At 72.5% G+C, this 57,114-nt stretch carries 48 protein-coding genes (2 of these 48 cut by a window edge); 34 read left to right on the top strand and 14 right to left on the bottom strand.

Annotation, left to right across the window (positions count from 1 at the left end; all coding sequences use genetic code 11):
* From cobT to C6376_RS43875, 3 genes are all read left to right on the top strand, one after another.
* Window positions 1–819, top strand: partial view of a nicotinate-nucleotide--dimethylbenzimidazole phosphoribosyltransferase gene (cobT, locus tag C6376_RS18225; RefSeq protein ID WP_107444386.1) — the 3' portion only. Its footprint begins 387 nt before the window's first position; the window shows 819 of its 1,206 coding nt (coding positions 388–1,206); the start codon falls outside the window, past its left edge; it ends in the stop codon at window positions 817–819.
* Window positions 820–886: 67 nt separating this feature from the next.
* Window positions 887–2,605, top strand: coding sequence for a phosphatidylglycerol lysyltransferase domain-containing protein (locus C6376_RS18220; RefSeq protein ID WP_107444385.1), 1,719 nt, complete (start codon window positions 887–889; stop codon window positions 2,603–2,605).
* Window positions 2,602–3,501: a hypothetical protein gene (locus C6376_RS43875; RefSeq protein WP_159083229.1), complete on the top strand. Its 900-nt coding sequence runs from the start codon at window positions 2,602–2,604 to the stop codon at window positions 3,499–3,501. The genes C6376_RS18220 and C6376_RS43875 overlap by 4 nt, the downstream gene beginning before the upstream one ends.
* Here C6376_RS43875 and C6376_RS18210 read toward each other — a convergent pair.
* Window positions 3,480–4,244, bottom strand: coding sequence for a hypothetical protein (locus tag C6376_RS18210; protein ID WP_107444384.1), 765 nt, complete (start codon window positions 4,242–4,244; stop codon window positions 3,480–3,482). The genes C6376_RS43875 and C6376_RS18210 overlap by 22 nt on opposite strands.
* A 147-nt stretch (window positions 4,245–4,391) precedes the next feature.
* Here C6376_RS18210 and C6376_RS18205 point away from each other — a divergent pair, with 147 nt between their 5' ends.
* The 8 genes from C6376_RS18205 (at window position 4,392) to C6376_RS18170 (ending at window position 16,402) form a co-directional block, all read left to right on the top strand.
* Entirely contained in the window at window positions 4,392–5,189 is a 798-nt protein-coding gene (locus C6376_RS18205) for an adenosylcobinamide-GDP ribazoletransferase (protein WP_107444383.1), read from the top strand.
* Between the two features lie 310 nt (window positions 5,190–5,499).
* On the top strand, window positions 5,500–7,035 hold the full coding sequence (locus C6376_RS18200) for a leucyl aminopeptidase (RefSeq protein WP_107444382.1): 1,536 nt from the start codon (window positions 5,500–5,502) through the stop codon (window positions 7,033–7,035).
* 364 nt (window positions 7,036–7,399) lie between these two features.
* Entirely contained in the window at window positions 7,400–8,788 is a 1,389-nt protein-coding gene (gene lpdA / locus C6376_RS18195; RefSeq protein WP_107444381.1) for a dihydrolipoyl dehydrogenase, read from the top strand.
* A 66-nt stretch (window positions 8,789–8,854) separates the two neighbouring features.
* Entirely contained in the window at window positions 8,855–10,627 is a 1,773-nt protein-coding gene (sucB, locus tag C6376_RS18190; protein WP_107444380.1) for a 2-oxoglutarate dehydrogenase, E2 component, dihydrolipoamide succinyltransferase, read from the top strand.
* A 364-nt stretch (window positions 10,628–10,991) separates the two neighbouring features.
* Window positions 10,992–11,615 (top strand): GntR family transcriptional regulator, encoded by a 624-nt coding sequence (locus C6376_RS18185; RefSeq protein WP_107444379.1) that lies wholly within the window; start codon window positions 10,992–10,994, stop codon window positions 11,613–11,615.
* 409 nt (window positions 11,616–12,024) lie between these two features.
* Entirely contained in the window at window positions 12,025–14,730 is a 2,706-nt protein-coding gene (gene aceE / locus C6376_RS18180) for a pyruvate dehydrogenase (acetyl-transferring), homodimeric type (RefSeq protein ID WP_107444378.1), read from the top strand.
* A gap of 78 nt (window positions 14,731–14,808) precedes the next feature.
* Entirely contained in the window at window positions 14,809–15,804 is a 996-nt protein-coding gene (locus C6376_RS18175; RefSeq protein WP_107444377.1) for a YafY family protein, read from the top strand.
* Window positions 15,805–15,880: 76 nt separating this feature from the next.
* Window positions 15,881–16,402: a DUF4240 domain-containing protein gene (locus C6376_RS18170; RefSeq protein WP_107444376.1), complete on the top strand. Its 522-nt coding sequence runs from the start codon at window positions 15,881–15,883 to the stop codon at window positions 16,400–16,402.
* A 34-nt stretch (window positions 16,403–16,436) separates the two neighbouring features.
* On the opposite strand, the gene C6376_RS18165 is transcribed toward C6376_RS18170, so the two are convergent.
* Both C6376_RS18165 and C6376_RS18160 read right to left on the bottom strand, forming a co-directional pair.
* The gene (locus C6376_RS18165; protein WP_107449042.1) at window positions 16,437–16,673 is read right to left on the bottom strand and encodes a hypothetical protein; all 237 of its coding nucleotides are present in this window, start codon (window positions 16,671–16,673) and stop codon (window positions 16,437–16,439) included.
* A gap of 75 nt (window positions 16,674–16,748) precedes the next feature.
* Window positions 16,749–17,519, bottom strand: coding sequence for a peptidoglycan recognition protein (locus tag C6376_RS18160; protein WP_319594498.1), 771 nt, complete (start codon window positions 17,517–17,519; stop codon window positions 16,749–16,751).
* Window positions 17,520–17,805: 286 nt separating this feature from the next.
* On the opposite strand from C6376_RS18160, the gene C6376_RS18155 reads away from it, so the two are divergent.
* Window positions 17,806–18,990, top strand: a complete 1,185-nt coding sequence (locus tag C6376_RS18155; RefSeq protein ID WP_107444374.1) for a MarP family serine protease — start codon at window positions 17,806–17,808, stop codon at window positions 18,988–18,990.
* Between the two features lie 49 nt (window positions 18,991–19,039).
* Here the strand turns inward: C6376_RS18155 and C6376_RS18150 are convergent, their stop codons facing one another.
* Window positions 19,040–19,537 carry a GNAT family N-acetyltransferase gene (locus C6376_RS18150; RefSeq protein WP_173985671.1) on the bottom strand — a complete coding sequence of 166 codons (498 nt, stop codon included), beginning with the start codon at window positions 19,535–19,537 and terminating at the stop codon, window positions 19,040–19,042.
* A 72-nt stretch (window positions 19,538–19,609) separates the two neighbouring features.
* Here C6376_RS18150 and C6376_RS18145 point away from each other — a divergent pair, with 72 nt between their 5' ends.
* Together C6376_RS18145 and C6376_RS18140 are read left to right on the top strand one after the other, a co-directional pair.
* Entirely contained in the window at window positions 19,610–20,503 is an 894-nt protein-coding gene (locus C6376_RS18145) for a TIGR01777 family oxidoreductase (RefSeq protein ID WP_254075993.1), read from the top strand.
* A 161-nt stretch (window positions 20,504–20,664) separates the two neighbouring features.
* Complete coding sequence (locus C6376_RS18140) at window positions 20,665–22,083, top strand: NAD(P)/FAD-dependent oxidoreductase (RefSeq protein WP_107444372.1); 1,419 nt, start codon at window positions 20,665–20,667, stop codon at window positions 22,081–22,083.
* Window positions 22,084–22,217: 134 nt separating this feature from the next.
* On the opposite strand, the gene C6376_RS18135 is transcribed toward C6376_RS18140, so the two are convergent.
* Window positions 22,218–23,780 (bottom strand): regulator, encoded by a 1,563-nt coding sequence (locus tag C6376_RS18135; RefSeq protein ID WP_107444371.1) that lies wholly within the window; start codon window positions 23,778–23,780, stop codon window positions 22,218–22,220.
* Between the two features lie 245 nt (window positions 23,781–24,025).
* Between C6376_RS18135 and lipB the strand changes: the two genes are divergently transcribed.
* The 4 genes from lipB to C6376_RS18115 all read left to right on the top strand — a co-directional run bounded on the left by lipB (window position 24,026) and on the right by C6376_RS18115 (window position 27,136).
* Window positions 24,026–24,823: a lipoyl(octanoyl) transferase LipB gene (gene lipB / locus C6376_RS18130; protein ID WP_107444370.1), complete on the top strand. Its 798-nt coding sequence runs from the start codon at window positions 24,026–24,028 to the stop codon at window positions 24,821–24,823.
* A gap of 92 nt (window positions 24,824–24,915) precedes the next feature.
* On the top strand, window positions 24,916–25,881 hold the full coding sequence (gene lipA / locus C6376_RS18125; RefSeq protein WP_107444369.1) for a lipoyl synthase: 966 nt from the start codon (window positions 24,916–24,918) through the stop codon (window positions 25,879–25,881).
* Window positions 25,882–26,152: 271 nt separating this feature from the next.
* Window positions 26,153–26,353: a hypothetical protein gene (locus C6376_RS18120; protein WP_107444368.1), complete on the top strand. Its 201-nt coding sequence runs from the start codon at window positions 26,153–26,155 to the stop codon at window positions 26,351–26,353.
* Between the two features lie 78 nt (window positions 26,354–26,431).
* The gene (locus C6376_RS18115) at window positions 26,432–27,136 is read left to right on the top strand and encodes a DUF4191 domain-containing protein (protein WP_107444367.1); all 705 of its coding nucleotides are present in this window, start codon (window positions 26,432–26,434) and stop codon (window positions 27,134–27,136) included.
* A 147-nt stretch (window positions 27,137–27,283) separates the two neighbouring features.
* Here the strand turns inward: C6376_RS18115 and C6376_RS18110 are convergent, their stop codons facing one another.
* Window positions 27,284–27,751: an RDD family protein gene (locus C6376_RS18110; RefSeq protein ID WP_107444366.1), complete on the bottom strand. Its 468-nt coding sequence runs from the start codon at window positions 27,749–27,751 to the stop codon at window positions 27,284–27,286.
* A 197-nt stretch (window positions 27,752–27,948) separates the two neighbouring features.
* On the opposite strand from C6376_RS18110, the gene glnA reads away from it, so the two are divergent.
* From glnA to C6376_RS18085, 5 genes are all read left to right on the top strand, one after another.
* A complete protein-coding gene (gene glnA / locus C6376_RS18105) occupies window positions 27,949–29,358 on the top strand; it encodes a type I glutamate--ammonia ligase (RefSeq protein WP_107444365.1) in 1,410 nt (469 codons plus the stop codon).
* A gap of 117 nt (window positions 29,359–29,475) precedes the next feature.
* Window positions 29,476–29,733, top strand: coding sequence for a hypothetical protein (locus C6376_RS18100; RefSeq protein ID WP_107444364.1), 258 nt, complete (start codon window positions 29,476–29,478; stop codon window positions 29,731–29,733).
* Between the two features lie 12 nt (window positions 29,734–29,745).
* Window positions 29,746–31,041 carry a HEAT repeat domain-containing protein gene (locus C6376_RS18095; RefSeq protein WP_107444363.1) on the top strand — a complete coding sequence of 432 codons (1,296 nt, stop codon included), beginning with the start codon at window positions 29,746–29,748 and terminating at the stop codon, window positions 31,039–31,041.
* A gap of 164 nt (window positions 31,042–31,205) precedes the next feature.
* Window positions 31,206–32,126, top strand: a complete 921-nt coding sequence (htpX, locus tag C6376_RS18090; RefSeq protein ID WP_107449040.1) for a zinc metalloprotease HtpX — start codon at window positions 31,206–31,208, stop codon at window positions 32,124–32,126.
* Window positions 32,127–32,131: 5 nt separating this feature from the next.
* A complete protein-coding gene (locus tag C6376_RS18085) occupies window positions 32,132–32,746 on the top strand; it encodes a hypothetical protein (protein WP_107444362.1) in 615 nt (204 codons plus the stop codon).
* 48 nt (window positions 32,747–32,794) lie between these two features.
* Here the strand turns inward: C6376_RS18085 and C6376_RS18080 are convergent, their stop codons facing one another.
* On the bottom strand, window positions 32,795–33,073 hold the full coding sequence (locus tag C6376_RS18080) for a hypothetical protein (RefSeq protein ID WP_107444361.1): 279 nt from the start codon (window positions 33,071–33,073) through the stop codon (window positions 32,795–32,797).
* A 351-nt stretch (window positions 33,074–33,424) separates the two neighbouring features.
* On the opposite strand from C6376_RS18080, the gene C6376_RS18075 reads away from it, so the two are divergent.
* Entirely contained in the window at window positions 33,425–34,609 is a 1,185-nt protein-coding gene (locus tag C6376_RS18075) for a winged helix DNA-binding domain-containing protein (protein WP_107444360.1), read from the top strand.
* A gap of 211 nt (window positions 34,610–34,820) precedes the next feature.
* Here C6376_RS18075 and C6376_RS18070 read toward each other — a convergent pair whose 3' ends face one another.
* Window positions 34,821–35,135, bottom strand: a complete 315-nt coding sequence (locus C6376_RS18070) for a hypothetical protein (RefSeq protein ID WP_107444359.1) — start codon at window positions 35,133–35,135, stop codon at window positions 34,821–34,823.
* Between the two features lie 283 nt (window positions 35,136–35,418).
* Between C6376_RS18070 and C6376_RS18065 the strand changes: the two genes are divergently transcribed.
* Together C6376_RS18065 and C6376_RS18060 are read left to right on the top strand one after the other, a co-directional pair.
* Entirely contained in the window at window positions 35,419–35,778 is a 360-nt protein-coding gene (locus tag C6376_RS18065; RefSeq protein ID WP_107449039.1) for an arsenate reductase family protein, read from the top strand.
* A gap of 113 nt (window positions 35,779–35,891) precedes the next feature.
* Window positions 35,892–36,602: a hypothetical protein gene (locus tag C6376_RS18060; protein ID WP_107444358.1), complete on the top strand. Its 711-nt coding sequence runs from the start codon at window positions 35,892–35,894 to the stop codon at window positions 36,600–36,602.
* A gap of 3 nt (window positions 36,603–36,605) precedes the next feature.
* Here the strand turns inward: C6376_RS18060 and C6376_RS18055 are convergent, their stop codons facing one another.
* On the bottom strand, window positions 36,606–37,451 hold the full coding sequence (locus C6376_RS18055; RefSeq protein WP_107444357.1) for an alpha/beta fold hydrolase: 846 nt from the start codon (window positions 37,449–37,451) through the stop codon (window positions 36,606–36,608).
* 394 nt (window positions 37,452–37,845) lie between these two features.
* Here C6376_RS18055 and glnII point away from each other — a divergent pair, with 394 nt between their 5' ends.
* The 6 genes from glnII (at window position 37,846) to C6376_RS18025 (ending at window position 44,685) form a co-directional block, all read left to right on the top strand.
* On the top strand, window positions 37,846–38,877 hold the full coding sequence (glnII, locus tag C6376_RS18050; RefSeq protein WP_107444356.1) for a glutamine synthetase: 1,032 nt from the start codon (window positions 37,846–37,848) through the stop codon (window positions 38,875–38,877).
* Window positions 38,878–39,247: 370 nt separating this feature from the next.
* Entirely contained in the window at window positions 39,248–39,826 is a 579-nt protein-coding gene (locus C6376_RS18045) for a winged helix-turn-helix domain-containing protein (protein ID WP_107444355.1), read from the top strand.
* Window positions 39,827–39,892: 66 nt separating this feature from the next.
* Window positions 39,893–40,930, top strand: coding sequence for an NAD-dependent epimerase/dehydratase family protein (locus C6376_RS18040; protein WP_107444354.1), 1,038 nt, complete (start codon window positions 39,893–39,895; stop codon window positions 40,928–40,930).
* 51 nt (window positions 40,931–40,981) lie between these two features.
* On the top strand, window positions 40,982–42,268 hold the full coding sequence (locus C6376_RS18035; protein WP_107444353.1) for a sensor histidine kinase: 1,287 nt from the start codon (window positions 40,982–40,984) through the stop codon (window positions 42,266–42,268).
* On the top strand, window positions 42,253–42,909 hold the full coding sequence (locus C6376_RS18030) for a response regulator transcription factor (protein ID WP_107444352.1): 657 nt from the start codon (window positions 42,253–42,255) through the stop codon (window positions 42,907–42,909). The genes C6376_RS18035 and C6376_RS18030 overlap by 16 nt, the downstream gene beginning before the upstream one ends.
* A 177-nt stretch (window positions 42,910–43,086) precedes the next feature.
* Window positions 43,087–44,685 carry a DUF1996 domain-containing protein gene (locus tag C6376_RS18025; RefSeq protein WP_107444351.1) on the top strand — a complete coding sequence of 533 codons (1,599 nt, stop codon included), beginning with the start codon at window positions 43,087–43,089 and terminating at the stop codon, window positions 44,683–44,685.
* Window positions 44,686–44,853: 168 nt separating this feature from the next.
* Here the strand turns inward: C6376_RS18025 and C6376_RS18020 are convergent, their stop codons facing one another.
* Complete coding sequence (locus tag C6376_RS18020) at window positions 44,854–45,282, bottom strand: hypothetical protein (protein WP_107444350.1); 429 nt, start codon at window positions 45,280–45,282, stop codon at window positions 44,854–44,856.
* 133 nt (window positions 45,283–45,415) lie between these two features.
* Between C6376_RS18020 and C6376_RS18015 the strand changes: the two genes are divergently transcribed.
* Window positions 45,416–47,347: a hypothetical protein gene (locus tag C6376_RS18015; RefSeq protein ID WP_107449038.1), complete on the top strand. Its 1,932-nt coding sequence runs from the start codon at window positions 45,416–45,418 to the stop codon at window positions 47,345–47,347.
* Window positions 47,348–47,589: 242 nt separating this feature from the next.
* On the top strand, window positions 47,590–48,279 hold the full coding sequence (locus C6376_RS18010; RefSeq protein WP_107444349.1) for a TetR/AcrR family transcriptional regulator: 690 nt from the start codon (window positions 47,590–47,592) through the stop codon (window positions 48,277–48,279).
* Window positions 48,280–48,357: 78 nt separating this feature from the next.
* Here the strand turns inward: C6376_RS18010 and C6376_RS18005 are convergent, their stop codons facing one another.
* The 4 genes from C6376_RS18005 to C6376_RS17990 form a co-directional block, all read right to left on the bottom strand.
* Complete coding sequence (locus C6376_RS18005; protein WP_107444348.1) at window positions 48,358–48,720, bottom strand: 5-carboxymethyl-2-hydroxymuconate Delta-isomerase; 363 nt, start codon at window positions 48,718–48,720, stop codon at window positions 48,358–48,360.
* Window positions 48,721–48,896: 176 nt separating this feature from the next.
* Window positions 48,897–54,341: a pullulanase-type alpha-1,6-glucosidase gene (pulA, locus tag C6376_RS18000; RefSeq protein WP_107444347.1), complete on the bottom strand. Its 5,445-nt coding sequence runs from the start codon at window positions 54,339–54,341 to the stop codon at window positions 48,897–48,899.
* A 165-nt stretch (window positions 54,342–54,506) separates the two neighbouring features.
* On the bottom strand, window positions 54,507–55,892 hold the full coding sequence (locus C6376_RS17995; RefSeq protein ID WP_107444346.1) for an alpha-amylase family protein: 1,386 nt from the start codon (window positions 55,890–55,892) through the stop codon (window positions 54,507–54,509).
* A gap of 194 nt (window positions 55,893–56,086) precedes the next feature.
* Window positions 56,087–57,114, bottom strand: partial view of a glycoside hydrolase family 13 protein gene (locus C6376_RS17990; RefSeq protein WP_107444345.1) — the 3' portion only. It continues 709 nt past the right edge of the window; only the last 1,028 of its 1,737 coding nucleotides appear in the window; its start codon lies beyond the right edge, outside the window; the stop codon is at window positions 56,087–56,089.

Raw genomic sequence — 57,114 nt, 5'->3', positions numbered from 1 at the left:
GTCGTACGGCACCGGGTGCGGCGCGGCAGCGGCCGCATCGACATCGAGGACGCGTTGACGACGGAGGAGGCCGAGGCGGCCTTCGCGGCGGGCGTGGCCGTCGCCGACGAGGAGGCCGACTCGGGGACGGACCTGGTCGTGCTGGGCGACGTCAGCGTCGGCGGGACGACGGCCGCGGGCGTGCTGGTGGCGGCGCTGTGCGGGACCGACGCGTCCGTGGTGACCGGGCGCGGCGGGGAGGCGATCGACGACCTGGCGTGGATGCGCAAGTGCGCAGCCGTCCGGGACGCGCTGCGACGGGCCCGGCCGGTGCTCGGCGACCAGTTGCAGCTGCTGGCGACGGTGGGCGGGGCCGACCTCGCCGCCATGACGGGCTTTCTGCTCCAGTGCGCGGTACGGAAGTTGCCGGTCGTCCTCGACGGGGTCGTGGCGGCGGCCTGTGCGCTCGTCGGGCAGCGGGTCGCGTTCCGGGCGCCGGACTGGTGGCTGGCCGGGCACACCAGCGGCGAACCGGGGCAGGCCAAGGCGCTCGACCGGATGGCCCTGGAACCGCTGCTCGATCAGGGCGTGAAGGTCGGCGAGGGCGCCGGCGCGCTGCTCGCCCTGCCGCTGGTGCGGGCCGCCGCGGCCCTGGCCGCGGAGCTTCCGGAGAAGCCCGAGGAATTCGCGGAGGAGCCGAAGGAGGACGCGCAGGGCGAGCCCGAAGCGGTCGCGGAGGCGGCCGGGACGGAGGATGCCCACCCGGCGACGGAGCCGGCCGCGCCACCGGCCTCATCACCGGCCGCAGCACCGACGACAACGGCGGAAGAAGGCCACTGAACACCAAAGGGGACAGGCACCACCAAAGGAGCGGTTTTCCACAAGTGCACCCATATGATCACCACTCATGGGCAACACCCGGGGCGCCGCCGCCTTCGCCGTCTGGTACCTGCGCGTCGTCGCGTCCGTCAACTTCCTCAGCGCGGTGTGGGTCACCCTGGGGCAGGACGTACGGCGGCACAACCAGGCGGACTTCTTCACCCCGTACCTGCTGACGGCCGGGTTCGCGCCCGGCCTCTTCACCGCGTTCCTCGCCGTCACCATGAGCCGGCGCAAGCGGGCCGCGTGGATCCTGAACCTCGGCCTGAGCGGAGCCTTCCTCGGGCTGTTCGCCGTGGCGATGGCGTTCCCGGAGATCCGGCGCCACCCCCAGAACTGGGTCTCGCTCGTGCTGACCGCTGCGTTCGTCGGCGCTCTGCTGGCCGGACGGCGCGCGTTCTACGCCAAGGGCGACCGGTCCAACCCGCGGCTCGCCGCGGCCGTCGGCGCGGGCGGGCTGCTGGGCGCCTCGCTGCTGGCCGCGCTGCTGGTGACGGTCACCAACCGGGCGTCCGCGCCCTCCACGTTCCTCGAACGCTGGCGCTACGGCGCCCTGCGGCTGGTCTCCGTCACGGCGGACGGCCACCGCGTCCCCGGGATCGCGCCACCCACCTGGGTCGACGTCGCCGTCAACGTGCTGAGCACGGCGCTCCTGCTGGCCGTCCTGTACGCCGCCTTCCGCTCCCGGCGGGTCGTCGACCCGCTCACCGAGGACGACGAGAAGCGGCTGCGGGAACTGCTCGACCGGTACGGCGAGCGGGACTCGCTCGGCTACTTCGCGCTGCGCAGGGAGAAGAGCGTGTGCTGGTCGCCGACCGGGAAGGCCGCCGTCGCCTACCGCGTCGTCGGCGGGGTGTCGCTGGCCTCCGGCGATCCGCTCGGCGACCCGGAGGCCTGGCCGGGGGCGATCGGGCCGTGGCTCGCCGAGGCGCGGGCGCACGGATGGATCCCGGCGGTGACGGGCGCGAGCGAGGAGGCCGGGACGGTGTACGCCCGGCACGGGCTGGACGCGCTGGAGCTCGGGGACGAAGCCGTCGTCGACGTCGCCGAGTTCACCCTCGAGGGACGCGCCATGCGGACGGTCCGGCAGGCGTGCAACCGGGTGCGCAGGGCCGGGTACACCGTGCGCGTACGACGCCACGAGGACATCCCGGCCGACGAGATGGCGTACCTGCTGCGGCGGGCCGACGACTGGCGCGACGGGGCCGCCGAGCGCGGGTTCAGCATGGCGCTCGGGCGGCTCGGCGACCCGCGGGACGGGCGCTGCGTGATGCTGGAGTGCACCGATGCCGACGGTGAACTGCGCGCCCTGCTCTCGTTCGTGCCGTGGGGACCGCACGGACTGTCGCTCGACCTGATGCGGCGCGACCGTCACGGCGACAACGGGCTGACCGAGTTCATGGTGATCGAGCTGCTGCGACGCGCCCGGGAGAGCGGGATCGTGCAGGTCTCGCTGAACTTCGCGGTGTTCCGCTCGGTCTTCGAACGGGGCGCCCGTCTGGGCGCCGGGCCGGTGCTGCGCCTGTGGCGGTCGCTGCTGTGCTTCTTCTCCCGCTGGTGGCAGATCGAGTCCCTCTACCGGGCCAACGCCAAGTACCGGCCCGTCTGGGAGCCGCGTTTCCTGCTCTTCGAGAAGAGCGCGGACCTGCCGCGCATCGCCGTGGCGTCGGCGCGCGCCGAGGGGTTCCTGGAGGCGCCCGGACTACCGGGGCGCCCGCGCCGGGGACGTCTGGAGACCCTGCGGTGAAGCGGCTCGCCGGCTGGGCCCGCGCCGAGTGGGGGCCGCTGTGCCTGGCCGTGCGCGGCTCGCTGGCGCGGCGGCGCCGGCGGGCGGTGCCGCTGACGCTGGCGGCCGTGTGCCTGACGTCCCTGACGCAGATCGTGCAGAACCAGCCCTGGGGCTACCGGCCCGTACAGGACGTCGGCGCGGTACGGGCCGAGGACCCGCTGTGGCTCGCCCTCTCGCGCACCCCGCTGTCGTTGTTCGTGCCCGCTCTCGACCTTCCGGTCTGGGGCGCGCTCGTGCAGGTCCTGCTGGTGTTCGGGATCGCGGAGCTCTGCCTCGGCCGGCCGCGCACCCTCGTCGTCGCCTACACCGCCACGCTCGCCGGCACCCTGTACGCCCGCGTGGGGCTGGCCCTCGGTCCGGGCGGCCCGTTCGGCCTGCCCGCGTCCGACGCGCTGGTGGTGGACACCGGTCCGTCGGCCGCGGTGGTGGGCCTCGCGGTGTTTTTGGGCTGGCGCTTTCGCGCGTACGCGACGGCGGCCGCGGTGATCGTCGCGATGACCGTGGAAGTGCTGCTGAAGAACAACCTGGCCGGCAAGGAGCACTTGGCGGCGATCGCGGCCACAGCGGCCCTGTACGCGTGTCTGCGCCGACGGGAGCGGGCGGGCCGAGCGGAGCGGCGCCCGGGCCGCGGGCCGCGGCGCCGGGGGCCCCGGGCGCCCGGAACGGCCGCGGACCCGGAACCGGCCCCGGCCCGGCAGCAGCCGCCGGGCCCGCAGCCGCCGGACGGCGGGCGGGACGGCCCGGACCGACGCCGTCACCCGCACCCGCACCCGCACCCGCACCCGCACTCGCCGGACCGGTCCCCTCACCCGCCCGCGTCGGACCGGGTCTCTCACTCCCGTTCGCCGGACTGAGCCAGTTCCTCGTCCGTCTTGCCGCCCAGCCAGTCCCCCACCAGTCGGCGGGGCCCCGCCCAGCGCCGGTCGTGACGGTAGGCGCGCAGCATCGCCTTCGCGCGGGCCCGCGGCCGCCGCCGGTAGAACCGCCGGGCCCAGGGGGAGGCCGGCCGGGCCACCCGGACCAGGCCGATCAGCCCGACGAACGGGACGAACACGCTGAAGACAGCCGTCTTGACCTTGCCCTTGGTCAGCACGGCCAGCGAGAAGAGGACGTTGGCGCCGACGGTCGCGAGGACGCTTCCCCGGTCCTGGAGCTCCTCCTCGCTCATCCCGTCGACGCCGAACGGCGAGAAGCCCACCAGCAGCAGTCCGCCCAGCGCCGCCGTGAGGACCACGGCCTCCACGCTCTTGCGGCCCGCCTCCGTCCAGTACACGTCGTCCAGGTGCAGGATCAGGGCGAACTCGTCGAGGACCAGGCCCGTGCCGATGCCGAAGAGCACCGCGAAGGCGCCCGCCCCGAAGCCGTGCCGGCCACTCGCCACGGAACCGAATCCGCCCGCGACGGTCAGCACGACGCCCGGGACGACGTGGTGGATGTGCACCCCGCCGGAGCTGATGTTCCCGAACGGGCCCTTGCCGGCCCGGATGAGGCGGGTGATGACCCGGGTGATCAGGAAGGTGGCCACGAACGCGGTCAGGGCGATAAGCAGCGGGAGCTTGCCCGGTTCGACGATGTTGCGCTGCACCCAGTCGCCCATGCCCCCAGTCTCACGGGGAGCGGGACGCCCTGCCTCGCGGGCGGGGCGTCCGGAGTAGCGCGTGTCCGGCCGGATCCTGCCCGGCGGACGTCCCCGGCGGACGTCCCCGGCATGATCCGCGGGACGGGCAGGCCATAGTCTGCGGCGATGTCCACTGTCCCGCCCCCCGCCTCGCCCCTCGACGGCCTGCGCTTCGCCTTCGGCACCCTCACCGCGTTGCCGGTGCGGGTGACCCGCTGGGACCGTCCGGCCGCGCGCGGCGGCATGCTGAGCGCGCCCCTGGTCGGGCTGGTCGTCGGCGGCTGTGCGGCGGGGCTCGGGCTGCTGCTGCTGCGGTTGGGCGCGGACCCGCTGCCGGCCGCCGTCGCCTCGGTCGCCGTGCCCGCCGTCCTCACCCGGGGACTGCACCTCGACGGGCTGGCCGACACAGCGGACGGTCTGGGCAGCGGCAGGCCCGCCGAGGACGCGCTGCGGATCATGAAGCAGTCGGACATCGGCCCGTTCGGCGTGCTCACCCTCGTCCTGGTGCTGCTCGCCCAGACGGCCGCGCTGGCCCAGGCGTACGGCGACTCCTGGACACGGGGTGCCGTCGCCGCCGTCACGTCGGCGGTCGCCGCCCGGCTGGCGCTCACCCTGGCCGCCCGCGCCGGGGTCCCGCCGGCCCGGCCGGAAGGGCTGGGGGCGGCGGTCGCCGGAGTGGTCCCGGTCGCGGGCTCGGTGGCCGTGGCGGCCGTCTGCGTCGTCGTCGCGGCCCTCGGCGGCGGGCTGTCCGGCGTGGCCGACGGGGTACGCACGGCCGCCTCGGTCGTCGCGGCCCTCGCCGCCGCCGAACTCCTGCTGCGTCACTGCACGCGCCGCTTCGGCGGCGTCACCGGGGACGTGTTCGGCGGGCTGGCGGAGACGGCGGCGACGACCGCGCTGACGGTGCTGACCCTGGGCGGGTAGGCCGCGTTCGGCGTCGTGCGGAAGGCGGCCGTGGCGGGTCGGGAACCCGAGGGGTGTGCGCCGGTCACGGTAGTGCGAGGATCGTCCGGCGGAGACGACGCCACCGACAGGGGTGAAGACTCGCGTGCATGAGCGAACGCACAGGCACGCGTAGGCTCGTTCCGGGATTCGCCACGCCGGTTCGCCGCGCCGGTGGGACGCACCCCGGAGACGACCGCACCCACGACCCGCGTCCAGGGTCGGCTGTCGGGCCCGGTCGACCCATGCTCCGGCCACAGCAACTCCACATCGGAAGCGAGATTCCACCACCGTGACTGCTCTCACTCTCAGCACCGCCGCGGCGCCCGGCCTGCGGGCCGACGCGATCGTGATCGGTGTCGCCAAGGGCGCAAAGGGCCCGATCGTTGCCCCAGGCGCCGAAGCCGTCGACAAGGCGTTCGACGGCCGGCTCGCCGGCGTTCTGGAGACCCTCGGGGCTTCCGGCGCCGAGGCCGAGGTGACGAAGCTGCCCGCCCCGGCGGGCTTCAAGACGCCGCTCGTGCTCGCGGTGGGCCTCGGCGGCGAGCCCGAGAAGGACGCCGCCTACGACCCCGAGGCGCTGCGCAGGGCGGCAGGCGCCGCCGCCCGCGTCCTCGGCGGCGCCAAGAAGGCCGCGTTCGCGCTGCCCGTGACCGATGCCGGCGACATCGGCGCGATCGGCGAGGGCGTGGTGCTCGGCGCCTACTCCTTCGACGCGTACCGGCAGACCGCGCGCTCGAACAACGCAGCAAAGGCCGGGAACGCCAAGGCGCCGCTCGCCGAGGCCGCCCTGCTCGGCGGGAAGCCGCGCGACGCCGCCCACAAGGCCGCGCTGCTGCGCGCCGCCACCGTCGGCGAGGAGCTCAACCGGGCCCGCGACCTGATCAACATGCCGCCGAACGACCTCGACCCGCAGGCGTTCGCCGCCATCGCGCAGGACGCGGCCAAGGAACACGGCATCAAGGTGCAGGTCCTCGACGAGAAGGCGCTCGTCAAGGGCGGCTACGGCGGCATCCTCGGCGTCGGCGCCGGCTCGGCGGCGGCTCCTCGCCTGGTCAAGTTGTCGTACACGTCCGCCAAGGCCACGAAGCACCTCGCGTTCGTCGGCAAGGGCATCACCTACGACTCGGGCGGCATCTCGCTCAAGCCGGCCGGGCACAACGAGACGATGAAGTGCGACATGAGCGGGGCGGCGGCGGTCTTCGCCGCGGTCGTCGCGGCCGCGCGGCTCGGGCTCGAGGTGAACGTCACCGGCTGGCTGGCGCTCGCCGAGAACATGCCGTCCGGCTCCGCCACCCGCCCGGGTGACGTGCTGCGCATGTACAGCGGCAAGACCGTCGAGGTCCTCAACACCGACGCGGAGGGCCGGCTGGTCCTCGCGGACGCGCTGTGGGCGGCCTCCGCCGAGAAGCCGGACGCGATCGTCGACGTGGCGACCCTGACCGGCGCGATGATGCTGGCGCTCGGCAGCCGCACCTTCGGGATCATGGCGAACGACGACGCGTTCCGCTCCGCGGTGCACGAGGCCGCCGAGGAGGTCGGTGAGCCGGCGTGGCCGATGCCGCTGCCGGAACACCTGCGCAAGGGCATGGACTCCACCGTCGCGGACCTCGCGAACATGGGCGAGCGGATGGGCGGCGGGCTGGTGGCCGGTCTCTTCCTGCGCGAGTTCGTGGGCGAGGGGATCACCTGGGCGCACCTGGACATCGCCGGGCCGGCGTTCAACGAGGGCGGCCCGTTCGGCTACACGCCGAAGGGCGGCACCGGCACCGCCGTGCGGACGCTGGTGCGGCTGGCCGAACTGACGGCCGCCGGCGACCTGGGCTGAGGCGTGTCTCGAAATCCCGTCTGTCCTTCGGGCACACGACGCCACTTTCGACACACGCCCTAGTCCCGCCGGGAGCGGGGAACTGTGCGCCTGATCACTCGGCCCGTCCGTCACGTGGCGGGTGCGGGCCGAATGCGGCCGGTCGCACAGTTCCCCGCGCCCCGCGAGTGGGGCCGGCCCCCTGTCACAAGTGAGCGTGGGGTGTCTCACACCCCGGCCCTGTGTCTCGTCGGGGTCCGACAAGTGCGAGGATGGGGCTCGGCAGGACAGGGCCCCCACCACAGGGCCGAGACAGAGCGGCCGGACACCAGCCGCCGACCGGTCACTGGAGACCGGCGTGGCGCACATGCATGGAGGACGTGACGTGGCGAACGACGCCAGCACCGTTTTCGACCTAGTGATCCTCGGCGGTGGTAGTGGCGGTTACGCCGCGGCCCTGCGCGGGGCGCAGCTGGGCCTGGACGTCGCCCTGATCGAGAAGGACAAGGTCGGCGGTACCTGCCTGCACCGGGGGTGCATCCCCACCAAGGCCCTGCTGCACGCGGGCGAGATCGCCGACCAGGCCCGTGAGAGCGAGCAGTTCGGCGTCAAGGCCACCTTCGAGGGCATCGACGTCCCCGCCGTCCACAAGTACAAGGACGGCGTCATCTCCGGCCTCTACAAGGGCCTCCAGGGACTCATCGCCTCCCGCAAGGTGACGTACATCGAGGGTGAGGGCCGCCTGTCCTCCCCGACCTCCGTCGACGTGAACGGACAGCGCGTCCAGGGCCGCCACGTGCTGCTCGCGACCGGCTCCGTGCCGAAGTCGCTGCCGGGCCTGGAGATCGACGGCAACCGGATCATCTCCTCCGACCACGCCCTCGTCCTGGACCGCGTGCCGAAGTCCGCGATCATCCTGGGCGGCGGCGTCATCGGCGTCGAGTTCGCCTCGGCGTGGAAGTCCTTCGGCGCCGACGTGACGGTCATCGAGGGCCTCAAGCACCTGGTGCCGGTCGAGGACGAGAACTCCTCCAAGCTGCTCGAGCGCGCGTTCCGCAAGCGCGGCATCAAGTTCAACCTGGGCACCTTCTTCTCGAAGGCCGAGTACACCGCCGACGGCGTCAAGGTCACCCTGGCCGACGGCAAGGAGTTCGAGGCCGAGGTCCTGCTGGTCGCGGTGGGCCGCGGGCCCGTCTCCGCCGGTCTCGGCTACGAGGAGCAGGGCGTCGCGACGGACCGCGGCTACGTCCTGGTCGACGAGTACATGCGCACCAACGTCCCGACCGTCTCCGCCGTCGGCGACCTGGTCCCGACGCTCCAGCTCGCGCACGTCGGCTTCGCCGAGGGCATGCTGGTCGCGGAGCGCCTGGCCGGCCAGAAGGTCGTCCCGATCGACTACGACGGCGTCCCCCGGGTGACGTACTGCCACCCCGAGGTCGCCTCCGTGGGCATCACCGAGGCCAAGGCCAAGGAGCTCTACGGCGCGGACAAGGTCGTCGCTCTGAAGTACAACCTCGCGGGCAACGGCAAGAGCAAGATCCTCAACACCGCGGGCGAGATCAAGCTCGTCCAGGTGAAGGACGGCGCGGTGGTCGGCGTCCACATGGTCGGCGACCGCATGGGCGAGCAGGTCGGCGAAGCCCAGCTGATCTACAACTGGGAGGCGCTGCCGGCCGAGGTCGCGCAGCTCATCCACGCCCACCCGACGCAGAACGAGGCGCTCGGCGAGGCCCACCTGGCCCTGGCGGGCAAGCCGCTGCACTCGCACGACTGACCCTCGGTCGTACCACGTCGAAGCGACGACCCAGACTTCCGCAATCGTTAAGGAGCAACCGAAACCATGGCGGTTTCCGTAACCCTTCCGGCGCTCGGCGAGAGCGTCACCGAGGGCACTGTCACCCGCTGGCTGAAGGCCGAGGGTGAGCGCGTCGAGGCCGACGAGCCCCTGCTCGAGGTGTCGACCGACAAGGTCGACACCGAGATCCCCTCCCCCGCAGCCGGCATCCTGGCCTCCATCAAGGTCGCCGAGGACGAGACGGTCGAGGTCGGCGCCGAACTGGCCGTCATCGACGACGGCACCGGCGCCCCCGCCGCTGCCCCCGCCCCGGCCGCCGAGGAGGTCGCGCCGCTGGCTCCCGAGCCGGCCCCGGCCGCCCAGCCGTCCACCGAGCAGGCGGCTCCCGCCCCGGCTCCGACCGCCGAGGCCGCTTCCGGCGCCGGCTCCGCCGAGGGCACGGACGTCGTCCTGCCCGCGCTCGGCGAGTCCGTCACCGAGGGCACCGTCACCCGCTGGCTGAAGTCGGTCGGCGACTCGGTCGAGGCCGACGAGCCGCTGCTCGAGGTCTCCACCGACAAGGTCGACACCGAGATCCCGGCGCCCACCTCCGGTGTGCTGCTCGAGATCACGGTCGCCGAGGACGAGACCGCCGAGGTCGGCGCCAAGCTCGCCGTCATCGGCGCCCCGGGCGCGGCTCCGGCCGCCGCTCCGGCCCCGGCCGCCCCGGCTCCGGCTCCGGCCGCTCCGGCTCCCGCCCCCGCCGCTCCGGCTCCGGCCGCTGCCGCGCCGGCTCCCGCGCCCGCTCCGGTCGCCGCCCCGGCCCCGGCCGCCCCGGCGCCCGCTCCGGCCGCTCCGGCACCGGTCGCCCCGGCTCCGGCCGCGGCTCCCGCGCAGGCCACCGACGAGGGCGCCTACGTGACCCCGCTGGTGCGCAAGCTCGCCGCCGAGAACGGCGTCGACCTCGGTGCCGTCAAGGGCACCGGTGTGGGTGGCCGCATCCGCAAGCAGGACGTCATCGCCGCCGCCGAGGCCGCGAAGGCCGCCGCCGCCCCGGCTCCGGCCGCCGCCCCGGCAGCACCCGCCGCGAAGAAGGCCCCGGCCCTCGAGGCCTCCCCGCTGCGCGGCCAGACCGTGAAGATGCCCCGCATCCGCAAGGTCATCGGCGACAACATGGTCAAGGCGCTGCACGAGCAGGCGCAGCTGTCCTCGGTCGTCGAGGTCGACATCACCCGGCTGATGAAGCTCCGCGCGCAGGCGAAGGACTCCTTCGCGGCCCGCGAGGGCGTCAAGCTCTCCCCGATGCCGTTCTTCGTCAAGGCGGCGGCCCAGGCGCTGAAGGCCCACCCGGCCGTCAACGCCCGGATCAACGTGGACGAGGGCACGATCACCTACTTCGACACCGAGAGCATCGGTATCGCGGTGGACTCGGAGAAGGGCCTGATGACCCCGGTCATCAAGCACGCGGGCGACCTGAACATCGCCGGCATCGCCAAGGCCACGGCCGACCTGGCGGGCAAGGTCCGCGCGAACAAGATCACTCCGGACGAGCTGTCCGGCGCGACCTTCACCATCAGCAACACCGGCTCGCGCGGCGCGCTGTTCGACACGATCATCGTGCCGCCGAACCAGGTCGCGATCCTCGGCATCGGCGCGACGGTCAAGCGTCCGGCCGTCATCGAGACGGAGGAGGGCACGGTCATCGGCGTCCGCGACATGACGTACCTGACCCTGTCCTACGACCACCGTCTGGTGGACGGCGCCGACGCGGCCCGTTACCTGACCGCGGTCAAGGCGATCCTCGAGGCCGGCGAGTTCGAGGTCGAGCTCGGTCTCTGACCCCGTCGGTCCGACAGCACAGGCGCCCCCGTCCGGTTCTCCGGGCGGGGGCGCTTTTCTCTCGGTGCCGGCTCTGTCTCGGTGCCGGCGAACGCTCCGATGGACGTGTGGGACGTCGACACGCAGCCCGCACGGCGGCACCGGCCCCGGGCAGCCGGTCCTCGTCGACAACGCGCCGCGCTCGGTTGCCGGCCTCCGAGTCGCGGGGCCGACCTGCGGGCCGGCCCCGGTCACGCTCGTGTAAGTCTCGTCTCACCTGCGTAAAAGCATCCCCGCGCGCCCTTCTGGAAAGCGCTCACGGCCGTATTGTCTAAACGTCAAACGCCCCCGGGGGCCCGTGCGGCCTCTCCTCAAAGGAGCTCTCATGACCGCGCCCGTCGTCCACTCGCTGCGCGAACAGATCCGCGAGCACATCGTGGAGGGGATCGTCAGCGGGCGCTGGCAGCCGGGCGAGCGGATCGTGGAGCGCCGGATCGCCACCGAGCTGGAGGTCAGCCAGACGCCGGTGCGGGAGGCGCTGCGCGAGCTGGAGTCGCTGCGGCTGATCGAGTCCGCGCCGAACAAGGGCGTGCGGGTGCGCAATCTGACGGCGGCCGACCTGGAGGAGAGCTACCCGGTCCGGGCCGGCCTGGAGGCGATCGCCGCGGAACTGGCGGCCCAGAAACTGGCCGAGGACTGCTCGGCGCTCGAACCGCACGTCGCCGCGCTCTACGAGGCCGACCGCGCGTCCGACGGCACCGGCCAGGTGCGGCACACCGTCGGCTTCCACCGGGAACTGGTGCGGGCCGCCGGGAACTCCGTGCTGCTGCACACCTGGGAGGGCCTGGGCATCGAGGTGTTCACGGCGCTGTCCATCCGCTGGCTGGGGACCGTACAGCAGTCGTACGCGGAGGAGCACGAGGAGCTGGTGCAGGCGTTCCGGCGGCGGGATCCGCGGATCGCGGAGCTGGTGAAGGCGCATGTCCTCGGGTGCGCTCCCCGAGCGTAGGGCCGGACACCGGACATACGGCTCGGGCGAGGCGGCCACGCGGTCTCGGCGCGACCCTGCGCGACCCGGCGCGAGGCGGGGCGAGGCAGGGCGAGGCAGGGCGCCGACCGCGTCCAGGGGAGCGTGCACGCGCTCATACGTGGGCTCCGACCTGCGAAAACCCCCGAAATGTGCGGCACGGGGTGCCTGCCCGAAAGGCACCGGGTGCCTACTTTCTCGTGATCAAGAGGTTTTCTTCCTCAATCCTTTGATCGATCATCGATCAGCGGGTTATTGTCGCCGACGGGCCTCGCGCGGAGCCGCACAACGACACCGCATCCGGGCTCCACGCCCTGTCCTGCCAAAGACCTAGGGCACCCCCGAACCCTTGCCGATGAGGGAACCCCCTTCGACTGAGGAAGGCGGCGACATGACCGACCCCCAGGCCATCCAGCCCAGCGCGCTCGACCAACTCCCCGACCGGGACCCGGAGGAGACCGCCGAATGGCAGGCCTCGCTGGACGCGGTCACCCAGGCGGCCGGACCGCACCGCGCCGCGTACCTGATGCGCCGCACGCTGGAGCGCGCCGAGGGCAACGGCCTCGCGCTGCCCAAGCTGCTCGAGACGGACTACGTCAACACCATCCCCACCGCCGCCGAGCCGTCCGCGCCCGGTGACCCGGAGATGGAGCGCCGGATCACCGCGTGGAACCGCTGGAACGCGGCGGCCATGGTGACCCGCGGCAGCAAGCACGGCGTCGGCGGCCACATCGCCACCTTCGCCTCCGCCGCCTGGCTCTACGAGACCGGCTTCAACCACTTCTTCCGGGGCAAGGAGGCCGACGGCTCGGGCGACCAGCTCTACATCCAGGGCCACGCCTCCCCCGGCATCTACGCCCGCGCCTTCCTCGACGGCCGGCTGACCGAGCAGCACCTCGACAACTTCCGCCAGGAGTCCGGCGGCGAGGGTCTCCCGTCGTATCCGCACCCCCGCCGGCTGCCCTGGCTGTGGGAGTTCCCGACGGTGTCGATGGGCCTCGGCCCGCTCTCCGCCATCTACCAGGCGCGCTTCAACCGCTATCTCACCAACCGCGGCATCAAGGACGTCTCCGCGTCCCACGTGTGGGCGTTCCTCGGCGACGGCGAGATGGACGAGCCCGAGTCGACCGCGGCACTGGCGCTCGCCTCCCGCGAGGGCCTCGACAACCTGACCTTCGTCATCAACTGCAACCTGCAGCGACTCGACGGTCCGGTCCGCGCGAACTTCAAGATCGTGCAGGAGCTGGAGGCCCAGTTCCGGGGCGCCGGCTGGAACGTGATCAAGTCGCTGTGGGGCTCCGCCTGGGACGAGCTGTTCCGGCTGGACACCACCGGCGCGCTGGTCCGCCGGCTGCGCGAGGTACCGGACGCGCAGGTGCAGACGTACCAGACGCGCGGTGCCGCCTACATCCGCGAGGACTTCTTCGGCAAGGACCCGGCGCTCGCCGAGATGGCCAAGCTGCTGAGTGACGACAAGATCCTCGAGTGCTTCCACCTCTCCCGCGGTGGTCACGAGGCGCGCAAGGTGTACGCCGCCTACAAGGCCGCCGTCGAGTTCAAGGGCGCGCCGACGGTCATCCTGTCTCAGACGGTCAAGGGCCACACCCTCGGCGAGGGCTTCGCGTCGAAGAACGCCAACCACCAGATGAAGAAGCTCTCGGTGGACGAGTTCAAGACGATGCGCGACCTGCTGGAGCTGCCGATCTCGGACGCGCAGTTCGTCGACGGGGTCGTCCCCTACGGTCACCCGGGCGCCGACTCCCCCGAGGTCCGCTACCTCCAGGAGCGCCGCGCGGCCCTCGGCGGCCCGGCCCCGGCCCGCCGTACGCACGCCCTCGCCCCGCTGCCGGCCTCCGCCGACAAGGCGTTCGCCTCCTTCGACAAGGGCTCCGGCACACAGAACGTGGCCACCACCATGGCCTTCGTCCGGCTGGTCAAGGACCTGGTCCGCGACAAGGAGACCGGGAAGCGATGGGTGCCGATCGTCCCCGACGAGGCGCGCACCTTCGGCATGGAGAGCCTGTTCCCGTCGCTCGGGATCTACTCCCCCAAGGGCCAGACGTACGAGCCGGTCGACCGCGACCAGCTGATGTACTACAAGGAGGCCAAGAACGGCCAGATCCTCAACGAGGGGATCACCGAGGCCGGTTCGATGGCCGACTTCATCGCCGCGTCCACCGCGTACGCCACGCACGGCGAGGCGATGATCCCGTTCTACATCTTCTACTCGATGTTCGGCTGGCAGCGCACGGCCGACCAGATGTGGCAGCTCGGCGACCAGCTCGGCCGCGGCTTCCTGGTCGGCGCCACCGCCGGCCGGACGACCCTCACGGGCGAGGGCCTGCAGCACGCCGACGGCCACTCCCCGGTCATCGCCGCGACCAACCCGGCCGCCCTCAGCTACGACCCGGCGTTCGCGTACGAGATCGCCGCGATCGTCAAGGACGGTCTTCGCCGGATGTACGGCGAGGCGGCCCCGGGCGAGGACCAGAACGTCTTCTACTACCTGACGGTCTACAACGAGCCGATGCCGCAGCCGGCCAAGCCGTCGGCGCCCGGCGTCGACGAGGGCATCCTCAAGGGCCTGTACCGCTTCAACACGGCGGAGTCGGCCGGCGTGCAGGTGGCCGCGGCCAACGCGCCGCGCATCCAGCTGCTGGCCTCGGGCACCGCGATCCACTGGGCCCTGAAGGCGCAGAAGCTGCTCGCCGAGGAGTGGGGCGTGGCCGCCGACGTGTGGTCGGCGACCTCCTGGACCGAGCTGCGCCGCGACGCGCTGGAGACCGACGCTGCTCTGCTGCGCGGTGAGGAGCGCCAGCCGTACGTCCGCCGGGCGCTGCAGGGCGCCGAGGGCCCGGTCCTCGCGGTCTCCGACTACATGCGCCAGGTCCCGGACCAGATCGCGCAGTGGGTCGAGCAGGACTGGTCCTCGCTGGGTGCGGACGGCTTCGGCCTCTCCGACACCCGTGAGGCGGCCCGCCGCCACTTCGGCGTGGACGCCGAGTCGATCGTCGTCGCGGCGCTGGCGCAACTCGCCCGGCGCGGTGAGGTCAAGGCGGCCTCGGTGAAGGAGGCGCGCGAGCGCTACGGCCTGTAGGTCACGGTTCGGCGAAGGGGGGTGCGGCTCGGGCCGCGCCCCCCTTCGGCGTCGGCGGGTCCCGGCATCATGTCCCCCATGCGTGCTGCCCGCCTCATCAAGATGGTGCTCCTTCTGCAGTCCAGGCCGACCATGACCGCGTCCGAGCTGGCGCGGGAGCTGGAGGTGTCGGAGCGGACCGTCACCCGGGACGCGCAGGCGCTCTCCGAGGCGGGCGTGCCGGTGTACGCGGAGCGGGGGCGCGCCGGGGGCTACCGGCTGGTCGGCGGGTACCGGACGCGGCTGACGGGGCTAGGGCGCGGCGAGGCCGAGGCGCTGTTCCTGAGCGGGGTGCCGGGGGCGCTGCGGGAGATGGGGCTGGAGGACGTGGCGTCGGCCGCCCGGCTGAAGGTGTCGGCGGCTCTGCTGCCGTCCCTGCGGGACGCCCCGCGCGCGGCGGCGCAGCGGTTCCATCTGGACGCCCCGGCCTGGTTCCGGGAGCCGGAGACGCCCGCGCTGCTGCCGGTGATCGCGGAGACGGTGTGGGACGACCGGTGCCTGCGGGCGCGCTACCGGCGCGGGGAGGGCGAGGTCGAGCGGGAGCTGGAGCCGTACGGGCTCGTGCTGAAGGCGGGGGTCTGGTACCTGTGCGCCCGGGTGCGGGAGGGCGGTCGTGGGGGCGGCGCGTTCCGGACGTACCGCCTCGACCGGTTCCTGGCGGCGGAGCCGGCGCAGGATCGTTTCCTCCGGGACGAGGAGTTCGACCTGCCGGAATTCTGGGACACGCAGGCCGAGCGGTTCGCGCGCTCGATCCTGCGGGCCGAGGTCGTCGTCCGGCTGTCGGAGACCGGGGTGCGCCGGCTGCCGTACGCCGTCGACCCGGTGGCGGCGCGGGACGCGCTGGCCGGCGCCGGGGAACCGGACGGGCGGGGCTGGGCGACGGTCTCCCTGCGGGTCGAGTCGCTGGAGGTGGCGCACACCCAGCTCACGGCGCTGGGGCCGGAGGCGGAGGTGCTCGCCCCGGCGGCACTGCGGGAGTGGTTCGCCGCGGACGCGCTGCGGCTGGCGGCGCGATACGGGTTGCGGGAGGACTGACGCGGCACGGCAACCCGGCGGAATCCCGCGCACTCCGGGTGCGTCCCGCATCCCCAGGCACGATGCTGGACGCGTGATGGACGAGACGGAGTTCTGGGAGCTGGTGGACGCCTCCCGCCAGGCGGCCGAGGGCGATCCCGAGGAGCAGGCCGAGCAGCTCGTGGAGCGGCTGCTCCGGCTGGACCCGGAGTCCGTGCTCGACTTCGCCCGGCACTTCGAGTCGCGCTACAACCGCGCCTACAGCTGGGACCTGTGGGGCGCCGCCTGGCTGTTGCTGGACGGGGCGAGCGACGACGCCTTCGACTTCTTCCGGTGCTGGCTGATCGGTCAGGGCCGCGAGGTCTTCGAGGGCGCCCTGCACGGCGACCCCGACTCGCTCGCCGACCTGCTGGACGACTTCGACGAGGAGATCGACGGCGACGGCGAGGAACTCGGCTACGCGGCCGACGAGGCCTACGAGCAGCTCACCGGGACGGTCGCCCCGGACCTGGGCATTCCGCCGGCCACCGCCGAACCCGAGGGCACGCCCGTCGACTTCGAGAACGAGGGGGCGCTGGCCGAGCGGTATCCCCGGCTGTGGCAGCGCTTCAAGGAGTGAGCGCCGGCGGGCGGCGCCGTCCCGACCGCCGCCCTCACGCCGCGGACCTGCGGCGGGTGGTGTCGGCGGGGAGGTACGCCTGCGACCGGTCGATCCGCACCGTGTGGTGCGTCGGCGCCCGGTTGGCCTGCTCCAGGGCGGACGCGGTGGCCGCCGCCGGGCCCAGGACGACCGCTGCGACGGCGCACAGCACGGTCCACAGGCTGCGGGCTGCCCTGGCCGGGACGCCCTGCTCCGTGGTCGGCGCGGCCCCGGTACGGCTGTTGTTCATGATCCCCACCTCCGGTCGGTTCCTCGTGTCGTGCACGACCGTAGGGCGGGGGCATGGGAGGACCCTGAACGCCGTCTAAGGCGTTCCTGTGAGAGCGTGCGCGGCCGTCCTGCCCTGGAGGCGGGCGGCCTTCTCGCGGATCTCCGGGAGGCGGGCGGCGAGGGCGGCGCCGGGACAGCTCGTCATGAAGCCGTCCCGGTGGCCGGCCAGGGCGGGTAGGGTGGCGGTGGTCCCGGCCGCGTACCGGCTGTGGCTGTTGCTGGAGGTGAGCCGTACGTGCGCCCGCGGGTCGACGCCGGACAGGCCGAGTTTCCAGGCGGCGAGGGCGGCGATCGCGTCGACCATGGCCTGCGGCACCGGGACGCCGGAGGTGAAGGTGCCCAGCGCGGCGATGCCCACCGTGCGGTGGTTGAAGCCCTGGGTGTGCGCACCGGTGACGGCGCGGTCGACGCCGCCCGCCCGGCCCTCGTAGACGGTGCCGCAGCGGTCGACGAGGAAGTTGTAGCCGATGTCGTCCCAGCCCCGGGCGGCGGTCTGGCCGGTGTACAGCGAGCGGATGATGCGGGGCGCGTCGGCGCAGTCGTAGCCGTTGGGCGAGTCGGTGTGGTGGACGAAGACGGCGACGGCCTTGTCGTCGTAGCGCGGCGGCGGCTGCGCGTGCCGGGCGAGGGCGTCCAGCCAGGCGGTGCGCGGCACGACGGGCGGCCGGGCCGCCCGGTGCCCGGCGGCGGGACGGGCGGCGGCGGGACGGGGGGTCCGGCCGGCGGAGGAGGCGTCGTCGACGCCGCCCGCGCACGCCCCCAGGGCGGCGACGGCGGCGAGCCCTGGCAGACAGCCCAGGAGCACGAGGAGCGGGCCCGGTATCCGCGTACGGCGCGGCCGGCGCGTTCCCCGCGGACCGTGCGGCGCCGGTCGGAGGGCACACATGATGCCACTGTCCGACGAATCCGCTCCGTCCGCGATGTGGGGTGTGCCACCCGGTGGAACCATCGTCCCGGTCCGTGACGTTTTCCGATGTGCAGGCGTGCGTGCGGCCGGGACCGCCCGCGTGTGTGACGGCTGTGACGGACGGACGGCTGATCACTGGGCCCCTCCCGCGCGTACTAGGGGATCCAAGAGAAAAGGGGGGCCGGTGGACCTGCTCGACATCCTGCTGGTGCTGGTGATCCTGGCCTACGCCGGCTCCGGCTACCGGCGTGGCCTGGTGGCCGGGTGTGTGTCGCTGGCCGGTTTCGTGGGCGGTGCGGTGATCGGCGTGTGGGTCCTGCCGTGGCTGATGGATCCGGTGGCTCCGGGGACCACCGCGGCCACCGTGACGGCCGTGCTGACGGTCCTCGTGCCGGCCGCGATGGGGCACGAGCTGGCGGGGCGGCTGGCGTTACGGCTGCGCCGCGAGCTGGACCGCGGGCCGCTCCGGGTGGCGGACGGGATCGGCGGCGCGGCGGCCAACGTGGTCGCGGTACTGATCGTGGCCTGGGTGGCGGCGAGCGTGCTGGGCGCGTCCTCGTCGCCGGTGGTCACCTCGTCGATACGGGACTCACGGCTGCTGGGGGCCGTGCAGGAGGTCATGCCGGACACCACGCCCACCTGGTTCGCGCGGGCCACGTCGGCGCTGACGCAGGCGGGCTTCCCGCAGGTCTTCAACCCCTTCGAGAACGAGTCGACGGCCGAGGTCGCCAAGCCCACCGGCGACAACGTCACGGCGAGCGCCACCGAGGCGGCCAGGCGCAGCACGGTGAAGATCGAGGGCGTCGCGGGCGACCAGGGCCGCGAGGGCAGCGGCTTCGTGTACGCCAGCGAGCACGTGATGACCAACGCGCACGTGGTGGCGGGCATCGACAGCCCGACCGTGCGGATCGGCGGCGTCGGGCCGTCGTACGACGCGCGCGTGGTGCTCTTCGACCCGGACAAGGACGTGGCGGTGCTGTACGTGCCGTACCTGAAGGCGCCGGTGCTGGTCTTCGACGACGAGGCCGCGCGCGGGAACCCGGCGGTGGTGGCCGGCTATCCGCAGGACGGCGACCTCAACCTGCAGGCGGCCACGGTCGCGGCCCGGGTGAAGGCGACCGGCCGCAACATCTACAACGACGAGATCGTCACCCGGGAGATCTACTCGATCCGCTCCACCGTGCGCCCCGGCAACTCCGGTGGCCCGCTGCTGACCACGACCGGCCGGGTCTACGGCGTGGTCTTCGCCCGCTCCACGTCCGACGACGAGACGGGGTACGTGCTGACGGCGGCGGAGGTCGACGGCGACGCGAAGCGCGCGGCGACCGCCACCCGGCCGGTGGACACGGGACGCCTGACCCCTTCGTGACTGCGGCGGGGTTTCCGCCGCGGCGCCGCGGAGATCCGCCGCAGGGGCCCTACACGGGCCGGCCCATGAAGACGTCGTCCACGTACGCGCCGTCCAGCAGGAACTCCTCGGGGAGGATCCCCTCCACCGCGAACCCCTCGGCCTCGTAGAGCTTGCGGGCCGGGGTGTTGTGGCCGAGGACGCGCAGGGTGATGCGGCGGGCCCCCTGTCGGCGGGTCTCCTCGACGGCGGCGCGGACCAGTGCCCGTCCGACGCCGTGGCCGCGCGCCTCGGCGAGCACGGCGAGGCCCTGGATCTGCCGGACGTGCGCGTTGGCGGCGAGCGGGGTGGGCGGGACGAGACGCACGTATCCGACGGCACGGCCGTCCAGTTCGGCGACGAGGAAGTCCTCGGGCCGGTGCCGCTCGTCGAAGAACGAGTCGTACGGCGGCTGCGGCTCGGGCATGACGGCGTGCAGCGGGGACCAGGTCAGCCGGTCGACGAGACCGAGCGCCTCGTCGTCGGCGGGGGACGCGGCGCGTATGCGGGGTGCGGACGGCTCGGGCATGGCCGCCACCCTAATCCGGTCCGGACGGCGACCTGGCCGGGGTTTCCCCGGTCCGGAGGGCAGGATGGCGGTATGGAACGTACGCGAATCGCGGTGGCCGGGGCGTCCGGACTGATCGGCAGCGCACTGGTGCGGTCCCTGACCGCGGACGGGCACGAGGTGGTCCGGCTGGTGCGCCGTGCGCCCCGGGGGCCGCTGGAGCTGCGCTGGGACCCCGAGAAGGGACAGGTGGACGCGGCCGGGCTCGCCGGGTGCGACGCGGTGGTCAACGTGGCGGGCGCGGGGGTCGGCGACCGGCGCTGGAGCGAGGCCTACAAGAAGCGCATCCACGACAGCCGGGTGCACGGCACGGCGGCGCTGGCGCGGGCCGTCGCCTCGCTCGACGCACCGCCGCGGGTGTTCGTCAACGGCAGCGCGATGGGCTTCTACGGCGAGACGGGCGACCGGGTCGTGGACGAGAGCGCGCCGGCCGGCAGCGGCTTCCTGCCGGAGCTTTGCGTGGAGTGGGAGGCGGCCGCGGGTCCCGCCCAGGAGGCGGGCGTGCGCACGGCGTTCGCCCGGACCGGGCTGGTCGTGGCGCGCGGCGGCGGGGCCTGGGGCAAGCTGTTCCCGCTCTTCACGGCCGGGCTCGGCGGGCGGATGGGCGACGGACGCCAGTACTGGTCGTACATCGCGTTGCACGACGAGGTGGCGGCGATCCGGCACCTCCTCGACCGCGCCGACCTGTCGGGCCCGTTCAACCTCACCGCGCCCGAGCCGCTGACGAACCGTGAGATCACCGCGGCCATGGGACGGGTGCTGCACCGGCCGACGCTCTTCGCGGTGCCGGCGCCGGTGCTGCGGACGGTGCTCGGCGAGATGGCCGGGGACGTGCTGGGCAGCGCGCGGGTGGTGCCGAAGCGGCTGCTGGAGTCCGGGTTCACCTTCGCGTTCCCCGGGATCGAGGACGCCGTCCGGGCAGCCTGATCCACCGCGTGACCGCATGCGACCGGCGTGCGACCGTGCCCTGTCCATGCGCGACTGTTCCTGACCGGTCTCGGCCCTACCCTCGACCCGAACTCGGGTATCCCGGACGGCTGTTGGGGGCATGACGTCTCCACCGGCCGCGCAACCTCGAGGAGGGGCACGTGCTTGAGCCCGCGTACCAGGCAGACGTCGTCGTGGTGGGAGCCGGAGTCTCCGGACTCTCCGCCGCGCACCGGCTGACCAGCGCAGGAGTAAGAACCGTGGTTCTGGAGGCCGCCCCTTGCGTGGGCGGCCGCATGGCGACGGAGAAGGTCGACGGGTTCCGGCTCGACCGCATCGGGCAGCTGCTGTCCACGGCGTATCCCGAACTGGCCCGGACCCCGGGGCTCGGCGCGCTCGGCCTGCGTCCGTTCGCGCCGGGGGTCCTGCTGCACAGCGACGGACGCCATCACCGCGCGGGCGCACAGGCGGGCACGGGGAGCGCAAGGGGCGCACTCCATGCGGTGCGCGCCCTCGCCGGCACTCCCCGGCCCGGCGCACTGCCCCGGCCGCGCGCCGGCGGCGCCCTGCCGGCGGCGGGACGGCCGCCCGCCCCGCCCAGGGTCCGGGCGGGCGCGCCGCTCGGCACCGCCGTGGACCAGGCGCGGCTCGGCGCCGCGCTCACCCGGCTCGCGGCCACCCCCGTCGAACGGCTGCTGCGCCGCCCGGAGCTGCCGGCCGCCCAGGCCCTCGCCGCCCGCGGACTGCCCGCCCGCACGGTGGACGGCTTCGTGCGCCCGCTGCTCGCCGCGCTGCTGTGCGACCCGGACCTCACCACCTCCAGCCGGTGCGCGGACCTCGCGCTGCGCGCCTTCGCGGCCGGCCGGCTGGCGCTGCCGGAGGGCGGGGCCGAGGCACTGCCGGAACTGCTCGCGCGGACCCTGCCACCGGGCTCGGTGCGCACCGGGGTGCGGGTCACCTCCGTCTCCACGACCTCGGTGACCACCTCGGGGCACGGCGAGTTCCGCTGCCGCGCGGTCCTGGTCGCCACCGACGCACGCAGCGCGGCACAGCTGCTGCCCGGGCTGCGGGTGCCCGACTTCCACCCGGTGACGGTCGTCCACCACACGACGGACGAGCCGCCCGGGACCGGCGCCTCGCTGCTCCTGGACGCCGACCGCGGCGGGCCGGTGGCACACACGGCGGTGGTCAGCCGGGTCGACCCGAGCCGCGCGCCCGCGGGCCGCACGCTGATCTCGTCCACCGTCCTCGGCGCGCTCCCGCCCGACGTCGACACCGCCGTACGCATGCACCTGTCCCGGCTGTACGGGGTCTCCACCGCGCGGTGGGAGACGCTGGCCGTGCACCACACCGCCGAGGCGGTGCCCGCGATGCGCGCGCCGCACGATCTGCGGCGCCCGGTGCGGCTGCTGGCGGGCCTGTACGTGTGCGGCGACCACCGGGACACCAGCACCGTGCAGGGGGCGCTGCACTCGGCGCACCGGGCGGCCTCCGCGATCGTCGCCGACCTGCGCGCCGCCGGTTCCCTGCCCCTGGCAGACCCGCGCCCGACGGCCCCCGAGGAGCAGGCAGCGGCGTGACCGCGGCCGGGGAACCCCTGAGGTTCCCCGGCCGCCGCCGGCGGTTCAGCCCGTCCGCCGTCCGAGGACGAGGCCCGTCCGGGGCCGGAAACGGGGGCCGGGGCGGGGGCCGGGGCGGGGCTCCCCGGAGGTGGTCAGCCCAGGGCCGCCACCTTGTCGCGGTAGGTGCGCGCCGGGGACGCGTCCTTGTACGGCTCCAGCCGGCGTTCGAAGTCCCTGACGTACTCCAGGGCGCGGACCGACCGCATCTCCGCCGCCTGGCCGGCCGCCTCCGCAGCCAGTTGGCAGGCCTGGTCGAGTTCGCCGAGGCCGAGGCGGGCGGAGGCGAGGACCACACGGCAGAACAGGCGGCTGCGGGCGTGCGCGGCCGGACGCAGTTGCAGGGAGCGTTCGGCGTGCTGGGCGGCCGCCCGGAACTGCTGCAGGTCACGGTGGCAGTGCCCGAACTCGTCGGCCAGTTGCGCCTCGTCGAAGAAGCGCGCCCAGTACGGCGTCTCGTCACCGGTCTTGGCCGCCTCCAGCGCGCGCTCGGCGCGGACGAGGGCGGCGGTGGAGGCGCGCACCTCGCCGAGCACCGCGTGCCCGCGCGCCTCCGCCGCGTGCAGCAGCGCCTGCACGACGGGCGGTGCCCCCGTGCCGACGCCCTGCTGGGCCACCCGCGCGAGCTGCACCGCCTCCCGGCCGTGGCCGAGGTAGACGGCCTGGCGGCTCATGGTGACGAGGACGAAGGAGCCGTAGGCGCGGTCGCCGGCCACCTGGGAGAGCCGCAGGGCCTGCACGAAGTAGCGCTGGGCCAGGCCGTGCGCGGCGATGTCGAAGGAGGTCCAGCCGGCGAGGCGGGTCAGGTCGGCGGCCGCGCCGAAGAGCCGCCGGCCGGTCTGCTCGCCGTACGTGCCGCGCAGCATGGGCTCGCACTCGTGCTCCAGGTAGCGCACGAGGGCCTGCCGGGCGTGGCCGCCGCCGTACCGGTCGTCCAGGGAGCGGAAGAGCTCGCCGACCGAGCGCAGCGCGGAGATGTCGCCGCCGGTGACCCGCTGGCCGGGGCCGCGCTCGGCGCCCTGCCCGCGCCGGGGCGGCCCTGCGGACGGTCCGGGCGACAGGGTCCTCGGCGACGACAGCGGTGACGCGAGCGGCGCCGGTGGCGGCGCGGAGAGGTGCGTGGCGAGCTGCGGGGGGAGCTGCTGCGGCGCGGCGGGCCGTGCGGGCGGGCGGCCCTGGACGGGCACCCGGGCGGGCGGCTCGCCGCGGGCGACCTTCTCGTCGGCCCGGCCGATCAGCCAGTCACGGCTCGGCACGACGAGTCCCGCCGGCGTGAAGGCGATCTTGCGCAGCTCGGCATGGCTGCCGGAGTCCTTGCGCCACAGCCCCCCGACGATGTCGACGGCCTCCTCGGGCGTGCCGGCGAACTCCAGGCCCGCGTATACGGGGGCACAGGCGTCCAGGCCGAGGTCCTGGGCGCTCAGGCGGCGGCCCAGACGCCGGGTGAAGACCTCGGCGATCAGGGCGGGGGTGGTGCCGCGGGGCTGCTGCCCGCGCAGCCACCGGGTGACGGACGTCTTGTCGTATCTCAGGTCCAGCCCGTGTTCGAGGCCTAGCTGATCGACGCGACGGGCCAGTCCCGCGTTGGAGAATCCCGCTTCTGCGATGAGCGCGGCGAGCTGACGGTTGGGCGTGCGCTGCGCGGGTCGTTCCGTCATCTGCGGTGCGGTCTCCTGCCTTCCGGGCCTCCGACGTGCCCGGATGAAGTGCGCTGATGGGTGTGATCAGCCCTTTTGGCCTCGCGAACGGCGCGAATGTAGCGGAGCGTAAGCGGACGATCGCACGTCTCGACCTTCATTCATCCGATCGTGTGAGGATTGACCGTGCGGCTGACGCGTGGCGCACGGTCGTACAGTGGCTTGGGCGCGTCACGCGCCTGACGACTTTCAGGGAGGCGCTTGCCGTGAGCGAGTTGCGGTTCGTCCGGATGGGGTTCGGCGGGGACGCCGTCGAGTACCGGGAGGCGTGGGACGAGCAGCGCCGCGTGCACGCCGCGCGCTTCGCCGACGAGGTCCCGGACAGCGTCCTCCTCCTGGAGCACCCCGCCGTCTACACGGCCGGCCGGCGCACGGCCGACGCCGAGCGCCCCCTGGACGGCACCCCGGTCGTCGACGTGGACCGCGGCGGCAAGATCACCTGGCACGGACCGGGCCAGCTGGTGGGCTACCCGATCCTGAAGCTGCCGCGTCCGGTTGACGTCGTCGCGCACGTACGCCGCCTGGAGGACGCACTGATCCGCGTCTGCGCCGAGTTCGGCCTGGAGACCACCCGCGTCGAGGGCCGCAGCGGGGTGTGGGTGCTGGGCGACCCGGTGGAGCTGCGCGCGCCGCTCGGCGGCCTCTCGCTGGAATTCGACCCCCGGCTCGCCGACGAGGAGTTCGACCCCCGGCTGAACGGCCCGGAGTACGCCCCGTCCAACGCCGGCCAGCGGCGCGAGGACCGGAAGATCGCGGCGATCGGCATCCGGGTCGCCAAGGGCGTCACCATGCACGGCTTCGCGCTCAACGTGAACCCGGACAACAGGTGGTTCGACCGGATCATCCCGTGCGGCATCCGGGACGCGGGCGTCGCCTCGCTCGCCGGCGAACTGGGCCGGGACGTGACGATCGAGGAGGTGCTGCCCGTGGTGGAGCGGCACCTGAGGGACGTCCTGGAGAACGCCGAGCTGAAACCGCGCGAGATCGAGAAGGCGACCGCCTGACCCCACGGGGCCCGGCAGGGCTCGAAAAGCACGGGCGTACCCTGGTGTACGCCGAAGAATCGAAAGTCTACCCAGACAGGCAGGGAGCCGACGTGTCCGCAGTCGCACCCGACGGACGCAAGATGCTGCGCCTGGAGGTCCGTAACAGCCAGACCCCCATCGAGCGCAAGCCCGAGTGGATCAAGACCCGGGCGAAAATGGGTCCCGAATACACGAAGATGCAGAATCTCGTGAAGAGCGAGGGCCTGCACACCGTGTGCCAGGAAGCCGGTTGCCCCAACATCTACGAGTGCTGGGAGGACCGCGAGGCCACCTTCCTCATCGGCGGCGACCAGTGCACCCGGCGCTGCGACTTCTGCCAGATCGACACCGGCAAGCCCGAGGCGCTGGATCGCGACGAGCCGCGGCGCGTGGGCGAGTCCGTCGTCACCATGGACCTGAACTACGCCACCATCACCGGCGTCGCACGCGACGACCTGGCGGACGGCGGGGCGTGGCTCTACGCCGAGACCGTCCGGCAGATCCACCTGCAGACGGCCGGGCGGGAGGCGGGGCGCACCAAGGTCGAGTTGCTGGCCCCCGACTTCAACGCCGTCCCGGAGCAGCTCGCGGAAGTCTTCTCCGCGCGGCCCGAGGTCTTCGCGCACAACGTCGAGACCGTCCCGCGGATCTTCAAGCGGATCCGGCCGGGCTTCCGGTACGAGCGTTCGCTGGGCGTCATCACGGCGGCCCGCGACCACGGGCTGGTCACCAAGTCGAACCTGATCCTCGGCATGGGCGAGACCCGCGAGGAGGTGAGCGAGGCCCTGCGGCAGCTGCACGACGCGGGCTGCGAGCTGGTCACGATCACGCAGTACCTGCGGCCCTCGGTGCGGCACCACCCCGTCGAGCGCTGGGTCAAGCCGCACGAGTTCGTGGAGCTGAAGGAGGAGGCCGACCGGATCGGCTTCTCCGGCGTGATGTCGGGCCCGCTGGTACGGTCCTCCTACCGTGCCGGACGCCTCTACCAGATGGCCGTCGAGAAGCGCGGTTCCTTCATCGCCACCCAGGCGGTCTGACGCGACGTCACCTCTCTTGCGCCGTACGGGCGCGAGCCGAGTGTGTGAATTCGCGCACAAGTAGCTACTCGCCAGTAGTGACCGATATGACGCGGTCCCGGCCGTCCTCGCAGATGAGGGCGTACGCCGGGGCCGCTTCAGCGTTTCGGCTCCCCGCACCGAGGCTTCATTCGCGTTTGACCGGCCGGTCACGCCCTGGTAACACCAATCAGTGACGCTGGTATCACACCACGTAGACCCGAGTCCGAGCCGTACGAGGGGGACCTCCACCATGCAGGCCGCGCCCGTTAGCGCCAACGCCATCCCGTCCTTCACCACCGCCCTGCGCGCCGTCGAGTCGCTGCTCATGAGCAGCGGGCAGCGCACCGCCCGCCGTAACGCCTGGACCTCCGTACTGGAGGACCGCCGTCGCGCCAAGGACCGGGTCGAGGCGCAGCGCATCCTCGACACCGTCTCCTCCGCCCGCCCCTGAGCTCCTGCCCGCAGCTCCCGCGCCCACACCCGCCTCCTGCCGTCGTAGGCGCTCGTGGGGGCACGTAGACTTCGTGGCATGGCGAGAAGTGACAGCGCGGCGGACGCCGCTAACCCCGGGCGACTGAAGCAGATCGCCCTGACGTACAAGATGACCCGCAAGGCCGACAAGACGATCGGCCTGGTGCTCGCGGGCGTCTTCCTCCTCACCTTCGGCGTCTTTCTCGCGATCGGCTTCCTGCTGGGTCACCCGGTCTACCTGGGCATCCTGGGCTTCCTGCTCGCCTTCCTGGCGACGGCGATCGTGTTCGGACGCCGGGCCGAGCGGGCCGCCTTCGGTCAGATGGAGGGCCAGCCGGGCGCCGCCGCGGCCGTCCTCGACAACATCGGCCGGGGTTGGACGACCACTCCGGCCGTCGCGATGAACCGCAGCCAGGACGTGGTGCACCGGGCCGTCGGCAAGGCCGGCATCGTCCTGGTCGCCGAGGGCAACCCGAACCGGGTGAAGAGCCTGCTGGCCGCCGAGAAGAAGAAGATGAACCGCATCGTCGCGGACGTCCCCGTGCACGACGTGATCGTCGGCGTCGGCGAGGGCCAGGTGGAGCTGAAGAAGCTGCGCACCACCCTGCTGAAGTACCCCCGGGTGCTGGCCGGACCCCAGGTCACCGCCACCAACGACCGGCTGCGCGCGATGGGCGACCTGATGAGCAACATGCCGCTGCCGAAGGGCCCGATGCCCAAGGGCATGCGGCTGCCGAAGGGCGGCGGCGGCAAGGCCCGCTGAGCCGCCCGCCCCGTCACCGTCACGCACGACGTCACGAAGGGGGCGTCCCACCACGCTGTTGCCGCGTGGCGGGACGCCCCCTTCGTCGTAACGGCGGCTCGTCGTAACGGCGGCTCGTCGTGACGCGATGTCCGGACGCTCACACGCTCAGGTGCGCACTTCCACCGTGCGGGCCAGCCGGTCGTGCAGACCGCGGCCGTCGCGGTCCCAGACCAGTGCCGGCACGGCCAGGCAGAGCAGGACCGTGCGCACCACCGAGCGCAGCGGGCTGACGGCGCCGGTGTCGGCGGACACCACGCGCAGACCGAAGAGGCGCTTGCCCGGGGTGAAGCCGACCGTGCCGACCGTCAGGGCGCTCATGACGAAGAAGACGAGCAGCGCCCAGTTGCCCGTGGCGGGCCGGTAGCCGTCCGTGATCAAGCTGTATGCGATCAGGACGCCGAGCCCCCAGTCCAGGGCCAGGGCGCCGAGCCGCCGGCCCGGACGGGCGATCGAACCAGGGCCCTCCTCCGGCAGACCGAGCTGCTCGCCCCGGTAGCCGAAGTCGGCACCGGCGTCCTCCATGGCCGAGCGGGGGCCGGAGAGCCACGATCCGAGTGCTTGCCTGTTGTCCACGCGTCCACGGTACTGCCCGCGTTTCGTGATGCGGACAGGTGGGGTGGACCGGGCGAGGTCCGGTTAACTTGTGCGAAACAAATGGGTCACGCCCGAGAAATCACCCGTCCCTAGGGTCGACGACAGCGTGTGCCACCGCACTGGCAGCACGAACGAACTACCACCCCGGCTCGACGGCCGGGAGTAGGAGGAGCTGGATGTTCCAGAACGCCGACGAGGCCAAGAAGTTCATCGCGGACGAGGACGTCAAGTTCATCGACGTCCGCTTCTGCGACCTGCCGGGCGTCATGCAGCACTTCACGCTGCCCGTCGAGGCGTTCGACCCGGACGAGGAGCTCGCCTTCGACGGCTCGTCGATCCGCGGCTTCCAGGCCATCCACGAGTCCGACATGGCGCTGCGCGCCGACCTGTCCACCGCGCGCGTCGACCCGTTCCGCCGCGACAAGACGGTCAACATCAACTTCTTCATCCACGACCCGATCACGGGCGAGCAGTACTCCCGTGACCCGCGCAACGTGGCGAAGAAGGCCGAGGCGTACCTGGCGTCGACCGGTATCGCCGACACCGCGTACTTCGGTCCCGAGGCCGAGTTCTACGTCTTCGACAGCGTGCGCTTCAAGACCTCGGAGAACGAGTCCTTCTACCACATCGACTCCGAGGCCGGCGCCTGGAACACCGGTGCGCTCGAGGACAACCGCGGTTACAAGGTCCGCTACAAGGGCGGCTACTTCCCGACCCCGCCGGTCGACCACTTCGCCGACCTGCGCGCGGAGATCTCCCTGGAGCTGGCCGCGTCCGGCCTCCAGGTCGAGCGCCAGCACCACGAGGTGGGCACCGCCGGCCAGGCCGAGATCAACTACAAGTTCAACACGCTGCTCGCCGCGGCCGACGACCTCCAGCTCTTCAAGTACATCGTGAAGAACGTCGCCTGGCGCAACGGCAAGACCGCGACCTTCATGCCGAAGCCGATCTTCGGCGACAACGGTTCGGGCATGCACGTCCACCAGTCGCTGTGGAGCGGCGGCTCCCCGCTGTTCTACGACGAGACCGGCTACGCGGGCCTGTCGGACATGGCCCGCTACTACATCGGCGGCATCCTCAAGCACGCGCCGTCGCTGCTGGCCTTCACCAACCCGACGGTGAACTCCTACCACCGTCTGGTGCCGGGCTTCGAGGCGCCGGTCAACCTGGTGTACTCGCAGCGCAACCGCTCCGCGGCCATGCGTATCCCGATCACGGGTTCCAACCCGAAGGCCAAGCGCGTCGAGTTCCGCGCCCCGGACTCCTCCGGCAACCCGTACCTGGCGTTCTCCGCGCTGCTCATGGCCGGTCTGGACGGCGTCAAGAACAAGATCGAGCCGGCCGAGCCGATCGACAAGGACCTCTACGAGCTCGCCCCCGAGGAGCACGCGGGCGTCGCGCAGGTCCCGACCTCGCTCCCGGCCGTCCTCGACCGCCTCGAGGCGGACCACGAGTTCCTGCTCGCCGGCGACGTCTTCACGTCCGACCTGATCGAGACGTGGATCGACTACAAGCGCACGAACGAGATCGCCCCGCTGCAGCTCCGCCCGCACCCGCACGAGTTCGAGCTGTACTTCGACGTGTGACCGGCCCAGGCCCGTCGCACCGTCGGGCCGACTGCGACGCCCCCGTTCCGGTTTTTCCGGGCGGGGGCGTCGTCGTATGGTTTCTGGCACTGCCGTTCGACGGGGGGAGTTGCGGGCATGCCCGAACAGGACGACGACGAGCGCGAGTTCGACCTCAGATGGGCGGACGCCGCGACGCACAAGGAGCCCTCGGCGCGGGCCCGGATGCTGGCCGCCCGGTGGAAGGAGAACCCTCCGGAGCCGGTGCCGTTCCGCGCCGACCCCGGCCCGGCGGCGCGGAGCCGTTCGTCCTGGCTGTCGACGGCGCTCGTCCTCGGATGCGTGATCGGCGTGATCCTGCTGCTGGGGTACGCCCGCTTCCGGGCTCCGTACTAGAGGGGGCGGGGCATGTCGCAGGACATCCGGGGCGGGACGGCGGCGGCGGCGCTGCTCACGGCGGGCACGCCCGTGCGGGACGCGGTGGCCGTGGCCGATCCACGGGCCTGGCTCGCATTGGACGAGGGGGCACGCCGGCCGGACTGGCGTACGCCGGACGGCCTGACGTACGGGGAGCGCGTCGTCACGCCGCGCACCGACCTGTCGCCGCTCGACGAGCCCCGGCTCGCGCTCGCTCTCTGCCATCGTGACGGCCGCACGCGCGAGGCGGCGCTGCGACCGGCCGCCCGGCACGCCGTCCTGCTGCCGCTCGTCGTCGTGCGGTGTGCGGACTGGGCCGCGCCTGTGCGGGAACGGGCCCGGGAGGTCCTGCGCGAGCGGCTCGACGCGGCCGGTGCGCTGACGCTCGCGCCGCTGATCCTGCTGCTCGCCCGGCGGGAGCGGGGCCGCTTCGCCGCGGACCTGCTCACCGAGCTGCTGCGCGCCGGGCCGCGCGGCACGCTCACCGGCCTCCGGTCCCACCCCGACATCTCCGTACGCCGGTTCGCCCACCGGCTGGCGGTCGAGGGGAAGCTCCTCTCCCCCGCCGAACTCGCCCGGACCGCGCACCGTGACCCCGACAACGTGGTCCAGCGCCTGTGCGCGGACGCCGCTCTGGCCTGCCTCGCGGCTGGCGGCGGGGACCACGAGGACGTCCTCGAACCACTGTTGACCGCTCGGGGGCCGGCCGTGCGCGCGGCGGGGGTGACCGCGCTGCGCCGGGCGGGGCTGCCGGAGAGGGCAGTGGGATTCCTCGCCGACCGCGCGGCCGTCGTGCGGGCGTGCGCGCGCTATGTCGTACGGCAGCACGGCGGTGACCCGGCCGCCTGGTACCGCGAGTGGTGCGCGGCGCCGACGGTCCTCGCGCCCGGGGCGGTCCTCGGGCTGGCGGAGTGCGGCGACCGCGCCGACGCGGACGTGCTGTGGCCGCTGGTCCGGCATCGGGACGCGCGCGTACGGTCCCGGGCGGTGGCCGGGCTGCGGATGCTGGACGCCGACGACGTGCAACGGCTGTGGCCGCTGCTCGACGATCCCGCGCCGGGCGTGGTGCGCGAGGTCGTCGCGGCGGTGCTCCCCTCGGCGGAGGCGGTCCCGGCGCCCTGGCTGACCGAGCGGCTCGGCGCCGGGTGGCCCGCCCATGTGCGGTGGGCCGCGTTCCGGCTGCTCGTCCTGCGGGACGGGGACCTGCGGCGCGGCGCCCTGCTCGCTCTGCGCGACGATCCGGACGTCGCGCTGCGCGAGCGGGCCGCGCAGGTTGCGGAGCTCTGAGACGGCTGCCCGGGGCACGGCGGACCCGACCCGTGGGACCGGGCGGTGGCACCGGCCGTACCCGGAGATGTTTTGCTCCGCCTGGGGCCGTTACGGGACCGTTCATGGGGGTGGAGCGGTGCACACTGGCAGTGGGACGGGTGCCTGACTGCGGGGTGATGCAGATGCGGAGTCGTTTCCGGAGCGATCGGCGGCTGACCGTGCGGATGACGGTCACGTTGTTCCTGCTCGGACTGTTGTACGTGGCGTTCGTGGCCGCGTTGATCGTGTTGCTGAAGTCCTGGGTGCTGGTCGTGGTCGTGGCGGCGGGGATGCTCGGCGCGCAGTACTGGTTCTCCGACCGGGTCGCCCTGTTCGCGATGCGCGGGCGGGTCGTGGAGCGGGAGGAGTATCCCGAGCTGCACGCCGTGGTCGACCGGCTGTGCGCGATCGCCGATCTGCCCAAACCGGTGGTCGCCGTCTCCGAGCTGGGCATGCCGAACGCGTTCGCGACGGGACGCAGTCCCGACCACGCGGTGGTGTGCGTGACGACGGGCCTGCTGCGGCGGCTGGAGCCGGCCGAGCTGGAGGGCGTCCTCGCGCACGAGCTGTCCCATGTGGCGCACAAGGACGTCGCCGTGATCACCGTCGCGTCGTTCCTCGGTGTGATCGCCGGGCTGATCGTGCGGTTCGCGTTCTACTCGCAGGTGTTCGGCGGCGGGCGCAGGGACCAGAACACCGCCGCCGTCTTCGCCGCGGTGATGGGTGTCTCGGCGGCCGTGTACGCGCTCAGCTTCCTCATGATCCGGGCTCTGTCGCGGTACCGGGAACTGGCGGCGGACCGGGCCGCGGCGCATCTGACCGGACGTCCCTCGGCGCTCGCCTCCGCCCTGACTAAGGTCTCCGGCGACATCGCCCGGATCCCGACGAAGGACCTGCGCACGGCCCAGGCGTTCAACGCCTTCTACTTCACCCCGGCGCTGGGCGCCGAGCCCGGTGCGGCGCGACTGTTCTCCACCCACCCGAGCCTGGAGCAGCGGCTCGAGCAGCTGGGCCGGATCTCCGCGGAGCTGGGCGAGGCGGCCACGCCCGGAAAGGCGGGCTGAGGGGCATGGGGTTGCTGGACATCCTGCTCGGCCGGACGAAGCCGGTCGCGCCCGACCTCGACCAGCTGTTCGCGCTGCCGTCGGCGGCGGTGACGCTGGAGGCGGCGGCCGGGTTCACCCCGACCGGGCAGGGCGCCGTGTGTTTCGCGACCGTCGAGGGCTCGGCCTTCGAGCAGACGCATCGCGAGGTGCAGGCACTCCTCGACGCCGACACCGAGCGCACCGGCCCTCCGGTACGGCTCCTGCGGGACGACTACGGCTACTCCTGGCTGGTCTCCGAGCGCACCCCCGACCAGCTGGCGCTGCTGGTCAACGATCTGCACGCGGTGAACAGCGCGATGGAGGTCAATGGCTTCGGGCCTCAACTGCTCTGCTCCCTCGCCGGGTTCGAGAGGGCGGCAGAGGCGGCGGCGGGGACTGGACCGGCGGCCGGGCAGCGGCTGGCGCTGGTGTACCTGTACAAGAGGGGCGCCTACTACCCGTTCGCGCCGCTGCCCGGCACGGGGCAGCGGCGCGACAACGCACTGGAGTTGCAGGTGAAGGCAGCCCTGGCGAACGACCTGCGGATCGAGCAGGACCTGAGCCGCTGGTTCCCGGTGTGGGGAGCCCCCGGCCTGTAGTGACCGGCCGACGGCCCCTGCCCTCGGCCCTCCTTGCCACCCTCGGCCCTACTTGCCGCCCTCGCCACGGCGGTGCCGCAGCGGGCGCTCGCGGCGGTAGCGGCGCTCCCACTTGGCCTGCAGGTCGCGGCGCTCGCGGTACGCCTTGTACGAGGTGGGCGCGGCTGCCGGGGCCGGACCGGGCGCGGACGACGAGGTCGGCGCGGCCGCTCCGAGCCCGTACCGCACGTACAGGAAGAGCACGGCGACGGCGACGAGCCAGTAGAGCGGGTGGCCGAATCCCAGGACCACCAGGACGACGGTCCCGGAGAGGACGACGGTGCCCATGGCGTGCCTCCTTCCTGGGCGGGATGGTGACTGAGTGTGTCGGTGGGGACGGGGTGGCGTCCCCAGAATACGAAATCCGTCACTCACCGTGCATCTCCTTTTTCGCGTGCGTGAGACGGCCATGAGCGTTTCCGGTCCCGGGCGTTCACACCCGGCCGGATGGCGTGGGTACGGCGGCCGGTTCTCAGTGGTGGCGGCCGGTTGTCAGCGGTGGCGGCCGGTTGTCAGCGGTGGTGGACCGGTTGTCGGTGGTGGGGACCGGTTGTCAGTGGTGTCGGGGAGGATGCGGGCAGGGACGGTGCGGACGCGACGAGGCCCCGGGACGGTGGGGCACGGGGGACGGAGGCCAGGATGGGCGACGGGCTGCGGCACATCGACGTGGCGGAGCGGCGGGCCAGGCTGGCCCTGCGGCACCGGCTGGCCCCAGGGACAAGGGTCACCACGCCGGAGGCGGTGGCCGACGCGCTGGTCGCCCTGCACGGTTCGGACCCCGCGACGGTGTACCTGGCGGTGGGCTCCCGGCTGACCGACCCGGCGGAGACGGTGACGCAGACCGACCGCGCGCTGTACGCCGACCGCACTCTCGTGCGCATGCACGGCATGCGGCACACGGTCTTCGTGTTCCCCACGGGATCGACGGGGCTGGTGCACGCCTCGACCGGCATCACGGTCGCCGCGCGGGAGCGGGCCACGCTGCTGAAGGACATGGCGAAGGCCGGTGCCCCCGACGCGGCCTGGCTGAAGGAGGTCGAGGAGTCGGCGCTGGCCGCCCTGGCCCGACTCGGGCAGGCCACGTCGGCGGAGCTGGCGGCCGAGGAACCGCGCCTGCGGGAGCGGTTCGTGTACGCGGCGGGCAAGCCCTATGAGGGCCTGCACAGCGTCGGGACACGGCTGTTGAAGGTGCTGGGGGTGGAGGGGAAGGTGGTCAGGGGGCGTCCGCTGGGTTCGTGGACGTCGAACCAGTTCCGCTGGGCCCTCGCTCCCCGGCATCCCGAACTGCCCGTGGCCGGGGCCCAGTCGGAGCTGCTGCGGCACTGGCTCGCCGCGTGCGGCCCGGCCACGGAGGCCGACCTGAAGTGGTGGACGGGCTGGCGGGTGACGGAGGTGCGCCGTGCCCTGGCGGCGATCGGCGCGCACGCGGTCACGCTGGACGAGGGCACGGGGTACGTCCTCGGCGACGACGTGGAGCCCGTTCCCGGGCCGGCTGAACCGTGGGCGGCCCTGCTGCCCGGCCTCGATCCGACCGCGATGGGCTGGCAGGGCCGGGACTGGTATCTCGCCCCGGAGCTGCGCCCGGCCCTGTTCGACTACAGCGGGAACGTGGGGCCGACCGTCTGGTGGAACGGCCGGGTGGTCGGCGCGTGGGCGCAACGGGCCGACGGGGAGATCGTGTGGCGGATCCTGGACGCGCGCGGCGTGGGGAGCGAGGCCGAGGCGGCGATCGCCTCGCGGGCGGCGGCGCTGGGATCGTGGCTGGGTCCGACCCGGGTGACGCCGAGGTTCCGGACGCCGGTGGAGAAGGAGTTGGTGAGCTGACCGGCGCACCGGCCTCGCGCCGGTCCGCCAGGGGTCTCACCCCGAGGCCGGTCCGGGTCTCGCCCACCGGCCGACGCGCACGGCCGGCCCACCGGCCGACGCAACATGGGCGGGCGGACACCGGTCGACGCACACCGATCGACGCGCACGGCCGGCGTACCGACGCGGCAGCGCCGGGCGTCGTCCTTCGTGACGGCGCCCGGCGCCCTCCTCACCGGCTGTACCGCAGCAACGCCCGGACCATGTGGCAGGTCGTGTCCGACGGCGGATGCAGTCCGATCAGCTCCGCCGTGCTGCGGATCCGCTCGTTACGGGCCTGGTTCGGCATATACACGCCCAGGTCGAGCAGGGCGATGGCGAGGCGCATGGCCTTGAGGCGACGGTTGTGCATGACGTACCACTCGCGCGGCCGCCCGGGCGGCAACGCCCGCTTCAGCACCGGCCCGTAGGGCAGGTCGAGCTGGACGGCACGCTTCGCGGTGGACTGGGTCGGCAGCGGCTTCGGCTTCAGTGCGGCAGCGGGCACAGGCATCCTCCTGTCGCGGTCAGGGCCCGGTCCGGAATCTCCGGCGAACCCTCGAACACTGCTTACAGTTTACCGCCTGGGACTGACATCGCGCAGGCCCGAACGGACCGTCAAAAGTCCAGGTGGATAAGGGTTTAAGAGCCCTGTCACGGCAGGTTCGGGTGAGGCTGGCGAGGCGGCAATAAAATCGAACAGATCTGGTGGCGGGCGGACCGGACCAACGGCTTCGCGACGACGCCGGCCACTCGCATGCACCGACGGATTCCGGGCTACCGTGGCCGGCATGGAAATCTGGATCAATCCCGCCTGTTCCAAGTGCCGCAGCGCCCTCACGCTGCTCGACGCCGAGGGCGCCGACTACACCGTCCGCCGCTACCTCGAGGACGTCCCTGCCGAGGACGAGATCAGGGCGGTGCTCGACCGTCTCGGCCTGGAGCCGTGGGACATCACCCGTACCCAGGAGGCCGCGGCCAAGGAGCTCGGGCTGAAGGACTGGGCGCGGGACGCGGACAGCCGCGGGCGCTGGATCGCGGCCCTCGCCGCGCACCCCAAGCTCATCCAGCGTCCGATCATCACCGCCGACGACGGGACCGCCCTGGTGGCCCGCACCGACGAGGCCGTCCGGGACGCGCTGTCCCGGTAGCGGCGGCAACGTGTGACGCACGCCACTCGGACTGACTCCTGGGACCGCTGAGCAACCTCGTTCGGTATCTCGTACATAGCGGCGTACGCTCCCCTACCTCTCAGGAGGCGCGCATGTCGCGCAGGAGAACAGTCGGCACGAAGAAGAAGATCGCGCTGCTCGTCAGCGCGGCGGCGGTCGCGGGCGGCGGCGCCTTCGCCATGGCGAACACCTCGAACGCCGCCCAGACCCCGCAGAACGCGACGCCGTTGTCCGCCGCGAACTCGTCGGTGTGCCAGGGCCTCGCCACCGCTCTCGGCAACAACCAGAAGTTCATCGACGGCCAGCGGGCCGCCCCGGACGCCCAGTCCCAGGCTCGCATCGCCAACCGCGAGGCCGTCATCACGCAGATCAAGGTGCAGCAGAAGGCGTCCGGGTGCGCCGTCGGGGAGTCGGCTCAGGACTCCCAGACGGGCGGCATCCAGACCGGCGGCGCCCAGGCCGGAGGAGCCCCGGCGGCCCAGCCCTCGCAGGCGGCCTCCGCACCCGCGGGCAACGCCCACAACGACGGCGCCGCGGGAAACGGCGCCGCCTCCGGGCAGCAGGTCTGCAACGGCTCCACGGTCACCCTCTCCGGGGAGGGCGGCGCCCCGGCCGCGTCCAGCAACCAGTTCCCGGCGGGCACCAAGCTGAAGGTCACCAACCTGGACAACAACAAGTCCACCACCGTCGAGGTGACCTCGGTCTCCGGGAGTTGCGCCCTGCTCAACAACGCGGCGTTCGAACTCGTCCGCGAACCCGGCAAGTTCCTGATCCGCCGGGCCGTGATCGAGAAGGTGGGGTGAGGCTCAGCCGTCGAGGAACCCCGTGAGACGGCGGCCCGTTCCAAAGGGCGCGGCAGGCGGCAGCGCGTGATGGGAGACGTCCGGCAGGACGATCGTCCCGAGTTCGCGCACCGTCTCGCCCGCCCGGGCCACCAGGGTGTGCGCGTCATGGGTCCTGCTGTTCGCGGCCACGAGCAGCAGGACCGGCGCGCGCAGCCCCCGCAGCGCCTCGGGCGAGGGACGGGGGCCGGTCGCCGGCCGCCCGGCCGGGAAACCGGCGGCCGCCTCCTGGAGCCGCAGCCAGTCCGGGTCCAGCGCCGCTCCCCCGGTCTCCCACCGCAGGAAGGCGCGCACCCGGCGCGGGGTGGGCCGCACGAGCATCGGCAGGGCGCGCAACAGGTACGCCGCCTCGTACCCGGCGAAGCACTGGGTCGGGTCGAGGAGGAACAGGCGGCGTACCCGCGCGGGGGCGCGCAGTGCCAGGCGGAGGGCGATCCACCCGCCGTAGGAGTGGCCGCCGACGTCGGCCCGCTCGATTCCCAGGCCCGCCAGCACCGCGTCCAGCCAGTCGTCGAGATCGGCGGCACTCCGCACCCCGCTCGCCTCGGTCCGCCCCGCCGCGCCCGGCAGGTCGACGGCGTAAACCCGCCGCACCCGCGCGAGTTCGGCCGCCTGGGCGAACCAGGAGGCGGAGGTCGCGCCCCCGCCGCCGGGCAGGAGCAGCAGTGGGGGCGCGTCGCGCGGGCCGCAGACGTTGACGTACGCCGTGCCGAACGGGGTGGGGACCCGGACGGCCTCGAGGTCGGCCGGCCACTTGGCCGTCACCTTGTCGTAGGCCGCCTGAAACGCACCGTCGTCGTACCCGCTCATCGAAGTCCCCCCGCTCAGGTCACACCGCAGTTGACGAAGTCTCCCCGCTCAGGAGACACCGCCGCCCACGGGGTCCGTCCATCGTGAAGTACCGCCGCACACGGCGCCGTTCACGAGTCTGTCCGGATGCCCTCGCCGGCACCCTCCACGCCCGTCGCATACGAGACGCCGCCCGGCCGGGACGGCCGCTCCCGCCCGGGGCGACGGCGGGCCGGGCCGGCGCCTCACGGCGTGAGCCGCGCCACAGAACCACCAGGTAACACGGGGTTCACATTCGAGCAATGACCGGGAAATCGCCTGTTGACAAGCTTCCGGGCAAACAGGCGGCGCCCCAGTGCCGCAGCGCCGCAGCACCCGCAAAGTGCGTCAGACACACCCCCGAAGGAAGTGGCCCGTGACCTTCAAGGCTGAGTACATCTGGATCGACGGCACCCAGCCGACGGCGAAGCTCCGTTCCAAGACGAAGATCATCGCGGGCGAGCCCGCCGGTCTCGACGCGCTGGGGATCTGGGGCTTCGACGGGTCCTCCACGAACCAGGCCGAGGGCCACTCCTCGGACCGTGTCCTCAAGCCGGTCTTCACCTGCCCCGACCCGATCCGCGGCGGCGACGACGTCCTCGTCCTGTGCGAGGTCCTGAACATCGACATGACGCCGCACGAGTCCAACACCCGTGCCGCGCTCGTCGAGGTCGCCGAGAAGTTCGGCGCGCAGGAGCCCATCTTCGGCATCGAGCAGGAGTACACGTTCTTCCAGGACGGCTACCCGCTCGGCTTCCCCAAGGGCGGCTTCCCGGCCCCGCAGGGCGGTTACTACTGCGGCGTCGGCGCGGACGAGATCTTCGGCCGTGAGGTCGTCGAGGCGCACCTGGACAACTGTCTCGCCGCCGGCCTCGCGATCTCCGGCATCAACGCCGAGGTCATGCCCGGCCAGTGGGAGTTCCAGGTCGGCCCGGTCTCCCCGCTGGAGGTCTCCGACCACCTGTGGGTGGCCCGCTGGCTGCTCTACCGCACCGCCGAGGACTTCGGCATCTCCGCCACCCTCGACCCCAAGCCGGTCAAGGGCGACTGGAACGGCGCCGGCGCGCACACCAACTTCTCCACCAAGGCGATGCGCGAGGGCTACGACGCGATCATCACCGCGTGCGAGTCGCTCGGCGAGGGCTCCAAGCCGCTGGACCACGTCAAGAACTACGGCGCCGGCATCGACGACCGTCTGACGGGCCTGCACGAGACCGCCCCGTGGAACGAGTACTCCTACGGCGTCTCCAACCGCGGCGCGTCGGTCCGCATCCCGTGGCAGGTCGAGAAGGACGGCAAGGGCTACATCGAGGACCGTCGTCCGAACGCCAACGTCGACCCGTACCTGGTGACCCGTCTGATCGTGGACACCTGCTGCTCGGCGCTGGAGAAGGCCGGCCAGGTCTGATCCCCGCGACGCAACTCCCGTAAGGGGCTCCCGCCGATTCGGCGGGAGCCCCTTCGCGTGTCCCGCACCGCCCGGGGAGCCCGCCGGGGCGGACTTCACACCGGGGACGCGTCCAAGCGGTGAGAGGACCCTCCTGTTGCGGGCGGGTGTCTGCTTCAATGGGCCCATGGCCACCTTCCAGAAGCACATCGCGACGGGTCGCCATGACCTCGAGCCCTTCTGGCCCTCCCGTCAGCACCACGACTTCGACCGGGTGTGTTGCCGCGCGACGAACGCGCCGGCCCTCTAAAGCCGTACACCCGGCCTTCGGCCAGCGCGCACGACGTACGTCCCTTCCGACGAACTCTTCGCGCGAAAGAGCTGACCTCTCATGGCGACCACTCGTTCCCTCTCCACCGCTCCCTCCCTCGCCCCCGCCCCCGGCGGCTCCCCCCGGCACCGGCTGCGCGCCGTCGACCGGGACGAGACGGTGGACCTCGCGGACCTCCTGCCGCCGGACGCCACCTGGCTGCCCGCCCCGCAGCACACACTGCCCAGCCTGCCCGGCCGGCCGGCCATGATCGGCTACCTGGTGCTCGTCCCGGCCGACCGGCAGCCGCCGTTCCTGCCGGCGGCCGCGCCGGACCTGGCCCACGCCGACGGCGGCACGGCCGGCGAACCGCTGGTGCGCGTCGACCCCGTACAGCGCACCGCCGCGGTCGACGGGCAGCGACTCGACCTCACCTACCTGGAGTTCGAGCTGCTCGCCCACCTCGTCGCCCACCCCGAGCGGGTGCACACGCGCGACCAGCTCGTCACCACGGTGTGGGGCTACGGCCACGTGGGCGACGGCCGCACGGTCGACGTCCACATCGCCCGGCTGCGCCGCAAGCTGGGCGCGCGGTACCGCCAGTCGATCCAGACGGTGCGCCGCGTCGGCTACAAGTACACCCCGCCGACCGCCCGCTGATCCCTTCCCTCTGCCCACGGCAGAGCGCGGTTCCGTTCCGGGCGGGCACCGGGCACAGTCACCGGCATGAGACTTCTGGTGCTGGGTGGAACGGAGTTCGCGGGGCGGGCCGTCGTCGAGGCGGCCCTCGGACGCGGCTGGGAGGTGACGGTCCTCAACCGGGGACGGCAGGCGCCCGTTCCCGGCACCCGGTCGCTGACCGGCGACCGGACCGCGCCCGGGGGCCTCGCCGCCCTGGCCGACGGCGACTGGGACGCCGTCGTCGACACGTGGTCGGCGGCGCCCCGCGCGGTGCACGAGACGGCACGGCTGCTGCGGGGCCGCGCCCGGCGGTACGTGTACGTGTCGAGCTGTTCGGTGTACGCCTGGGCCCCGCCCGCCGGGTACGCCGAGGACGCTCCCCTCGTGCAGGGGGCGGCGCCCGACGCCGAACAGAGCGAGTACACGAAGGACAAGTGCGGCGGCGAGCTGGCGGTCCTCGACGCCTTCGGCGCGGACGCCTCCGTCCTCGTACGGGCCGGACTGATCCTCGGCCCGCACGAGAACGTCGGACGGCTGCCCTGGTGGCTGACCCGGATCGCCCGCGGCGGCCCGGTCCTCGCACCCGGACCGCACGACCTGCCGCTGCAGTACGTCGACGTCCGCGACCTCGCCGAATGGATCCTCGGCGCGGTCGAGCAGGAGCTGAGCGGGCCGTACAACCTGATGAGCCCGCAGGGCCACGCCACGATGGGCGAGCTGCTGCGGGCGTGCGTACGGGCCACCGGCTCGGCTGCCGAACTCCGGTGGACGGCCCCGGAGATCGTCCTCGACGCCGGCATCGAGCCGTGGACCGAGCTGCCCGTGTGGGTGCCGCCGGGCACCGACATGCACGACGCCCTGCACGCGGCCGACGTCTCCCGGGCGGTGGCGGCGGGACTGACCTGCCGTCCCGTGGAGGAGACCGTCGCCGACACCTGGAGCTGGCTGACGTCGATCGGCGGCGTCGCGCCCCAGCGTCCGGACCGGACCCGCAAGGGCCTCGACCCGGAGCTGGAGGCGAAGGTCCTCGCGGCGACGAGCGGCCCGGCGGACACAGCGGGTGTACCTGACACCACCCTCTGACCGGGGGCTTCGGCCAGTGACCCGCGCTCCCGGCTCGGCCAGACTGACGGCATGAACACCCACACGAAGAGCGGCGACGTCGGGTCGAGGGCACGGGGGATGGTGCTCGCCGCCGGGCGGGGGCTCCTGCTGGCCGTGGTGTCGCTGCCGCTGAGCATCCTGGGCTTCTGCCTCTCCCTCGTGTCCATGGCGCTCATACCGATCGGGGTCGGCCTCGTCACCACGCCGTACGTGGTGAAGGGCGTGCGCGCCTTCGCCGACCGGCGACGGACGCTCTCGGAGCGGTGGGGCGGGGTGAGCATCGCGTCGGCGTACCGGCCGGCGCCCGAGGCCGCGAACCCGTGGACGCGCACCTTCGCCCTGCTGCGGGACCCCGCGACCTGGCGGGACCTGCGATGGCTGCCGGTCGACATGACGGCCGGTTTCGTCACCGCGCTGGCGCCCGCCGTCCTCGTCCTCTATCCGCTGGAGGGGTTCGCGCTGCCGCTGGGGCTGTGGCGGACGATGACGGGCGGACCCTACGGCGCGTACGGACCGTACTGGTACGGCTTCGTGCCGGTCAGCGGGCAGACGACGGCGTTCGCCGCGGCCGCGCTGGCCGCCGTCGTCCTCGTCGTCGCGCACCGGTACGCCGTGGGCGCCTTCCAGGCCCACTTCCGCCTCACCAAGGTGATGCTCTCCCCCAGCCAGGCCGAACTGACCGAACGCGTCCGGGTGTTGACCGAGACCCGACGGGACGCCGTGGACACCTCCGCCGCCGAGCTGCGGCGCATCGAGCGGGATCTGCACGACGGCGCCCAGGCCCGGCTGGTGGCGGTCGGCATGGACCTCGGCACCGTCGAGATGCTCGTCGACAAGAACCCCGAGAAGGCCAAGGAACTGCTCGCGCAGGCACGCCGGTCGTCCGCCGAGGCCCTCTGTGAACTCCGCGACCTGGTCCGCGGCATCCACCCGCCGGTGCTCGCCGAACGCGGACTGGGCGACGCCGTACGGGCGTTGGCACTACGGCTGCCGGTCGCGACGGAGGTCGACGTGGAGCTCGCGGGCCGGGCCGAGGCGCCGGTGGAGTCGGCGGCCTACTTCGCGGTGAGCGAGGCGCTCACCAACGCGGTCAAGCACTCCGGAGCCGACCGGATCTGGGTCGACCTGCGTCACTCGGAGGGCTGTCTGCGGATCTCCGTCACCGACAACGGCAAGGGCGGCGCGGCGATCGGGGCGGGCACGGGGCTGGCCGGACTCGAACGGCGACTGGGTACATTCGACGGCGTCCTGGCCGTCAGCTCCCCTGCCGGCGGTCCCACCATGGTGACCATGGAGATTCCTTGCGTGTTGTCCTAGCCGAGGACCTCTTCCTGCTGCGGGACGGTCTCGTCCGGCTGCTGGAGGCCTACGACTTCGAGATCGCCGCCGCCGTCGAGACCGGACCCGAGCTGGAGCGGGCCCTCGCCGAACTGGAGCCGGACGTCGCGGTGGTCGACGTCCGGCTCCCGCCCACGCACACGGACGAGGGCCTGCAGTGCGCGCTCCGGGCCCGCCGGGACAAGCCCGGGCTGCCGGTCCTCGTCCTCTCCCAGCACGTCGAGCAGCTGTACGCGCGTGAACTGCTCGCGGACGGCAGCGGCGGCGTCGGCTATCTGCTGAAGGACCGGGTGTTCGACGCGGAGCAGTTCGTGGACTCCGTACGGCGGGTGGCGGCCGGCGGGACGGCGATGGACCCCCAGGTGATCCAGCAGTTGCTGGCCCGGCGCGCGAACGACGGGCAGGGTCCGGTGGACCGGCTCACTCCGCGCGAACGGGAGGTTATGGAACTGATGGCGCAGGGGCGGTCGAACGCGGCGATCGCCGGCAAACTGGTCGTGACCGAGCGGGCCGTCGCCAAGCACACCGCGAACATCTTCGTGAAGCTGGGCCTGGAGGTCTCCGACGACGACAACCGCAGGGTACTGGCGGTGCTGGCCTATCTGGACCGGAGTCGCTGAGGGTGCCAACTGCTGGGTCGCGCGGTGGTTTTGGGGTTGTTTCGCCGTACGGGTCTCTCATCAATTTCTGAGCGGGCTGAACACCTGTGAGGCGTCGTGCGTAAAGGAGGGGGCAGCTTCAGCTTCACTCCTGTCGGGCGCCTCGATGCTGCCCCGCAAGGAAGTCAGAGGAGTTCCATGGGACGCAATACACGTAAACGCCGTTCGTCGATGGCCACGAAGGCCGTGGCCGCATCGGCGGCCCTAGCGCTCGGCGGGGGCGGGCTGATCTGGGCGAACTTCTACGCTTCGGCGCACGAATCGAACAACTCGGGTCAGAACCAGACCAAGGCCGCCAACGCGGCAGCACAGGTCGCCACGATCTCCTGCCCGGATGTGGGGCAGAAGCTGACGAGCGTGCCCAACGGGGCCAAGCAGGGCGTCGCGAACGAGCTGGCCAACCTCGACAAGCAGATCACCGAGGCCTACACCCGGCTCGCGTCGACGCGTCAGGCCCAGGCAGGCGACGCCGGCTTCGTCCAGAACGCGATCGTCGGTCCCCTCAAGGAGAAGCGGGCCGCCACGATCGACCGGATCCGCATCAACATCCAGCGCTCCGGCGGCCAGTTCGACAACTCGCTGAGCCAGCTCGCCGCGTGCACCACGCAGGCGGCGAACAACACCAACGCGGGCCAGGGCGGGCAGAACAACGGCGGCCAGAACAACGGCGGTCAGCAGAACGGCGGCCAGCAGAACGGCGGCCAGCAGAACAACGGCGGTCAGAACAACAACAACGGCGGCCAGCAGAACAACGGCGGTCAGAACAACAACGGCGGTCAGCAGAACGGCGGCCAGCAGGGCGGCAACGGCGGCCAGGCCGGCAACGGCCCCGTGGCGTCGGACTTCGTCGACATCACGAAGGTCCAGGCGAACGTCAAGGCCAAGCCCCGCAAGAACGGCCAGGCCTCGACCGGTACGTTCACCACCCGGTGCGGCGTCAATGCCAACAACAAGTTCAACACCGACAACGTCATCGTGGCGCCCGGCGTGACCAACGGCGCGCACCACCTGCACGACTACGTCGGCAACCAGTCGAACGACGCCTTCGCCAACAACAACACGTTCGCGGCCGCCCAGACCTCCTGCCAGAACCAGCAGGACAAGTCGTCCTACTACTGGCCGGTGCTGCGTGTCCAGGACGGCACGAAGGAGTTCGACCAGAACCGTGACGGCGGTGGCAAGGAAGGCAACGTCGGCAAGGTCCTGAAGGCCAAGCAGGCGGAGATCAAGTTCGTCGGCAGCCCGAAGGCCAAGGTCGTCGCGATGCCGCAGTTCCTGCGCATCATCACCGGTGACGCCAAGACCACCACGAACGGTCTGGCCAACGCCAACGCGCACTGGAGCTGCACCGGCTTCGAGAACAAGGTCCAGCTGACCGAGCAGTACCCGATCTGCCCCCAGGGCAGCAACGTGGTCCGCACGTTCGCCTTCCAGAGCTGCTGGGACGGCAAGAACATCGACTCGGCCAACCACCGCACGCACGTCGCCTTCGCCGACGGCAACGGCAACTGCCAGAACGGCTTCAAGGCGATCCCGCAGCTGACCATGCGACTCGTGTACGCCGTTCCCACCCCGGTCATCCAGAACGGCCAGGTCAAGAACGCCTACGCGGTCGACGGCTTCCCGGAGCAGCTCCACAAGCCGTCCACCGACCACGACGACTTCATCAACGTGATGAACGCGCAGCTGAACAACAAGATCGCGAACTGCGTCAACAAGGGCCAGCAGTGCCAGTGACACCGGCCTAGCAGGTACGCATACGAGAACCGGCGGTGGGAGATCCCACCGCCGGTTTTCGTATGCCGCTTGCCGTCTTGCGTGTCCTGCGTCCTGCGTCCTGCGTCCTGCGTCCTGCGTCCTGCGTCCTGCGTCCTGCGTCCTGCGTCCTGCGTCCCGGGGAGGATGTCAGTGGCTGGAGTGGGTGGCGCCGCCGGACTCCTTGTGCGCGCCGTGGTCGGTGCCCTCCTCGATGTCACCGCCGAGCGTGGTGCGCAGCGCCGTCACCGTGCTGGTCTCCCCCACGGCCACCCACTTGCGGCCGACGAGGTAGTGACCGCCGTAGTCCTTCGCCGAGTTGATCCACTCGCGCTGTCCGCGGTCGGTGGCGAAGGTCGCCAGGATGAACTTGCCGTCGGCGTTCTTGCAGACGGCCTGGCGGATCTCGTCCGCGTCGGTCTGCATGTCCGGGGTGCACTTCACCTCGGCGGCGATGTGCTCCAGGCTGCCGGTCGCCGTCGTCGGAACGGCGGCCTCCTTGTCGCCGGACGCGCATCCCGCCAGCAGCAGCGCCGCCGTCGCGGCCGCCGCGGCGAGCATCGGTCGGGTCACCTTCATCTGTTCCTCCCTGCAAGAGCCTCGCTCTGGATACGGCTCCCGTGCCCGGCACGCTCAAAATACCCGGTGCGTCCCGTCCGCGGCCGCTGCTCCACAGGGGTGACCATCCCCGGGCTCGCTCGTTCTGGTGGACGTGCAGTCACGAGATGTCGCCCCCCGCCCCGCCCCCCGGTCCTCCGTCGGCCGGGCCGTCGACGTCGAGCAGGCCGAGGCCGCCCTCGTCGAGCACTATCCGCGTCTCGTCCGGCTCGCCTATCTGGTGCTGCCGCCCACGTTCGGCCGCGGCCGGCGCGTCCTGACCGCCCACGCCCTCGTCCAGCGCGCCCTGCCGCGACGCCGCGCCTCGGCTCCCGTCGTCCCCGCCCAGTCCGCCGGCCGCGACGGCGACCCGGGGTACGCCTACGTGCGGCTCCAGGTGGTCCGTTCCGCGCTGGAGGCGGGGGCGCCGACGAGGCTGCTGACGTGGCCGAAGCGGGCGCAACTGCCGCCGCTGCTGCCCCAGGTGTGGGGTCTGCGCCTCTTCCCCCGTTCCGGAGGCGCCGACGAGTTCGCCCTCGACCAGCGGCTCGCCGACCTGTCCGGGCCGGCCCGCGCCGCCTGCGCCCTGCGCGGGCTGGAGAGGCTGCCCGACGGCGACGTCCGCGAGGTGCTGACCGGGTCCGGCGTCCACGCGGAGGACGTGACGGCGGCCCTGCGCGAGGCCGCCGAGGTCCCGGCCGCCCAGTTCCCGCTGCTCGGCTCCCCCGAGTTCGATCCCTGCGCGCTGCAGGCCCGGCCCACCGACCTGATGCGCCGACGCCAGCACGGCAGGGCGGTCCTCGCCGCCGTCGCCGCGCTCGCCGTGTGCGGCGCCCTGGTCGCGCTGCCCGGCGACGGCTGGGGACCCGACGGCGCGGCCGCCCCGGCCTACGCGCAGAATCCGGCCGCCGAGGCCGCCCTCGACCCCGGGCGGCTGGTGAAGATCTCCCCCGCCGCCTGGAAGACCTCTCCCCGCACCGACTTCTCGGTGTGGCCCGCGCGCGGTCCCCTCACCGGCGACGACGCCCTGCTGCGCCGCGCGCTCGCCGTCTGGGCCCGGCCCGGCCGCAGCGTCCAGGTCTCGTCCACCCCGGACAGCCCCTCCGGCGCCCCCGCGGGACCACCGCAGCTGCTCTACGCGGGCGAGGTGGACAACGCGCGCGTGGCGATCTTCTACGACGGGCTGCGCATCGCCCGCTACGCGGAGCCGAAGGACGGCACCGCCGGGGCGGCCCTCGACTTCGCCCGGGTCGACGGCGCGTCCGGCGCCGACGCGAGCGCGCTGGTGCTGGGCCGGGCCGACGGCAATGTCCGCTATCTGACGGCCCCCTGGGTCACGAAGGCCGGCGAGCGGGACCTGACGAAGCCGGGCGCCGGAGTGATGGATCTGGCCCTGACCGACGGGATCACCTCGCCGCTGGCCAGCCCGGCCGCCCGGGCAGGGGCCTGCACGACGTGGAACGTCCTGCTGCTGACCGACGCCCAGGGCGTTCACCTCTACAGCGACCTCGCCGAACTCGTCCCCGCCCGGCTGACCGCAGGCCGTCCGGCCGCGCCCCGGGAGGCGACCGGCACACAGGCGCTGCGGACCTGGGCGCCGTTCGCCTGCTCGCTGGCGGACGCGCGCGGTCAGGGCGTGCGGACGGTCAACGCGTGGGCGTACACCCGGCAGCCGCTGCCGGACGCGAGCGGATCGGCGTCCTGGGTGTGCACCCGCGCCGAGACCTGGCGCGGTGACGGGAGCAGGGTGCTGGCGCAGTTCCACACCCCGGGCGGCATCTTCGGAGCCGCGGTGGCGAAGGCGGGGGACGTGCCGGCGTGCGGGCCGCGCGACCCGCATGTGCTGGCCGGGGTGCTGTGGAAGTCGAAGGGCGACCACTGGTACCTGCTCGCGGCCGGCGACCGGCAGACGGCGTCCATCCGGGCGACGGGCGGGGTGAGCGGGTCCGGGAGTGGACATCTGCTGGCGGCGCCCGCGAAACAGGGCGCCCGGGCCGGCCTGGAGGGCAGGCTCGAGGACGGGCGCGCGATCAGCGGACTGCGCTGAACCGCGCTGCACCGCACCGCGCGGACGAGGTCGGCGCTTTTGACCGAACGGGTCCGGGTCGACGGGTCCGGGTGCCGGGGGCACGGGCGCGTGCCGGGTCTACGGGTCCGGGTGCCGGGGCCGCCGTGCGCGCGTGGTGCCGGACCTGCGCGGAGGCAGTGACCGCGCGTGTGAGGGATCAAGCGGAACGCGTGCACTGATCCGGTCGGTTGGAGTCCGGATTCGATCGGTAAGGTGTTCGCATGACTACCGGGGTCCGTCGCAGAATGGGCGTCGAGGAGCGTCGGCAGCAGCTGATCGGCGTCGCCCTCGACCTGTTCGCCCAGCGCTCGCCCGACGATGTCTCCATCGACGAGATAGCCGCGGCCGCGGGTATCTCCCGGCCCCTCGTCTACCACTACTTCCCCGGCAAACTCAGCCTGTACGAGGCCGCGTTGAAGCGGGCTTCGGAAGATCTGGCGGCACGGTTCACCGAGCCGCACGACGGACCGCTCGGCGCCCGGCTGCTGCGCGTGATGCACCGGTTCTTCGACTTCGTCGACGCACACGGTCCCGGCTTCTCGGCGCTGATGCGCGGCGGTCCGGCGGTCGGCTCGTCGACCACGAACGCTCTCGTCGACTCCGTCCGCCAGATCGCCTACGAGCAGATCCTGTCGCATCTGGACGTGACCGATCCGCCGCCGCGGCTGGAACTGGTCGTCCGCTCCTGGATCTCGCTCGCCGAGTCGACCGCGCTGATCTGGCTGGACGGGCGGCGCATCCCGCGCGAGGAGCTGGAGGTCCAGCTCGTGCACGACTTCGCGGCACTCACCGCCGTCAGCGCCGCCTTCGACGACGAGCTGCGCACGCTGCTGCGGCCCGTGCTGGGCGGCGAGCCGGCCGACGGCCCGTTCGGCGACCTGACCGCCCGGCTCATCGCCCTCGCCTCCTGAGGCGCGCAGGGCCTCCGGCACCACCGGCACCTCCGGTCCTTCCGGGCCTTCGACCCTCCGGACACTGGGCCTGGGGCGTCAGCTCTCGTACTTGCGGTACGACGGGTCGAGGTCGCGTACCTCTGCGGAGGCGTGCAGCACGAAGCCGCCGTCCGTCACATGCGCGCGCAGCAGTTCCAGCACGGTCTCGGTCAGCTTCGTCTTGGTCTCGTCGGTACGGCCGGCGAGCAGCCCCAGCGTGACGTGCACGACGGCGTGCCCCCGCTCCTCGGGGTCCTCGTAGCCGAACGCGGTGAACTCGGCCGGACGGAACAGGGTCTTGCAGGCCTCCGGCTTGGCGGCAGCGATCTCGACCACCGAGGTGTGCAGGGCCCGCGCGAAACCGGCTCGGTCGAAGGCCGGGTCCATGGTGCTCGAGTAGTCGACGGTGATCTGCGGCATGGGCACTCCTGTTCTAGGTCTCGGGATCACCCTAGCCTCAGGGTCTCCCCCGGCCGCAGCGTCCCGCCCGCCCGCCTGAGCCGCTCGCGAAGCCTGCGGGCGCGCCGGACGCGCCGGTGGAGCAGACCGGGCCGGGGCTTCGGTCTGCTCCACCGGGGTCGTGCCTCCCGGGTCCGCTAGCGCGTCGTCCTGGCGAACACCGCCACGGTCCGGGCCGGTACGGCGAACGTGCCGGACGCGCTGTCGTACGACGAGGCCCGCACGGTGGCGTCCCCACCCGCCGCCTGCACCGGATGCAGCCGGTACCCCGCGCCCGCGAGCGGGGCCACCGTCTGGCGCTGCTCGGTGGGCGTCGCGTTGAAGACGACGACCAGGTCGCCGAGCTCCATGGTGATCACTCCGGGCGTCTGCTTCCCGCCGGACAGCGGGAAGGACAGGTGCGCCTGCACCTGGGCGGCCGTCCCGAGGGAGAACGCCTTCTCCGTGGTGCGGATCCGCAGCAGGTCCCGGTAGGCGGCGGAGGCCGCCGTGATCTGCGGGCAGCCCACCTCGACCGAGGTCAGCACCGGCTTGGCGTAGGGCCACTTGGACGCGTTGTCGGCGGCCGGCGGCAGTCCGCGGCCGAAGCCGTTGCCGGCCGCGCAGTCCCAGTGGATCGCGTTGAACCAGTCGCCGCTGTCGAAGGAGTTGCGGTCCAGGGACTTCGAGCGCAGCAGGTCGGTGCCTGCCTGGGACAGCGCCGGGCCCTGGGAGAGGGCCGCGGTCGCCATGGCGAGGACCTGCATACGGGAGCGGTCGGCGGCGGAGGTGCCGGACGGCAGCTTGTAGGCGAGGGCGTCGAACAGCGACTCGTTGTCGTGCGCGTCGGCGTAGGCGAGGGCGTCGCCGGGTGCGTCGGCGTAGCCGGCCGGGGCCCCGTTGTAGTCGACCTCGGCGCCGGTGACCTCCTTGCCGTCGGCGTCGGAGAAGCGGTACGCGGCCAGGTTTCCGGACAGCCCGACCTTGATGAGGTCCTGGTAGTGCAGCAGTCGCGTCCGCTGCTCGGCGGAGGTGCCGTTGGCCTTGGAGGAGTTGGGATCGGTGTAGAGGCCGGAGGCGAAGCCCTGCACGCCGGGGTCCCCGTCGAACGGGCCGCCGCCGCGTACCGCGTCCCGCGCGCGGTCGGAGAACGTCGCGACACCGGTTCCCGCCATGTTCCGCTGCGTGGCCTGCACGAAGCGGGCGTCGTCGGCGACCTCGCCGAAGTTCCAGCCCTCGCCGTAGAGGATGATCCTCTTTCCGTCGACGCCGTCCTTGGCGGGCGTCAGCGCGTCCAGCGCCCGCCGCACCGCGAGGATGTTGGCCTTCGGGTGGTGTCCCATGAGGTCGAAGCGGAAGCCGTCGACCTTGTACTCCTTGGCCCAGGTGACGACGGAGTCGACGACCAGCTTGCCCATCATGGCGTTCTCGGTCGCCGTGTTGGCACAGCACGTGCTCGTGGCGACCGAGCCGTCGGCGAGCAGTCGCTGGTAGTAGCCGGGCACGATCCGGTCGAGGACACTCGTGCGGGCCTGTCCGCTCGCCGCCGTGTGGTTGTAGACGACGTCCATGACGACCCGGAGGCCGTCCTCGTTGAGCGCCTTCACCATCCTGCGGAATTCGACGGTACGGGCCGTGCCGTCCGGGTCGGTGGCGTAGGAGCCCTCGGGGACGGTGTAGTGGTACGGGTCGTAGCCCCAGTTGTAGGCGTCCTTGGCAGCCACGGCGGAAACGCATTCCTGCTGTTTCTCGGAGGCCGCCGGGTAGGAGGCGAGGTCGCAGGCGGGGGCGGCCTGGTCGGCCTTCTTCTCGGCGATGGTGGCGATGTCGAAGACGGGCAGCAGATGGACGTACGACGTGCCCGCCGCCGCCAGCTCCCGCAGGTGCTTCGAGCCGTCGCTGCCGCGGTCGGTGAAGGCCAGGTAGCCGCCCCGGTCCCGCGCGGGGACGGTGGTGTCCGCGACGGAGAAGTCCCGGACGTGCAGTTCCTGGATCTGTGCGTCCTCGAGCGGGACGGCCTTCGGTTTGGCGAGCGTCGACCAGCCGCCCGGGGCCAGCGACCGGTCGTCCAGGTCGACGACGAGGCTGCGCTCGGAGTCGGTGGTGAGGGCGACCGAGTAGGGGTCGGTGACCTTGTTGACGACGACCTTGCCGGCGGCGGGCGCCCATACCGTCACGGCGTACCGGTAGGGCTTGTTCTTCCACGAGCCGGGGCCGGTCACGGACCAGACGCCGGTCGTGTCGTTGCGCTTCATCCGCACGGTGGAGCCGTCGAGCTCCAGTGAGACCTGCCGGGCCGTCGGGGCCCAGACGGCCAGCGTGGGACGGCCGTTGCGGAAGGTCGGCCCGAGCCGGGCGGCGGTGGCCCCGGCGTACAGGTCGTCCAGCACGCCGGCGATCTGCACACCCGTCGCCGACAGCACCGCGCCGTTCACGGCCCTTTGCGAGGCCACGACCTGGCCGGTCAGCGCCTCGCGCACCCGGCCGCGGTCCCGCGGGTCGACGGACCAGGCGGTGTAGGCGGCGAGATGCGGGAACTTCGCCTTCTGGGCGTCGGTGAGAGCGGTCTTCGTCAGCCGGAGCCACTTGGCCGCGCCGGTCAGTGCGCCGTCCGCGACGGCGATCGCGCCCTTGTCGCTGTACAGCAGCTGGGTGGAGGCGGCGGCCGGCGAGCCGTTCCAGGCGACCGTGTTCCGGTCCATCCAGACCGCCTTGGCGGTGGTGAGGTCGAGCGCGGCGGCCGATCCCGCGGGCTGCGGGAGCAGGTACTTCTCCTGGCCGTTCAGCAGCCACACCTCGTGGCCGGTACTCGTCAGGTTCAGCGACTGGTCGGAGGGCAGGTCCTTCTCGTCGCCCCTGTGCAGGATGTACCCGAGGCTGGTGGCGTTCGCGGCGAGCGGCACCTCGAAGACCGCGCCGTACGCGTCGGTCCGCGCCGGCTTCAGCGGGCTCGACCACTCGGTGGGGTTCGCGGCCCCCGTCCAGGTGTGCAGACCCCAGCCGTCGTAGTTGCCGTCGGCGCGGTGGTAGTGCAGGACGGCCTTGGCCGTGTCCGGTGCCGGCTGGGCGGGCCGCTCCGTGCGGACGTCCGCCGAGCCCTGCTCGATCCAGACCTCGCCGGTCGCGGTGACGTCGATGGCGCGGTCGGCGGAGACGTCCTTGTCACCGTCCTTGTCGATGACGAGGAATCCGACGCTCGAGGCGCCCGGCTTGAGCTTGACGTAGGCGAAGGCGCCGTAGGCGTCGCGTCCGGTGAAGGGGTGGCTCGCGGGCCAGGTGGTCGCCTCGCCGTCGGCCAGGTCGCCCCAGGCGTACAGACCCCAGTCGGCGTAGTCGCCGCCGGCGCGCTTGTAGTGGACGATCGCGTAGTCACGGGAGGAGGCGGTGGGCGTCTCCTCCGCGGGCGGGGCGCCGGTGACGCTCGACGCCGTCGCGCTCGCGGTGCGGCCCGCGGAGTCGATCACCACCGCCTTGTAGCGCAGCGCGGTGCCGGCCGGCACGTCCTCACCGATGGTCTGCGTGACCTTGTAGGGGGCGTGGTCGGCGGAGCCGAGAGTCCGCCAGCCGCCGTTGCCCGTCTGGGCGGCGAAGACGACCCGGTCGAGCTGTCCGCCCGCGACGTCGGCGCTCAGCTCGACGGTGCCGGTGGCGCCCGCGGCGGGGGCGTGCAGGGAGACCGTCGGCCTGGCCGCGGGGGCGTGCGGCTCGCGGGCGGCCCGGAACACGACGGCCGAACCTGCGGGAACGGTTACGGTGATTTTCCCGTCGGCGCCTGCGGTGACCGTCCTGCCGGTGCCGTAGATTCCGCGGAAAGCGGTGTTCGCGGAACCGGTTGCGAACGTTGCTTCCCTCGCCGTGCCTGCGTTGTTGAAGGCGACCACGTACTCGGTCGTGTCCTTGCCGAGGCTGTTGCGCGAGAAGGCGTAGACGCCGGCCCCGCCGGCCGCGTAACGCTCGGTCTGGACGCCGTCCGCGAGGGCCGGGTGGGCCTTGCGGAGCTTCGACAGGGCGGCGATCCGGCGGTACAGCGGAGCACCGGTGTCGTAGGCGTCGCTCGCGTGGGTGCGGTCGGTGCCGATCTCGTCGTCGTCGAGGTAGTCGGCCGTGCGGGAGGCGAACATCGTCTGGCGGGCGTCCTTGTCGCCGCCGGCGCCGGTGAAGCCCTGTTCGTCGCCGTAGTAGACGACCGGGTTGCCGCGGCTGAGGAACATCAGCTCGTTGGCGAACCCGTCCTTGGCGAGCAGTTCGGCGTCGGTCGCCTTCGGGTCGTCCTGGTTCAGGAAGTACCCGATGCGGCCCATGTCGTGGTTGCCGAGGAAGGTGACCTGCTCGTACGCGTTGGCCTTGTCGGTCGTGTACTTGTAGTCGTCGCCGAACACGGCCGCGAGCTTCTTCGCGCTGCCGCCCTGGGAGGCGTACTGGCGGGCCGCCTCCTGGAAGGGGAAGTCGAGCGTCGCGTCGAGGCGGCCCCGGGTGACGTACGGCGAGGTGATCGACGTGTCGGCGGAGTAGACCTCGCCGAACATGAAGAACTTGTCACGGCCCTGCTTCTTCGCGTACGCGTCCAGGGCCGTCGCCCATCGGGTCCAGAACTCCATGTTCACGTGCTTCACCGTGTCGATCCGGAAGCCGTCGATCCGGAAGTCCCGCACCCACCGCTGGTAGATCTTCTCCATCCCGCTGACGACCTCGGGACGCTCGGTCCACAGGTCGTCGAGCCCGGAGAAGTCGCCATAGGTGGTCGACTCACCGGCGTAGGTCGAGTCACCGCGGTTGTGGTACATCGTCGGGTCGTTGAGCCAGGAGGGGACCTTGGCGGTCCGCTGCGCGGCGGTGACCGTCGGGGTGCGCGGGAAGGAACCGGCGTCCACGGCCGGGAACTTCGTGCCGCCTGCCGCGTAGTCCGCGTCGTCGAAGGGCTCGCCGCCCTTCGTCAGGTACGGGAAGGCTCCCTTGGACAGGTACTCGTAGGACTTCTCCTCGTAGTCGACGACATCGGCCGTGTGGTTGGTGATGACGTCGAAGAAGACCTTCATGCCCTTGGCGTGCGCCTGGGAGATGAGGGTCTCCAGGTCCTTGTTGGTGCCGAAGTGCGGGTCGACCTGGGTGAAGTCGGTGATCCAGTAGCCGTGGTAGCCGGCCGAGGCTCCCCCGGAGCCGGACGCCTGGGAGGTGCCCCCGTTGCCGGCGCCCTGCACGGGCCGGTTCTTGAAGATCGGCGCCATCCAGATGGCGGTGGTGCCGAGGCCCTTGATGTAGTCGAGGCGCCGGGTCAGGCCCTGGAGGTCGCCGCCCTGGTAGAAGCCCTTGTCGGTGGGGTCGTAGCCGGTGGTCAGGCGGGAGCCGGTCAGTCCGCCCCGGTCGTTGGCGGTGCTGCCGTTGGCGAAGCGGTCCGGCATGACGAAGTAGAACTGCTCACGCGTGTCGTCGTGCCGGGCGGGCTCGGCGGCGAGCCTGGCGTCGGAGGGCGGCGCGGGCGGGCTGTCGGCGCGCGCGGCGAGCGGCTGGAGCAGTGCGGCGGCGAGGGCCGCCGCGGTGACGGCGGCCACCCGTCCGGTGCGGGCGGTGCGGCGCGTCCGGGGCGCGGGCCATCTCGGTATCACAGGCGGGAACTCCTTGCGGCTGCGGCTCTGTCGGGTCCGACCCCTGCGCCCGGGGCTGCTGCGTCACCGGGCGTCCGCGCGACCGTATCGCCGACGCAACCTTTACAGCAAGGGTCATGAAAGAACGGGAAAGAACTTTCACGACCCTTGCCCCCAACGGCTCCGTCAGCAGGTGGATTTGCCCGCGTAGAGCGCCAGCGCCGTGTTGGCGCCCAGCGTCGCCGTGAACTGCCCGGAGGAGTTCACGGTGACGTTCGTGTTGTTCTGGATGTTGCAGTAGGCGCCCGCGGGCAGCCCGGTCTGGAAGGTCCGACTCAGCGAGCCGCTCTCGTGGTTGACGGCCACGTACCCCTTCGAGCCCCGCCCGAAGGCGATCGCGTCGCCGCCGTTGTCCCACCAGTTGCCGACCGGCTCGCCGCGCGTGGCGTTACGGAAGGCCACCATGCGGGAGATCTCCGGCCAGGCGTGCTGACACTTCCAGCCGTCCTGCCAACAGGCGTTGACAGTGCCGCCGTTGGGCGGCCCGGCGTCCGCGTTCGACCACTCGTAGCCGGAGTTCACGTCCGGCGCCCCGTACGGGTACGCCAGCATGAAGACGTTGGCGAGGGTGTAGTTCGCGCCGTCCTTGTAGTTCAGGGTCGATCCGTTGCGCTCGGTGTCGTGGTTGTCGACGAAGACGCCCGCGACCGAGTTGTTCAGGTAGCCCCAGCCCTCCCCGTAGTTCTTCAGGTAGGCGAGGTTCTCGTTGTTGAAGACCCGCTTGAGGTCGTAGGCGTAGCGGAACTCCTGGACGTCCCCGTTGCCGGTGTACTCGGTGGGCTGGACGGCCTCCGACCGGCCGTAGATGACCTCCTGCTTCCAGTACACGCCCGGCTTGGTCAGCCGCGACCTGATGTCGGCGAGGTCGGCCGCGTCGATGTGCTTGGCCGCGTCGATGCGGAAGCCGTCGACGCCCAGGGTGAGCAGGTCGTTCAGGTATCCGGCGACGGTCCTGCGGACGTACTCCTCGCCGGTGTCCAGGTCGGCCAGCCCGACGAGTTCGCAGTGCTGGACGTTCCAGCGGTCGGTGTAGTCGGAGATCTGGGCGGTGCAGTCGTCGAAGTCGTAGGACGAGTACAGGCCGGGGTAGCCGTACTTGGTGTACGACGACCCGCCGGTGCCGGTGCCGTTGCCGGCCGCCATGTGGTTGACGACGGAGTCGACGACGACCTTCACACCGGCCGCGTGACAGGTGTTCACCATGTTCTGGAACGCCGTGCGGTCGCCGAGCCGGCCCGCGATCCGGTAGCTGACGGGCTGGTAGGACGTCCACCACTGCGCGCCCTGTATGTGCTCGGCGGGCGGGGAGACCTGCACGTAGCCGTAGCCGGCGGGGCCGAGGGCGGTGGTGCACTCCTTGGCGACCGAGGCGAAGTTCCACTCGAAGAGGACGGCGGTGACGTCCTTGGCTCCGGGCGGGGCGGCGGCGGCGGTGGGGGCGCCGGGGAGGACGACGACGGCCGCGGCGGCGGCCAGGGCGAGGGCGCCCGTAAGGGGTCTGCTGGGTGTCATGTGGGGTTCCTTCGTCGTTGAAGGCTCTTGCTGCAATCTTTCAGAAACCTTGCGGTGGCGTGATGTTAAGGGAACGCCGCCCGGAAAGGGCAGAGGAACGACGTGAAGGAACGGAAAGAAATGACGCCGGGCCCGCCGCTCCGGTGGGAGCGGCGGGCCCGGCGGACCGGCGGAGGGTTCCGAGGACGCGTGGGTCAGGCGGTCGTCCACCACACGGTGGTGTCCGCGGGGAGCTTGGCCTCGCCGTCCGCCTCCGCGATCTCGCCGCTGGCGAGCAGGATGCGGCCGTGCACCGGCGTGCGCACCGACTCACCGGAGGTGTTCGCCACGCACACGAACTCCCCGCGGCGGAAGGCCAGTACACCCTCCGGGGCCTTCAGCCACTCCACCGAGTCACCGGCGCCCAGGTCGGGCCGTTCACGGCGTACGGCGAGGGCGGTGCGGTACAGCTCCAGCGTCGAGTCCGGCACGCCGTCCTGCGCCTCGACGCTCAACTCGCCCCAGTGCGGCGGCTGGGGCAGCCAGCTGCCGCCGGTACCGAAGCCGTAGGAGGAGCCCTCGCGGGTCCACGGGATCGGGACGCGGCAGCCGTCGCGGAAGCCGTCCTGGCCCGCGCCGCGGAAGTACGCCGGGTCCTGGCGCACCTCGTCGGGCAGGTCGACGACGTCCGGCAGGCCGAGCTCCTCGCCCTGGTAGACGTACGACGAGCCGGGGAGCGCCAGCATCAGCAGGGTCGCCGCGCGGGCGCGGCGCAGGCCGAGCGCGCGGTCGCCGGCCGTGCGGATCTGGGTGCCGAGGCCGGGCGGGTTGGCGAAGCGGGTGGCGTGCCGGGTGACGTCGTGGTTGGACAGCACCCAGGTGGCGGGCGCGCCGACCGGGCGCATCGCGTCCAGCGTGCGGTCGACGACCTCGCGCAACTCCTTCGCGTCCCAGGCGGTGCTCAGGTACTGGAAGTTGAACGCCTGATGGAGCTCGTCGGGGCGGACGTAGTTCGCGGTGCGTTCGACGGTCGGGGTCCAGGCCTCGGCGACGAAGATGCGCCCGTCCGTCTCCCGCCACCGCCCTTCCGGCGAATGCCCTTCGGGCTCCTTCCTTTCCGAGTACTCGTCGAGGATGAGCCGCCACTGGCGGTAGATCTCGTGGACGCCGTCCTGGTCGAAGAACGGCATGACATCGTTGCCCAGCAGCTTGAGCTGCTCGTGGGAGCCGAGGTCCGGCAGAC

This window comes from Streptomyces sp. P3 (assembly GCF_003032475.1).
Classification (GTDB): Bacteria; Actinomycetota; Actinomycetes; order Streptomycetales; family Streptomycetaceae; genus Streptomyces.
Note: the sequence above shows the minus strand (reverse complement) of the source record. Positions and strands in the feature narration are given on the sequence as shown.

Coding starts and splice junctions, on each gene's coding strand:
- C6376_RS18055 (WP_107444357.1), bottom strand. CDS start 37,451: ATGAGCGGGTACGACGACGGTGCGTTTCAGGCGGCCTACGACAAGGTG.
- C6376_RS18220 (WP_107444385.1), top strand. CDS start 887: ATGGGCAACACCCGGGGCGCCGCCGCCTTCGCCGTCTGGTACCTGCGC.
- glnA (WP_107444365.1), top strand. CDS start 27,949: ATGTTCCAGAACGCCGACGAGGCCAAGAAGTTCATCGCGGACGAGGAC.
- sucB (WP_107444380.1), top strand. CDS start 8,855: ATGGCGGTTTCCGTAACCCTTCCGGCGCTCGGCGAGAGCGTCACCGAG.
- C6376_RS18170 (WP_107444376.1), top strand. CDS start 15,881: ATGGACGAGACGGAGTTCTGGGAGCTGGTGGACGCCTCCCGCCAGGCG.
- C6376_RS18095 (WP_107444363.1), top strand. CDS start 29,746: ATGTCGCAGGACATCCGGGGCGGGACGGCGGCGGCGGCGCTGCTCACG.
- C6376_RS18185 (WP_107444379.1), top strand. CDS start 10,992: ATGACCGCGCCCGTCGTCCACTCGCTGCGCGAACAGATCCGCGAGCAC.
- C6376_RS18060 (WP_107444358.1), top strand. CDS start 35,892: ATGTCGCGCAGGAGAACAGTCGGCACGAAGAAGAAGATCGCGCTGCTC.
- htpX (WP_107449040.1), top strand. CDS start 31,206: ATGCGGAGTCGTTTCCGGAGCGATCGGCGGCTGACCGTGCGGATGACG.
- C6376_RS18205 (WP_107444383.1), top strand. CDS start 4,392: ATGTCCACTGTCCCGCCCCCCGCCTCGCCCCTCGACGGCCTGCGCTTC.
- C6376_RS18085 (WP_107444362.1), top strand. CDS start 32,132: ATGGGGTTGCTGGACATCCTGCTCGGCCGGACGAAGCCGGTCGCGCCC.
- C6376_RS18045 (WP_107444355.1), top strand. CDS start 39,248: ATGGCGACCACTCGTTCCCTCTCCACCGCTCCCTCCCTCGCCCCCGCC.
- C6376_RS18010 (WP_107444349.1), top strand. CDS start 47,590: ATGACTACCGGGGTCCGTCGCAGAATGGGCGTCGAGGAGCGTCGGCAG.
- C6376_RS18150 (WP_173985671.1), bottom strand. CDS start 19,537: ATGCCCGAGCCGTCCGCACCCCGCATACGCGCCGCGTCCCCCGCCGAC.
- C6376_RS18175 (WP_107444377.1), top strand. CDS start 14,809: ATGCGTGCTGCCCGCCTCATCAAGATGGTGCTCCTTCTGCAGTCCAGG.
- C6376_RS18115 (WP_107444367.1), top strand. CDS start 26,432: ATGGCGAGAAGTGACAGCGCGGCGGACGCCGCTAACCCCGGGCGACTG.
- aceE (WP_107444378.1), top strand. CDS start 12,025: ATGACCGACCCCCAGGCCATCCAGCCCAGCGCGCTCGACCAACTCCCC.
- C6376_RS18120 (WP_107444368.1), top strand. CDS start 26,153: ATGCAGGCCGCGCCCGTTAGCGCCAACGCCATCCCGTCCTTCACCACC.
- C6376_RS18065 (WP_107449039.1), top strand. CDS start 35,419: ATGGAAATCTGGATCAATCCCGCCTGTTCCAAGTGCCGCAGCGCCCTC.
- C6376_RS18165 (WP_107449042.1), bottom strand. CDS start 16,673: ATGAACAACAGCCGTACCGGGGCCGCGCCGACCACGGAGCAGGGCGTC.
- C6376_RS18035 (WP_107444353.1), top strand. CDS start 40,982: ATGAACACCCACACGAAGAGCGGCGACGTCGGGTCGAGGGCACGGGGG.
- C6376_RS17995 (WP_107444346.1), bottom strand. CDS start 55,892: ATGACACCCAGCAGACCCCTTACGGGCGCCCTCGCCCTGGCCGCCGCC.
- C6376_RS18020 (WP_107444350.1), bottom strand. CDS start 45,282: ATGAAGGTGACCCGACCGATGCTCGCCGCGGCGGCCGCGACGGCGGCG.
- C6376_RS18145 (WP_254075993.1), top strand. CDS start 19,610: ATGGAACGTACGCGAATCGCGGTGGCCGGGGCGTCCGGACTGATCGGC.
- C6376_RS18025 (WP_107444351.1), top strand. CDS start 43,087: ATGGGACGCAATACACGTAAACGCCGTTCGTCGATGGCCACGAAGGCC.
- C6376_RS18005 (WP_107444348.1), bottom strand. CDS start 48,720: ATGCCGCAGATCACCGTCGACTACTCGAGCACCATGGACCCGGCCTTC.
- C6376_RS18075 (WP_107444360.1), top strand. CDS start 33,425: ATGGGCGACGGGCTGCGGCACATCGACGTGGCGGAGCGGCGGGCCAGG.
- C6376_RS18080 (WP_107444361.1), bottom strand. CDS start 33,073: ATGGGCACCGTCGTCCTCTCCGGGACCGTCGTCCTGGTGGTCCTGGGA.
- C6376_RS18210 (WP_107444384.1), bottom strand. CDS start 4,244: ATGGGCGACTGGGTGCAGCGCAACATCGTCGAACCGGGCAAGCTCCCG.
- C6376_RS18100 (WP_107444364.1), top strand. CDS start 29,476: ATGCCCGAACAGGACGACGACGAGCGCGAGTTCGACCTCAGATGGGCG.
- C6376_RS18135 (WP_107444371.1), bottom strand. CDS start 23,780: ATGACGGAACGACCCGCGCAGCGCACGCCCAACCGTCAGCTCGCCGCG.
- C6376_RS18040 (WP_107444354.1), top strand. CDS start 39,893: ATGAGACTTCTGGTGCTGGGTGGAACGGAGTTCGCGGGGCGGGCCGTC.